Below are 49,288 nucleotides of genomic sequence, written 5' to 3' on the forward strand. Positions count from 1 at the left end.
CATCCATATTATTCTAAATGAAAATCTCCATCATACTTGAACTACGCCTAAAAATAGGCTTTTTAAATAAAGCCTATTTCTATCGAATAAAGTTAACCTTATGAAAATATATAGCTATTTATAGAGAATATTTGCCTTGTGTAAATATATTATATATTATGCTAAGGTTGTATTTTTTCTTTTTCATCTCCTTATAAAACCAATACTCACCATTATGGAGTTCGGAGTACCATACGAGAAAGAAGAACAATCAAATTTAATTATCCTAATATAACCATTTTGCAATTTCTTGTAGAGAATTTCGTGGACGTGGATATGGAGATTGATTTGGATAGCCTATAGCCACCGCAGCTACCAGTTCATCTTTACGATTTAGCCATGAACATATCTCCTTATCACAATAAAAAATATCGCAAATCCAAAGAGTACCTAATCCAAAATTCTGTGCGGCTAAGAGGAGTGTTTGAACAGATGCACCTATTGATTGAATATCAGTAAGCAACCTATGGTGGTTATAGTCTTTTTCGAAATTGGAAAATGCATTAAAGACTAAAACTACCGCCGATGCTTCATTAATTGAATTGATGCTTAATTCGAAACTTCCAATAAATGTGTTCTGTTCTTTGTGTAAATTCAACACATTCTTCATAATATCTACTAACTCATTTTTTTTTACGTTTTGAAGAATGATAAATCTCCATGGTTGACGGTTTTTACCGGAAGGTGCTTTAGTTGCTAATAATAATAATTTTTCTAGTATTTCTTTTGATACCATTTTATTTTGAAATTTCCTTATACTTCTTCGTTCTTCTATTGCTTTTATTGTATCCATATTAGTTCTCCTAAAATTTGATTTATCTTTATAATTTTTTGTAAATCAACCCTCAAAGTTGGAAATTACATCTCGGATATTATTGTCAATTGACTTTTTAGTTTGTGTAACGGCATCTGTAAATACCCACACTACTTCACCTTCGCATTTTAATGAATCATCGTTTTTACAATATACATACAAATTAAACGTTAAACTTGAATTGCCCATATGTGATGTTTTTACATATACATCAATTAAATCATCAAACATTACTGGCTGATAATAACGAGCCGATGTTTTTAATACGAAAAACAAGCTATTTGAGTTCATGTTTAGACAATCTAAAAGTTTAAGACTCCTAAAATACTCCGTAATGGCAGTATCAAAATATGTATAGTATACACCATTGAACACATGATTATGTGGATCAGTTTCTGTGAACCTGACTCTGAAAGTATGATGAAATTTACACTGGTCTTTCATTTTTTATAACAACTCCTTTTGATATCTAATAATGCAAAACATAATGAGCCCATTAGATTAGAATTAGCGAATCCTATGATATTTTTTAATAATCATATGGGGCTTGTTTGCTATACTACTTATTCTATGCGAAACTTAAATAGCTATTTCACACTTTTTTTTCTTAAAAGTTCTCCGGCTATAATAAGCTTTTGTATTTCATTTGTGCCTTCATAAATTTTGAAAAGTCGAGAATCACGGTAAAAGCTCTCAATAATGCTATTTGCCAGGTAACCATTTCCACCGAATATTTGTACTGCATTATCAGCTACCTCACACAAGGTTTCCGTTGAAAAATATTTACACATGGAATATTTTTCCTTAATGTCTTCATCATTTGACAATCTCTTAGCGGCATCTCTTACCATACATTTAGCAGCATAGGTTTTAGTAGCGGAAACTGCTAGCATATTTTTGATCAACTGGAAACTGCTTATGGATTTATTGAATTGCTTCCTTTTTTTAGAGTATATAGTACACTCAGATAATAGCCTTTCACACATACCAACTGCTATAGCAGAAATACTTAATCGTCCTTTTGTAAGAGTTTCCATAACAATTTTCATACCATTTCCTATTTCCCCAATTATATCTTCGTTGTCAATATAACAGTCTTTTAATACAACTTCTGCAGTATGTGAACCTTTATGTCCCATTTTATTATCGATATTCCCAATACTCAACCCTTTATTGTTTTTAGTTACTAAAAAAATAGCAAATTTATCATCATTGGTTTTTGCCACGACAGTAATTAGATCCGCTTCAGGTGCATTAGTTATAAAACGTTTCTTACCGTTCAATATCCAACCATTATCTTTTTTTCTGCCAAGCATTGAATACTATGAGCGTCAGAACCTGCATTTTCTTCTGTTAAAGCAAAAGATGATATTATGTCACCCTTGGCTATTGCAGGCAAGTATTTATCTTTTTGTGTTTCAGATCCATTTAATAGAATAGCAAGAGAACCAATGCCGATGTTTGTACCAAAATATGCCTCAAATGCAGGTGATGTCTTCCCAAATTCAAATAATACTTCCATTTCAGAACAAGGCGATAATTCTAGTCCCCCATATTTTTTAGGTATAGTTAAACCAAAAAGTTTTAACTCTTTCATTTTTTCTATAATGCTTTCTGGAATTGTATCTTCTGTTTCTACAATCATTTCAGATGGAATTAAAACATCATTTACAAAAGTCTTTATCTTTTCTAAAAAATTATCATTTATATCTTCAACTTTTAATTTTTCATTGCAATTCATAATATTCTCCCCTCTCAATATTGTCAGTTATAATCTTACGAGATACTTTATCGTTATTATTTCTTGAAAACGAGGTACATTGGTAAAATTTCTTAGGTATTTTATAATGTGGAAGATGTTTCTCGCAATATGTGTAAATATCAGTATAGGTAATTGATTTACTTGTAATTAAAATTACACATAACAATTGACCTAACCGTTTATCATTTTTCCAAGTTGCAACAGCATCAGATATTCCATCCATACTTTTTAAAACGTCTTCAATTTCCGAAAAATAGATATTATTCCCTCCTGATATGATCATATCTTCCTGGCGCCCTATAATAAACAATTCGGAATTGTCAATATAACCCAAGTCCCCAACAGTTGCCCATTCTCCATCTTTATGAAATGCTGGCGTACCGTTATTAAATAGGTATCCAAATGATATGTATTTACTCTTTACCCATATCTCTCCGATTTTACTATTCATGTCTTTTCTCTTACGTACTTGTATTTCAACACCTTTAAATGGTACACCAACAGATCCCTTAGCATTTTTGTTTTCAGATAATTTTCTAACTGAAACAAAACCCAGTTCAGACGCTCCATAGTATTCAAATATATTAGCATTTGGCATATATTTGTTAATTTTAGTGCTCAAAATATTTTCTAACTTTGCCCCTGATGTAATAATTTTATTAACATTATTGCAGATAATATCTTTTTCTTCAATTTCTTGTACGATGTCAAAGAGTATAGTCGGAACAGAATATATCGTAAGTTTAGTTCTTTCCGTCATTATTTTACTTATTTTAGAAATATCATGCTTTTTAAGTATATATATAGTCGCTCCTCTAAATAATCCCTCTATAGCAGGGTATAGGGAAAAACCATAGTTTAATCGTCCTGTAATTAGGATCGAGTCTCCACTTTTTATTCCAAATTCCTCAGTACTTGCATTGAAGCTATTAAGCCACGCATCCTGTGTTTGTAAAAATGCCTTAGGAAGAGATGTAGTGCCTGAAGTGAAACCAACATACAAAGGATTATCAGGTAAATCATTTATTTTATCACTATCTGGAACAATTAAATTTAGAGCTTATCCCTAAATTATTATAATTACAAAAAACCATACCAAGGTCTTAAGTATAGTGATCCTATCGAAATATATTTTAAAAGTTCGGTCATTTACTTTTATATGGTAAAATTATACTTTTAAATAAATATTATGTCAAATTTGATTATACTAACCTAATGATAGCAAATACCTGACATAATTTCCATTTGAAAGTAAGATGAATTTGGAGAAAGTATTATTAATATATTTCATTAGAATACTGTTTGTTGACCTAAAAATATACTAAAAAATTGTCTTGACAAAAGGAATATTCTTAAGTTTATAGTTATTAAATAATAACGGTTCAAACTATTCTATAACTAATATAATTAAATTATACAAGGAGGAATATGTATGGATGAAAAAGTAATATTTTATGTGACCAGACATGGTGAAACATTGTACAATATATTGAACAGAGTTCAGGGATGGTCAGATACTCCATTAACACCAAAAGGAATCAAAATAGCAAGACTTTTAGGAAAAGGATTAAAAGACACACCACTTGCAGCTGCTTATTCTAGTGATAGTGGACGAGCAGTTGAAACAGCTGAAATTATACTTAATGAAAGTGGCAATAAGCAAATCAAATTATGCCGTGATAAAAGACTAAGAGAATGGGGATTTGGAAGCTTAGAAGGAACATCTAATAAAAATTTACTAAATATTATATTACAAAGTATACCCGGAATCAATATAGCTCAACTCAATGATAATTTGCCACAAATTTCCGAAGTAATTGTTCACTCTGACAAAATTTCATGGGCGGAAAACTTTCATACAATACAAAATAGATTGAGATCTGTTTTTAAAAATATGGCAGCTACCACCTCACTAAATGGTGGAGGAAACGTTCTAGTTGTTACGCACGCATTTACGATTAAGACATTAATCTCTATATTCGCTTCACATCGTCTTAGCGAAATAACAAAGATAGAAAATGCAAGCATAACAAAAATAGTATATCAAAATGATAATTTTAGAATTATTGACATTAACAATACTCACTATATTAGATGACTTATCCATATTTTCATCAGGTATGTAAATCCTTTTACAAAAATGCTATTCGTCCTCATTAATTTATTCTATTTTAATCCCAGCTAACTTCATCAAATATACGGCATTTCTTGTAGAGGAAATTCCATCCTTTAATTTATAATCAAAATAAATTTTATTCTCCCTATAATATTCAGAAAAATGATAGTTTTTAATCTTTAAGTCCTTATTCTTTACCATTTCACCTAGTTCTAAATCATGGGTAGATATAACCCCCAAATTTCCTGTTCTGTTTAATTGATTTACTAAAGTTATAGCTCCAATATACCTATCTCCTGAGTTAGTTCCCTTAAAAATTTCATCTAATAAAAACAATACTTTTTTCCCTTCTTTTGAGGCCTCAACAATACTTTTAATTTTTAATATTTCTGCATAAAAAGAAGATATATTTTGTGCCAAATTGTCATTTATTATCATACAGCTATACATCTCCATAATAGTACAATAGAATTGCTCTGCACATACGGGAGCTCCAGCATAAGCTAATATAACATTAATTCCTATAGTTCTCATAAATGTACTCTTTCCAGACATATTAGAGCCTGTTATGAGCATAACTGGATAAGTTTCTTCAAGCCTTAAATTATTACATACCCTTTTTTCTCCTAAAAGAGGATGTCCCATATTTTTTGCTATGATTCTTGATGGTCCATCTATAATTTTAGGCATACTCCAATTAGGATTATCATATTTGATAACTGCAATGCTACATAGGACTTCTAATTCTGCTATTATATTAATCCACTTTTGAAAGTTATTTCCTGATTGTATCTTCCATCTTTCAATAGAAATAGTCCAGTGGTATTCTATCATAAGAATAGGATTCAAAATGAAATATACCATATTACGTCTATTGGCTATAGATTCACAAATTTTGGAGAAAACATCTATCTGTTTAGATGCACTTTCACCGTTATTATAAAGTTCTTTATATAAATTCATAATATACTCTGATTTAAATTTATGTTTTTCTATATGTGTAAGCATATTTTTATATGCTTTTATGTTATAATTGTATTTCTCAGCAACAATTAAATTTTTAATTCTGCCTTCTTTTTTTATCCTTAAAATAATACATTGAATGAAAATCAAAAAAATAGGACTGTAATAAGGAATTATATAGAATATTTTCGGTGCACTTTTGTAAGTTCCAAAAAAAACAGATAATATATAATAAAGCATTTTCACCAGTAAGGTTAAAGTAGTTATTGTGGTTATTACTGACAAAATCCTCAAAATCCAAATTACTTTATTTTTTAATATGTAATTATTTCTTTGTTTCATCCATAAAAAAAGTTCTTTAGGATCCTGTCTATTATTGCAAATTACTTTTCCTTCTGCTTCAAGCCTCTGCCTGAAATATATTTTCTGTCCAAGTTCTAAAACTGCAGATTGTCTATCATATATATTCTGTTTGTTTTGAGGTTTTTCTGTCAATATTTTCTTCAATTTTTGTCTTCCAATGTGAGTATGGGCTGTATTTATCCATTGGAATAAAGAACCTTTTCCAAAAACATCAAGATCATAGGAATAATTATGGTTTTTATCTATAAAATCTTCCCCCATATCCTGAAAAGTTTTCCATTCCCCTTCCAATCGTTTTATTGAAGTTTTATTTACTTCATATAATACACTCAAATAGTTCTTTTTACGTTCCACTTTTTTATATAAATACGTTAGATAAAAAAGCAAAATAACCACAACTAAAACTATAAAATTAAACATAAAATGTCTTTTTAATATATACATTCTTATTAAAATTATAAATCCCAGTACAAAAGTAACAAATCTCAAATTATTCAAATTATCTATATATTTTTCCTGCTTCTTGAGCAATAGATTATATTTTTTCTTTCTCTTTTTATATTCCTTTAGTGCTGGTATCATTCCTTGCCTCCCGCTAATAACCCTATAAAAAAATATTATAAATCACCTTTTATAACAATTATACTATAAAAGGGAGTTCAACAGCACACATTTTACTCCCATAAGTACCCAGCATACTGGTCGGAATTTTTATCCAATTTATCTAATATACTTGCAGCTTTTTCTGAAATCTCTTTATCCGGATTGTTTTTTAACTTTTCCAAATTATCTGAAAATTCAATATATCTTGATGTATCCGCCAGAGATAAAGCCAATTTTATATCATTCTTAGAGTTATTATCCTCTAACATTTCATTAATAATTACAAAATTCATATCTACAAAATAGCTTACTATGGCATTATCATTAATAGAGTTCATATTATTTCCAACTAATCTTATGGAATCCTTATTTTTTGTCTCTCCCAGAGCAAACACAGCTGCATCAACTAATTTTTTGGAGTCCTCACTGCTATTAGATAATTGGTTATTTTTAAAAATATCATCTGCATTTTTGATTAATAATCTTTTATATTTTTCCTTATCATCATATATTCTAAAATATTTAGATAAAATGAACAAAGAGGCTTGTTCTTCCCCGGCAGTATATTTATCTTTATTTTTTACAATATCATCTAAGTATTTATCAGTAGTTTTCTTATCTATATCACTTAGTTTATATAACGCCGTCATTTTTGCCATATCATTAAATCTATCAAAATCCAAAACGTTTTTTAACATAGGCACATCTTTAGCATTATAATCGCTAATACTTTGGAGAGAATAATTAAATAATTCTTCTTTAGAATTTAATGCGGATGAATCATCTGTAATTTTACTTGAACCTTTACTTTGTAATAGTTCATCATTATTCATATTTTCTTTAACCAATTCTCTAAGCTTTCTATTAAATTTTTCATCGTTTTTCTTAGAGTATATGGCAGTGTCTATCATAAATACCTTAAAATATGTATTTACATCATTAGAATTCAGAAGTTGAATATAATCCCTTGATGATAAATTAGGTACCAATTTATTTTGGACAACAGCTGAAAATATAGTTAAACCTGATGAATCATTATATTGAGACAATTCATCTGCTGTTTCTGCTATAGTGAGTAATAATGTATTGGTATCCATTGCATTTAAGTATGTATTTATTTTTGTATTTATCAGATCTGCACTTTTTATTGGATCCATCGTTTGCAATGATTCTGGCTGAGTCTCTTTACAAATATCCTTTAATTTTTGAAAATGTTTTTTTTCTTTAATTTGTTCTGCTGTTGGAACTGATATTTTGCTTTCCTTCACGGGTGTAATTACTGAAATTTGGCTATTTTTAGTATTATCAGCATATATTTTTTTGCTTGAAATACCTAAAATAGAACAAATCATAATTATAGCAATAATTCCACTTACCTTTTTTCTGTTCATTGATTTTTCCCCCTTATGAAGCATTTAGTGAGCAATAAAATAATTTATCCCAAGGCTGAACACTGTGCCAAGGCCTCCATCTTCTTGAAAGTGTGGATAATTAATGGCAAGTCAATTAAATCAAAACAGCAATTTTACCTTTTAAAATAACAATAACCTATTATAGTGTAATTTTACACTATAATAGGTTATTAGTCAACTAATTACAGAAAATAGACCTTATCTCCCATAATCTCAGCTTCACCCTTGTCATGAGTTACCAATATAACGGTTCTGCCTGTTTCTCTCTGGTGAATTAAAAATTTTTTTATTACACTGCTTTTCAGTCTGTCATCCATACCCTTAAAAGGCTCATCCATTAAAATCAAGCTGCTTTTATAGGCAATGGCCCTTGCTAGGGCAACCCTTCTTTTCATTCCCCCACTCAATTTATCTGGAAGCTTATCTTTATACTCCAATAATTCAACCATGTCTAAAAATTTATTTACAGTTATGTTCACTTCATTTTTATCCAAGGTGGATTTTAGTACAAATTCAACATTTTTATATACTGTGAAATAAGGGATAAGTCTGTCTTCTTGAAACACATAGGATATACTCCTATTTCTCAATAGGACTTCTCCGCTGTAATTTGTTTCAATGCCGCTTATAATATTTAAAAGAGTGGTTTTTCCACAGCCTGATGGCCCCAAAATAACTGCAATTTTACCTTTTATAAAGTTCATATTCAAATTAGAAAAAACAGAAGCTCCATCATAGGATTTATTCAAATTTTTAATTATCACCTCATAATTATGTTCATGTTCCACTACCATATCTCTGTCACCTTTGTAAATAATATTTAAATACCTTCTCAAACATAAAGCTTAAAATAACTACTACAATAGTCCATGCAAATAGCTCTGCTGTTTCCAAGGTAGTCTTTGCACTTAAAAGATTCAGCCCTATAGAGTACCTTGGGATGCTCAAAACCTCTGAAGCCACCGAAACCTTCCATCCAATTCCCATACACATAAGTATTCCCGATACAATATAATTTTTTATGGAGGGTAAATATATGTCTTTAAGTATATATTTCCTTTTTACTTTAAATACAACGGCCATCTGTATAAGGCTTTTATCTATACTTTTTACTCCCTGAATCACATTAGTATATACTATGGGAAAACATATGAGTATAGCTGTAAAAATCACTACATTAGATGAACTAAACCACACCAGGGCTATAATAATTATGGATATGACAGGAGTTGCCTTTACAGTAACTATAACAGGTTCCAAAAGTTCTTCAAAAAATTTGTTAAGCCCAGCTGTTAACCCAAGTACAATGCCTATAATCACAGAGAGCAAAATTCCAATTATAACCCTTATTACACTGCTTAAGACACTTTTCCAAAAATAAAATTTACCCATAAGTAATACAAGAGATTTTAATACTTGAAAAGGAGAAGGCAAAAGAAGTTCCTCATTTATAAAAACAGAACATACATGCCAAATTAATATCCAAAATATTAATATACCTATCTTTTTAATTATTTTTGTTTCCGATGTAATAGAAGTTTTCATCTGGAATTGTTCCTCCAATAGACTTTGGATCATTTTCATTTAACACTTCATAGAATTTTTGAAGATCCTCCTTGCCTTCTTTAGCACTAATAAATACTATATTGCACTTTGGAATTGCTTCCTCTGCTACCTTTGCCTTTGGAATGACGCCATATTTTTCTATAAGTTTTGATGCTTCTACTTTATTATTATTTACAAAATCCACAGATTCCTTATATTTCTTTAAAAAAGCATCTACATCCTTTGATCTATCCTCTATAAAAGATTTCCTAAATATAAAAGTTCCCATTATAAGCTTGCCTTTTCCCTGGGATACCTTGTCCCATTCTTTTGTCAAATCTATAGGTACTTGAAGGTCACTATCCTTCATTTTAGCGGTAGTTACAAAAGGCTCTGGTAATACTGCCAGGTTAATCTTTTTAGATGCCACTGCAGCAGCCAAATCACTGTGATTCATCTTGTAATCCACTATTACATCCTCTCCTGCAGTTAATCCATTCTCTTTCAATATATAGTTCAATGCAAATTCAGGTACAGAACCTTTTCCACTGGAATAAACAGTTTTACCTTTCAAATCCTTTATATCCTTTACGGTACTTCCGTTTTCCACTATATATAAAATTCCCAGTGTATTTATACCTGCAAGTTGAATCTGTCCTTTTGTCTTATTGTATAATACAGATGCCAAATTAGAGGGAACAGCAGCTGCATCCAACTGTCCATTTACAATTTTAGATACTATCTCATCTGAGGAATCGTATACAGTAATGTCATAATTATCTTTATCCCCCATAAGCTTTGCCATGCCCATGCCGGTAGGCCCCTTTAAAACTGCTATTTTAATCTTAGTGGATTCTCCAGAACTGCCCTTCTTACTAGAACAACCAGTAACAAATAAAATAGAAATGACAAACACCAGCATCATTCCAATAATGCCTATTTTTCTTTTCATAAAAAATACCTCCTTTAATAATGTCTAATTAAAATTATACACCATTAATTAAATATTTCATGACTTTTGTGGAAGTTATTTTCTTCTTATTCTATGTTTTTGAGGCCTTATGGTAATATCTGTTACAGCTATATTGGAGTCTTGCATTAATATGGATTTTACTATATCTGCTATAACCTGGCTGTCTACATAGAAATCACTGTCACTGTCATCCTCACTAAAATTTGCGTTTCTATAAAAGTTACTCTTTGTCATATCGGGATGAATAGAAACTACCTTCACTCCAGTTTTTCTGATTTCTGAAAAAAGACTTTCTGAAAAGTGGGTTAATCCTGCCTTTGTGGCAGCATAAGTACAGCCATAGGTACTTATATATTTTGCAGTAACTGAAGATATATTTATAATTATTCCTTTATTTTTCTTTAAATCCCTTAAAAGAACATTGCAAAGCACCATAGGTATTTCCAAATTAGTTGAAACCATACTATGTATCTTTTCAGGATTCAATTCTTCATGGGGTCCAAAATATCCCACCCCTGCATTATTCACCAATAAACATACCTGGTTTTCTTTTTTAATTTTGTCTATAATTTTTACAAAAGCGTTTACCTCTGTAATATCGCAAACTTCCTGAACAAAATTGGAATCATAAAAATCCACTTTAGAAAAATCTCTTCCAAAGCCGTATACTTTATAACCCATAGATAGAAGCATTTTTGAAATTTCAAATCCTATTCCCGAAGAAGCTCCTGTCACAATCGCAGTTTTCATAATTCACCTTCCCTATGTACAAAATATCTTTTCTCTTTTAACATAATTACTTACCGCATTATACATAAAATCCACCATAGATTTATGGTGTTCCTCTGAATAAGTATACACCCCTTCTACATTTTTAAAAGGATATGAAAGCAGAGGGGACCAGGGATTAATTTTCTCCATCTTCTTAAAATAATTCTTTGCAATTCTAAATACTCCAATGCTTACATCTTCAAACTGCCATGCAGAAATATCCTTGAAGGTATCCTCCACACATTTTTCATAATCCCTCTCCCATCCAGGTACATAAAGAAGGGGATCGAAACAAATTCTCACTTTCCATCCCCTAGAAAGAGCGGATTTCAAACTATTTAATCTAAACTTTAGCCCTGGAGTGTTTTGTTCATATTTTTTTATAATTTCCTCTGGAGAAAGGGTCCAGGCAAGTATTACATTAGATTCTGGTGCTATATCTTCTATACTCTTAAAATTAGAACTTTTAGTTCTGATTTCTATTTTCAGATTGGGATAGAGAGAAGCAAATTCTATCCATTTTCTAGTGAATCCGGTTATATTTTCAAAAGCCAGAAGATCTGTATCATAGGATATGCATAAATATATGGGATGCTCTCTTAAAAAACATTTAAGTTCATTAAAAATATCATTTAAATTCACAAATATCACTATATTGGCAGAAGGATACATTCCTTTAAGATAACAGTATTCACAGTTATAGACACAATTCATCATGGAAGAGGTATAATAAAAATAATTATTTCCAAAGCTTTCACATACCCTGGCTCCCTTATAAATAAGACTTCCTTCCTTACAAGCCAATATTAGTTTTGGACTTTTCTTTTGAAGTACAAAATCCTGATTATGTCTTGAAAAAACATCTTTGTAATGATGTATTTTTACTATACTGGAATTTTTAAACTTAGATAATATATATTTTGTATTTTCATTATTTAAGGCTTTTTCTTCCACATAAATATGAGAAAAACTATATAGATTCCAACTGCCATACAAGTCTTTCAAAATACATCTTCCTTTCAACTTTAGTTTTACAATAAATTTGGGTAAAGGGTTCAAGAGCCAATATTAAATTGTCATTTCTGAGTTTATATCCTTTGGCCAGTCTTTTCAGTTTATGCTGCATGGAAACAGATAAATTTAAATTACTTGCTATTTCATTTATATAATTCATATCTTTTTCATCCAATATATCAAAGGGCTTTGCATACTGTTTATAAACATCCCTTATCCATGTGCATATTTTCTCCGAATTCCTATAAATTAACTCCGTAACCTGCAAAGATGTTAAACTCTCACCCTTTAAATAATCAGACACTACTTTCAAGCAGTATATCCTGTGAGGAGGAATGAATATGGATACCGCCTGAAAAAAAGCAGCTCCCTCCATATCCACAAAATCCCCTTTTACATGTTTAGCATCTTCTTCTTTAATTATTCTTGGGAAACTCTCCAAATTTCCTTCTTTGAAAGGATGCTTAAAAATCATATCTGGATAAAAATCCTTTTTTGATGTATTCTCAGTTATTTTGTTACAAAGTACTGTAGTACCAATATCAACAGTACTATATTTGCTGCCACACACTCCTATATTTACAAAAGTATCATAGGCATTAGCTTCAAATTTATCTATAATATGCATACATGCACAGGCAGTATTTATAGCCCCTCCTTTAGTTATTACAAGAACAACTTCTTCATTTTTAAACACCTGAAATTTATTTATAAGATTATACTTTTTTAAAGCAAAGCCATCTATAAATGGCTTTGCTTCACAATATAATGCTGTTACTATGAAAACCATATTCTATTTTTCATCCTCTCCTTAAAATTTCATTTGTATCCTATTACCTTTAACAGTGTTTCCAAATAATTATACCTCAAATATGTGTTAAAGGGTAAATAAATTAGTTCCTTTATGATTACTTATTTTACTCCTCTATATAAATATCTTTTGATTTTAAAGCTCCATTCTCTGTATACCTGATTATATTGTTCTTTCACTATTTTTAAAAATTCATCCAATACCCCTAATTTATATAGCCCCTTCATAAGATGTCTTGGGTAGTTTCCTCCTCTTGAATAGTTATTTCTGGGATCTATGACTTTCATAGAATAATCATTAGCAATATATAAATCCTTACAGCGTATATCAATTTTAGTAAATTGAAGTTTTTGAAACTCCTTGATCAGTTCAATAACCTCACAGCATATTTTTTCATTTATGCCATTTTCTTTAATATAATAGTCAAGTCTCTCGCCTTTTACATAATCCTTTATAATATAGTAGGGGCCATGGAAATACACCCTGGGAAAATATTTGCTTTTTTCAGTTTTTTTTAAAAGATCATATTCATTTTTACAGATATTTTTATCTTTAAATATTTTAATAACTTTATTATCTTTAAGTAAATACACTATACCATTGTGTCCACAGCCTAAAAAATCTCCTGCCCTCAACATGTTTTCAGCTGTTTCATCTAATTGAACATAATACCCATCTCTCCTTGCCATAATCCATACCTTTCCATATTACTACTATTATTATTGTATGAAAGCTTTTCTCCTAATTTGATAATATATATAAAATTATTCCTTAAATTAAAAACAAAACTGTAAAATTACTTACAGCTTGTTTCTCTGGGTCAGATAATTTTTTTAGTCTTTTCCCCCGATACTATGTCCTCTACGGGACATATATTCACACATAAATGACATCCTACACATTTATTTTCTAACAATGAAGGTTTTCTATTTTCATAATCCCATTTTATGGCCTGATGACCTCCATCATAACAGGATATATAACATCTTCCGCAGCCCACACAATTTTCATATGTAAACTTTGGGTACACTACATAACTTCTGTCCAGTTCATCTGCCGGAACTACATTTTTAAGTGCAAAACCTACCAAATCTTCTAGTTTATCAAAGCCCTTCTCTTCCATATAATAAGATAACCCACTAATTAAATCTTTTATTATTCTGTATCCATATTGCATAACAGCCGTAGTAACCTGAATATTTGAAGCTCCCAAAAGTATAAATTCTACTGCATCTTCCCATGTTTCTATTCCACCCATACCACTTATAGGAACTCCTCTAAGTTTAGGACTTTTGGCCAAATCCTGTATGAATCTCAGTGCTATAGGTTTTATAGCTTTTCCTGAATATCCAGATACAGATGATTTTCCACTTATTATAGGATAAGGTGAAAATTTATTTAAATCTAATCTGGTTATACTTTTTATAGTATTTATAGCAGCTATTCCATCAGCTCCTCCTATTATAGAGGCAGCTGCAGGTATTGTAATATCTGAAAGATTAGGGGTCATTTTAGCAAGTATAGGCAGGGAAGTCCCTTTTCTTACTGCCCTGCAGTAATTTTTCACAAGATTAGAATTTTGACCCACATCCGCCCCCATGGACTGTGAAGACATCTGCGGACAGGAAAAATTGCACTCAATTATATCTGCTCCTGTTTGGGTAACTAACTTGGCCAGTTCAGTCCACTCTTCCTCCCTTTCTCCCATAATAGATGCAACTAAAATTTTCTCAGGATATTTTTGTTTTAATTTTTTCATATGCTCCAAATTCTCTTCTAAAGGATGGTCTGAAATCTGCTCTAAATTTCTAAAACCTATAAAAGGCAAATTTTCTTTACCTATTACGTCAAACCTTGGAGATACCTCATTTGGAACATAAAATCCTATAGTTTTAAATGCCACCCCTGCCCATCCCATATCCAATGCCTTAGAACACATTTCAAAGTTACTTCCCACTACAGAGGAGGATAGAAAAAATGGATTTTCACATTTTATACCGCAAAATTCTATTGAAAGATTTCTCATTTATCTACCCTCCTTCAATTTTGAATATTTTTTATATAAAAATTCATGTATCATCTTTATTTTTATAGGCCTGTCAATTTTGCCTCTTATACAATTTCTCTGACAGTACATCTTATTATTACAGGCAAGTCCACACTCTCCTGCCCTAGTGAAATCCTCCATGGTTTTACAGTAAGCTTCCTTGTAATTTTTAAATCTTAAAGACATTATAATATCAGAGGGAGACTTTTTACCAGGACATGCCTTACTGCAGGGAGGATCATGGCATAAAAGGCATCTTGTTACTTCTTCCACTACCTCTTTAAACTTTATTTTATCTTCCAAAATTATTTTCTCCCCTTTCTCTTCAAAAATTTCCCCCAACCAGGCTCTCCTAAAAATTCTCCTTCTTTAAATACTAATCTTCCCCTTGAAAATGTCATAACCGGATATCCTTTTAACTTAACTCCTTCCCATATGGTATGATCCACATCTGAATGCATATTTTCCTTGGAAATAGTAAAATCCTTGTGAGGATCATACACCACAATATCCGCATCTGAACCTATTGCAATACTGCCTTTTTCAGGAAAACATCCATATATTTTGGCAGGATTTGTAGAACACACTTCTACTACTTTATTAAAAGAGAGCCTTCCTTTATTAGCCTCACTTAACATATAAGGATACATATTCTCTATTCCCATACATCCATTTGGTATCTTGGTAAAATCATCCTTTCCCCAATCCTTTTCATAACTTTGAAAAGGGCAGTGATCTGTAGCTATAGTTGCAATATCCCCGGTTTTTATACCCTGCCACAGGGCATCCTGACTTTCTTTTCCCTTTATTGGAGGGGAACATACAAAATTTCTTCCATCTTCCCTTTTATAAACCTGATTGGTAAAATACAAATATTGTGGACAAGTTTCTGCATATATCTCATATCCTTCATCTCTGGCTCTTTTGACTTCTTCCATACCCTCCTTATTTGCAAGATGAACTATATATAAAGGGGCATTTAAGGCTTTAGCCCAGTGTATAGCTCTTTTATCTGCCTCTGCTTCTACAAATTCCGGTCTTGAAAGGTAATGATACCAAGGAGAAGTTTTTCTCTCATTTAAAAATTGCTCCGTCTTTATATCTATCAAATCAGGATTTTCTGCATGAACTGCTATAATAGCACCTATTTCTTTAGACTTTTCAAGCACCTGACAAAGTACTCCGTCATCTGCCATAAGTCCTTCTTTTTTATACACCATAAATACTTTGAAACTAGGTATTCCATAGTCTACACAAATTTTTAACTCCTCTAGAATTTCAGGTCTCAAATCCGATACCACCAGATGAAAAGCATAGTCCACACAAGCTGCAGGTGCACATAATTCATCTCTTTCCTTAGCAGTTTGAATTAGTCCATTTCCTTTTTTTTGAAGTGCAAAATCAAAAACTGTAGTTGTTCCACCACAGGCAGCAGCTCTTGTACCTGCTTCATAGCCATCTGCAGATACAGTCCCTCCAAAGGGCATTTCAAGGTGGGTATGTGCATCTATGGCACCTGGAAGTACATATTTTCCTTCTGCATCAACTATCTTGGCATTTTTATCTTCCAACAAACTTGCTATAGCTGCAATTTTTCCATTTTTTATACCTATATCTCCCTTATAAGTATCTAAAGCCGTTATTATAATACCATTTTTAATAATCATATTCATTATCTATCACCTCATAAAATAATCTAAAGGAGAAAAGTGGTATTTACCTTCCTCCTAATACCTATTGTTTATCCATTTACAATCTCTGCAGCTGATTGTACTTCCTTTGAAGAAGTATTTAATAAATAGTAAATCACAAAAGATACTGCAAAGCCTACAAACCAGGCATAATTGGCAAGTCCGCTTAAGCTTGGGACTATCTTTCCTATAAGTGCTGCAAATATACCTACAGCCAGTGAAATAATGGCTTTTGTATTAAACCCTTTGTTATAAGTATATTTACCTTTTACCATATACAAATCCCTAAGAAATAAATTTTTCTTTTTTATAATCCAATAATCACAAATAATTATTGCAGCTACAGGTCCAAGAATTCCAGAATAAGTTCCAAGCCATGCATATATATACCCACTAGGGTCTGCCAATAGTTTCCACGGCATTATAACTATTCCTATAATGCCTGTAATGAGACTTCCCATCTTAAAACTTATGTGTTTAGGTGCCATATTTGAAAAATCATTTGCCGGAGACACAATATTTGCAGCTATATTAACGGAAAGAGAAGCTACCACTATTCCGAAAAATCCAATCAACATTGCTATGGGATTAGTAAATTTAGCTATTATATCTACAGGATCCCACATGGCCTTGCCATATATAACTACAGTAGCAGAAGTTATTATTATGCCCATTGCTGAAAATATAGTCATAGTTATAGGAAGTCCTAAAGACTGTCCTACCGCCTGCTCTTTTTGTCCTTTTGCAAATCTTGTAAAGTCAGGTATATTTAAAGAAAGAGTTGCCCAAAATCCTACCATACTGGTAAGTGCTGCTGGAAACACTTTCATGAAATCACTCATGGTTTTAAGCTTGCTTTCCTCACTTAAAAGAGGGCCAAAGCCATGTGCAGAGCTGACTGTCCAAACTACCAAAAGTAATGCTAAAACTATTACTGCTGGTGCCGCCCAGTTTTCAAACTTTTTAAGCTGTTCCATTCCTTTAAATATAATAAACATCTGCAGACCCCAGAATATCATAAATGTTATAGCTGAGGGCAGACTCAATCCTGCTATTTGAAAGCTTCCTCCAAGAGTTTTCCACCCTGGAATCATGGCGGAAAATAACACATTCAATGCACTTCCGCCTATGTAGGTGTTGATCCCAAACCATCCACAGGCTACAACAGCTCTCAGTATGGCAGGTATATTGGCTCCAAATACTCCAAAAGCTGCTCGTGAAAAAACCGGAAAATTTATTCCATATTTGGTTCCCGGATGGGCATTTAACAAAATAGGCATTAAAACTATAATATTCCCAAGAGTAATAGTAAATAAGGCCTGTTTCCAATCCATCCCCAATGATATTAAACTCCCTGCCAACATGTAAGTAGGTATACAGTGAGCCATTCCAATCCAAAGAGCAGTAAAATTATAGGTATTCCAAGTTCTCTCTTTAACAGGTACAGGAGCATTATCATCATTATACAATTTACTTTCTGTAACATTTATATCTGACCTGTCCAATTCATATATTTCTTTTTCCATGGACTGTTCCATCTAAATCCCTTCTTTCTTTTTTGAAAATTAATAAAAAAATGCAAGGCTTATATCTTATCCATATCTAATATAGTCTGAAGCAATACATTAGCACCTTTTACGCAATTGTCAAGAGAAGTTTTCTCTATCTCACAATGGCTGTGTCCACCTATACTTGGTACAAATATCATAGTTACAGGCATCATGTCCGCTACAAACTGTGCATCATGTCCAGGGCCACTATACATTCTCATATTTGAATACTTATAAATATTCGCATTTTTTTCTACTAAATCAACTAATTCTTTATTAAAACTGACAGTTTTACGTGACCATAATTCCTCATAATCCACCTTACATCCTGCAAATTCAACAGGAATGTTTTTAATAATTTCAACTACCTGCTCCACCACTTTAGGATCTTGATGTCTTGCATCTAAAGTAAATTTCACATGATCCGGTATAATTGTGTGTACATTTGGCTGACAATTAATTCTTCCTGTAGTGTACACTAATTTTCCGTCAAGTTTATCCAATTCTCTGTGAAGATATAAAATAGCCTCACAAGCAGCTAAAAGAGCATCCTTTCTCATTTTTTGGGGAACGGTTCCCGCATGTCCTGCCTGACCTGTAAATTCAAATTCATAGTTAACCATTCCAGCCACACCTTCTACCACTCCAATATCCTTTTTTGAAGCCTCAAGCACCGGCCCCTGTTCAATGTGAAGTTCAAGGAACGCCTTATACTCCTTTGGATTTATCCTGTTTTTTTCATCACCTTTATATCCACTGGCCTCAAGAGCTTCTCCAAAAGTTATTCCTTCTATATCTTTTGATGCCAGCATTTTTTCTTTGTCAAATTTACCGGTAATAACACCAGATGACATCATGGCAGGATCAAAGCGTGCCCCTTCCTCATTAGTCCAAATCATAACTGTAATTGGATGACGATGTGAAATTTTTTCTGTAACTATTGTTTCTGCTACTTCCATTGCAGTTAACACCCCTAAAATTCCATCATAGTTACCTCCCTGCACCACTGAATCACAGTGAGATCCCATTGCAATGCGGGGAAGATTCTCTGCCCCCTTAAAAGTAGCATACATATTTCCCATATCATCAGTTATAATTTCTGCACCTAATGTTTTCATTCTCTTTGAGAATTCTTCTCTTGCCTGAAGTGCTGGCTCAGTTAAAGATAACCTAGTTACTCCTCCATTTCCAGTATCACCAAATTTACTGAAAGTTAAAATTTTATTCTCCATTCTCTCTTTACTGCAAGTAACTTTTTTCATTTCCTCTACTTCCATAAGTAAATCTCCTTTACAAATTTATTAAATTGATTTAAAATATAATACGCTATTATTTTTAATTTATAGGTGTCTTTATGCATTTTAAAAGGCACTTATTTTTTATTTCAATGTAGCAATCAGTTAATACTACCATCCTCTTCAAAATAGGATATAATCGCCTCTAAGATCCTTTATGAATTCTTCTCCTAAAGGATAAGGTATCTAGCTAAATACACTAAGAATACTTTTAATAATCTTTAGATAGAGAAAGTCATTTCCTAAAAACAAACTCCACCTGAACCTAAGAATTACTTTATATATTCATCCACAAAATTCAATACTTTGTCTAATATATCCATGGCCTCTTCCAGTTCTTCCTTTTTGATAATAAGTGGAGGAGCCACCATTATACAATTTTCATGAGAATAAGTTGAAAATCCTTTTTCCTTTAACATACCTATAATTTTACCCATTATCCCTTCAGGGTCTTTTCCATAGGGAACTAATGCTTCTCTGGTATCTTTGTCCTTAACCAGTTCTACCGCAGAGAACAGCCCTATATATCTAACATCCCCTACACTTGCATGTTTTTGTTTTATCTTTTCCAGTTTTTCTCCTAAAATCACACCCATTTTTTTAGAATTTTCTATTAGATTTTCCTCTTCGTACACTTCTATAGTGGCACATCCTGCTGCACATCCAAGTGGATGGGCATTATAGGTAAGGCCACACATAAGTACATTGTCATCAAAATACTCTCCTATCTTTTTACTTACAATAACTCCTCCCATAGGTACATATCCACAGGTAATACCTTTGGCAAAAGTAATAATATCCGGTTCCACATTCCAGTTGTTGCAGGCAAACCATTCTCCCGTTCTGCCCCATCCAGCCATAACTTCATCACACACCATCATTATTCCAAATTCATCACATAACTTTCTTATACCTTCAAGATATCCTTTAGGTGGGATAATTACACCATTACTTCCCGTTACAGTTTCTAAAAAAATTGCTGCCACAGTTTCTGTTCCCTCATATATTAACTGCTCTTTTAATTTCCCAAGATAATATTTGCAGGCTTCTTCTTCATTTTCAAATTTTATACTTTCTCTATAAATATAAGGATCAAAAAATTTAACAAATCCGGGTATCCCAGGTTCACAAGTATATCTTCTTGGCTCTCCTGTTAAATTTGCAGCTCCAAAGCTTGCTCCATGGTAAGAACGATATCTGGAAAATATTTTAAATCTCCCTGTCGCCATTTTGGCTATTTTTATAGCATTTTCATTCGAATCTGCCCCCCCTAATGTAAAAAATACTTTTCCCATATTTTTAGGAGCTTTTTCTATAACCTTAGCCGCCAACTTTGACCTTACATCAACTGCATATCCCGGGCCTATAAAAGCCATTTTTTCCGCCTGTTTTTTTATGGCATCTATCACCTTTTTATTTCCATGACCTATATTCAAATTTACAAGCTGTGAGGACATATCAAAATACCTTTTACCCGTACTATCCCAAAAATAGATTCCTTCAGCCCTTGTAACCACAAGTGGATCTAATTTTTTTTGTGCACTCCAGGAATGTAAATTATACTTTTTGTCATATTCTTTTATTTTGTTGCTGTCTAAAGTCAATTCCTTGTCTTGTAAAATTCCCATTTTTATTCCCCCTTAATATATGGTTTCATATATTTCTATAAGCTGCTCTAGTGTAGGTTTTCTAGGATTAAGTGTAGTACTCTTGTTTTCTACGGCATCCTTTGCCATTTTGTGAAAATTATCTTTATCTACTCCCACTTCTTTTAAACTTTTTGGAAGTCCTGTTTCTAAAAATAAATTTTTTATAGATTCTATAGCTAAATAGCTAGCTTCTCTTATAGATCTATCTTCTGTATTCTCTCCCATAGCTTCTGCCACCACCTTAAATCTTTCTGAGCATGCAGCCCTGTTAAATTTCATGACTTCAGGAAGAAGCAGTGCATTTGCAAGACCATGAGGAACTTTATAATAGGCTCCAAGAGGCCTGGACATAGCGTGAACAAGTGCCACAGACGCATTACTAAATGCAAGACCCGCATACATCTGTCCAAGCATCATTTTGCCCCTGGCTTTCATATCATCCTCCTTGAATACTGCTTTTATCAAATTACCTGCAATAAGTTCTATAGCTTTTATTGCATAAACATCAGACATAGGCTGGGCAGCTTTGGATATATATGCTTCTACAGCATGGGTAAAAGCATCCATACCTGTAGCTGCAGTAATACCCGGAGGCATCATTTTAGTAAGTTTTGGATCTAAAATAGCTATTTTGGGTATGAGAAAATCACTGCCTATAAGCATTTTAATCTTTCTCTCTGTATCTGTTATTATGGAATATTTTGTAACTTCACTCCCTGTACCTGCAGTAGTAGGTACTGCCACTATAGGAATTCCTTCCATCTGTGGAGTCCCTTTTTCATAATCCAGAATATCTCCCCCATTGGCAAATACCATGCTTATAGCTTTAGCAGCATCTAATGCACTTCCTCCGCCAAGTGCCAATATCACATCTATATTTTCCTCTTTGGCAGTTTCTACTCCAAGTCTTACTGTATTTACACTTGGATCTGATTCCACCTTATTAAATATTACATACTCCAAGCCTGATCTTTTTAAACTATCTGAAACCTTATCCAAAGCTCCAGTTTTTTTAGATGAATGTTTCCCTGTTACCACCAATACTTTCTTTCCAAATTTCAAAGATTTAACTCCAACTAAATTTACCGTATCCTCCCCGTAAATTATGTCTCTTGGACACTGGAATATAGAATAATTCATAAAAACACCTCAGTTTATTTAATATTCATTAATTTATTATATTGTTTTTTAGTAATATAATAAATATTATGAATATAAATTATCATATATAAAAATACAATCATATATCCGCCATGTACAAATGTACTGTTATTTTTTTGTACATTATAAATTTACAAAAAAAATAAAAATCACAAAATATACTTTTGCAATTTTCACTCTTTACAAAACAAATATGAATTATTTAATCAATTGATTAAATTCAAGAATATTCCTATTCTTATACAGAGCTTGATATTAAATATTACCTCCTCGTCTTTCAAATCACAATCTAATATTTCCTCAATTCTTTTTACCCTGTATTTTATGGTATTTCTGTGAATATACAATATTTCTGCAGTTTTTCCTAGATTTCTATTCTCCCTTAAATATATAGTCAACGTCTGCAGCAGATTAGAAGAATTTTTTTTATCATACTCTTTCAATTTTAATAAGTTTTCATTAAATAGCTTTTTCATCTCAGTATAATCATTTATTTCAAAGAATAACCTAAATATACCTAAATCACCGTATTTTATAATACAATTGTTTTTTTCATATAGTTTTGTCATATCAAGGGCTTTCCTAGCCTCTAAAATAACTTTGTTAAAGCCTCTTAAATGATTGCATATCCCTCCAATTCCTATACTTACCATAATGGAATCCCTGTTTCTATTTATCTGATTTTTTATAGATTCTGCAATATAATCTATATTGTTATTTTCCTTTTCCATAGGGACCATAAAGAAGAAGGCATCACTTTGCATGGTATAAAGACATTTTTTGTTATTTTTATACATTACATACTCAATAGCTTCCTGAATACGATTTTTTATGTTAGAAATTGTATCCTCATCCTGCAGCTGATTTTCTTTTAAATAAAGTCTGAAATTATCTATATCAACTACCATAGCACAATAGTTTTTATTTTCATTGTATCCATATAAAGCCGCTCTTCCTAACATATCTTCAGTAACATTTACATCTTCAAAAATTATTTCTCTCATAAAATTACTCATAGACTCTTTTTCCAGTTTTTCTGTAAAAATAGTTCTGCATATATTTTGGGTTATATCTATTAATCTAACTTCAAAAGGCAGTTCAAATATGGGAAAATCTACACTATCTGCAAAATCCAATATTTCCTTGGGCGTTTTTTCAATATAAGGCCCTATATTTATAACAAGTCCTGCAAGCTTTCTCATATTAATATCCTTCACAAATTGCAGCAGTAACTCTGTGCTATTCCCTATAGCTACACCTGTAATAAACAGAAGTTCTCCACCCTTTACCCAATTAGACACATCAGGAATCTCAGTAACATGTACCCATCTGATTACTTTATTCAACCCCTTCTTTCCTGCTACAACTTTCATTTTTTCAAGCCCTGGTAGATTCAATATGTTTTTACAAGTTACAAACATACCTTTCACTCCCCATAAAAAATAAATTTAAAATACTTATATTAATAGGAAATAATGAAACATCTGGCAAATGATTTTTACTCATAATAACTTCTCCTATCTAATACATTATTTAAATTATAATCATTATACAAATAAATTGTCAATAATAAATCTATTATGTTAACATTTTAATATTATTTGAAGATTTATGCAAAATAAAAAGAACAACCACAATCACTTAGTTGTTCTTAATTTTATCCGCTACCATTAAGGATGCGTATTTCTTATAAGCAAACTCCACCTGAACCTAAGAATCACTTGATATACCCAAAAGATTTTTGGTGTGATTTTCAACTTCTTCAGGGGTGACCCCTGTTTTTCTTGCAACCTTGGTATCAATAGCAGCCTTGGCCACTGCAGCAGCTACTTTAGGAGCTATTCTAAGATCAAAAGCCTCCGGTATGACATACTCTGGTGAAAGTTTATCTTTATCCACTAAATCAGCTATGGCATAAGCTGCAGCTATTTTCATTTCATCATTTATCTGTGAAGCATAAACATCCAGTGCTCCCCTGAATATACCTGGAAAAGCCAGTACATTATTAACCTGGTTGGGAAAATCCGATCTTCCAGTACATACAATTTTAGCTCCTGCTTTCAGGGCAATCTCCGGTAGTATTTCAGGGTTAGGATTTGCCATTGCCATTACTATTGGATCTGCATTCATGGACCTTACCATTTCTTCAGTAACACAGTTGGCTTTAGATACTCCCAAAAACACGTCTGCTCCTTTTAAGGCCTCTTTTAAGTCTCCCTTTACAAGGGATTTATTGGTTATATTCGCCAGTTCCTCTTTATATTTATTCATACCTGAAGTTCTGCCTTTATATATTGTGCCCCTACTGTCACAAATTACTATATCTTTCACTCCCATTTTCAAAAGAAGCTTTGTAATAGCAGTACCCGCTGCCCCGGCCCCATTTATCACTACTTTTATATTAGAAAATTCCTTATTCACAATTTTTAGTGCATTTATAATACAAGCAGAAGAAACCACTGCCGTACCATGCTGATCATCATGAAATATGGGAATATTGCTTATTTCCTTTAATTTATCTTCTATTTCAAAACATTCAGGTGCTTTTATGTCCTCTAAATTTATTCCCCCAAAGGTGGGTTCCATTAGTTTTACAGCCTCTACAATTTTATGTACATTTTTTGTATCCAAGCATACAGGAAAAGCATCCACTCCAGCAAAGGCCTTAAACAATACACATTTTCCTTCCATAACGGGCATTCCTGCTCCTGCTCCTATATCTCCAAGACCAAGCACTGCTGTACCATTTGTAACCACAGCAACCCAGTTCCCCTTGGAGGTATATTCATATATTTTACTTTCATCCTCTTTTATTTTAAGACAAGGCTCTGCCACTCCTGGAGTATATGCAAGAGTCAAATCCTCTTTATTTTTTACAGGTACTTTACATTTTAATGCAATCTTGCCTTGATTTTCACTATGAAATTTTAAGGCTCTTTCCCTTAAATCACCCATATATAAACTGCCTCCTAAAAATTATTTTACTTTGGCATCCCAAAAAAAGAGATGTTTTTTTGCTACAAAATTTAGTATATCATTATTTTTAATCCATGTCATAAATACTTTTATCCAAACTTATAATTACCACTGCTCCATACTTCAATCGTAAACTGCTAATTGTAAATTATAAATCGTAAACTGACTCATATATCAAGCTGTTCTCCTTCAATTCTTCTAGGTAAACACAGTGAAATTATCAATGAAATTACATTCAATACAACAAAACACATAAATAGAATATGTAATCCTGAATTTAAAGACTCCTTTATAAGTTCAGCTGAAAGATTACTATTTAATGATGATGTATTATATAAGTTACTAGGTTCTATTCCTCCTATATGTAATTTTTCGAAATATTTTATTATACTAAAATTAAATATGCTGCCAAATACACTTATCCCTATGGTTTGACCCAAATTTCTAAATAAAGTATTAACTGCAACTGCGGCTCCTCTGGTAGAATACTCCACAGAATCCTGTATAACTATAGTCTGGGTATTTAAATTTCCCCCAAAGCCAAAGCCAAGTATGGACACTGCAATTATTACTAAAATTAATGGAGAATTTATATCAAGAACAGATAGTACCATACTTCCAATCAATAATATTATGGAACTTGACAAAACTATATTTTTTTTACTGTATTTAGTTATATACTTTGCCAAAAACATTGAAGATACAAGCCAGGTAAAAGACATAGCTGCCATGCAAAGACCTGAAATAGTTGCACTAAAGCCAAGTACATTTTGGATATATAAAACCACATACACATTCATTGCAATCAGCACAGCAGATTGGAGAAAACCTAATATATTTACTACAGTACTTGATTTTGTAAATATCTCAAAGGGCATAACAGGTTCTTTTGCCTTCTTCTCTACAAAATAGAATACGACAAGGAATATAAATGCCAATAATACATACATAAGTACAAATAATATACTTCCACTTTCTTTCTTTTCTCCCGCTAAAAAGCCATATAAAAAAAGTACAATAGAAATAGTTAAAATGAGTGTTCCCAAATAATCTATACATACCCCTCTTTTTTCAAAATTTTCTTTAAGGTTTCTTTGAATAAACACTACAGATATTATTCCAAAAGGTATGTTTATGAAAAAGATCCAGTGCCAGGACAAAGTGTCTATTAAAAATCCTCCAAGAAAGGGCCCCACAAGACTTGCAATTCCCCATACCGTACTTAACCATCCTTGAACCTTGGCTCTTCCAGAAACAGAAAACAAATCTCCTATTATAGTATAGGTTAAAGTAAATATAGAACCTGCCCCAATTCCTTGGACAGCACGAAACAATATAAGCAAATACATACTTTGAGACAGTCCACATAAAAAACTGCCTATTAAAAATATTATTATTCCAAGAGTCAAAATATTTTTTCTGCCATACAGATCTGCCAACTTTCCATATATAGGAGTAGTAATGGTTGATGTGAGTAAATATGTAGAAAACACCCAGCTTATAAGGTGAAATCCATTTAAACTTTTTACTATAGTTGGAACTGCTGTAATTACAACAGTTCCCTCCACCGCTGCAAGAAACATAGCCACCATACTGGCAATAATTATATTTCTTTTATTTCTATCTAAATCCATGTTAAAATTCACTTCCTTCCAAACCTAACAGCACTCTCCAAAAAACTCCAGGTTCATTTATGATCCTGAAGTTTTTCATTGAATATATTACTGTAAAAATTATTCTACCTTAAGTTTCATCTTGATTCCAGAACCTATTTCCTCTACTGTAGGAAGTATCCCTTCAAACTGTTCTGGAATATCCCCATTAAGCTTATATTCTCCATCCCCTGTAGCCTCTTTATCTTTAAAAGCATATTGCACAATCAATTTTTCTCCATCTTTACAAAGAATTATACCCACAGAAGGGTTGTCTCTTTCTCCCTTAACTGAATCATCCACTATGGAAAGATGGAATGTTAAAATCCCAAGATACTCAGGTTTAAACTTTCCTATCTTAAATTCAACAATTAAATAACAGTTGAGCTTTAAATTGTAAAAAAGCAAATCCACATAATAATCCAGGCCAGATAATTCTATGTGATATTTTTTTCCCACCAGTGCAAATCCACGTTTTAAATCCAGAAAAAATTCTATCACGTTTTTCATAAATTGTCCTTGAAAATACTTTTCTTTTACCTCATCGGAAATTTCCATAAAATCTAAAAGATATTCATCTTTCAATACATAAAAGTAATTTTTCAATTCACTTTCATCTTTCAAATCATCTTCTTTTAATTTTACATTTTGGATAAAAGGATAACTATCTAAATTCAAGTTATCCTTTTCTTCCAACAAACCGTCTTCCTGAGAATTAATTTCCTCTGTAATAATGCTCTTGCTTTCAATAGACTCCAAATCTTCATAACAGGTATCCTCTTCTAATATTTCTTCTTCCTCATCTGTTATGCCATATTCCTTATCTATATTATCAATTACCTCTTCAACTTTCCATCCTTTTTCCGCAGCCTTATCTATAAATTTTAATCTTTTACCTATATCTTTTATTTTATGCATTATGATTATGTTACAGGACCAACTTATTTTTGAAGCTAATTTATCCACTATATCCTGAGAACTGTATTCTCTTGCAAAGGCAGCCATATTCCTTAAATTCTTCTCTGTAAAACTCAAGTTACCGGGGAATTTAAGTTTAAGGTAACCTGCTGAAATATTTATAAATTCTATTCCACAGCCTTCATCATCCTTGGCTAAAATTAAATTTCCAATTTCCCAGTACAGCCTGAACATATTTTTGATTACGTCTTTATAGGCCATATTCTTAGAAAGAATTATATCCATATTTAAATGTTCAAGGAGTGCTGCTATATTATTATGGTTATTGTGATACTCCAACATGCAAAACCACCTCATAACTCCTGTTGTTTATGTATCTCGTTTTTGTCTTACTAATTGCATAATAATATTATAAGGTAAAATCTACAATATTTCTACTAAAATTAATAGTATTTATTTTGGTATATTTAATTTAATGCATATACTATAAAATTATCATACTATATTTATTCCTCAAAACTAATACTTTTCACATACCTATCCTTTCCTATTATAGTATTTTCAAATATGCCTCTGGCATTTTCTATATAGGATTGCGGTTCTGTCATAGATGGACTAAAATGGGTGAGCCATAGTTCTCCCACCTCTGCTTCTTTAGCAATAACTGCCGCTTCTGCAAAAATCATGTGCTTATATAAAACAGCTTTATCCTTTTTTTCATCATTCCCATACATTCCTTCACATATAAAAATATCAGATTCTTTTACAAATTCAACCAATTCACTGCTAGGTCTTGAATCTGTACAATAGGATACTTTTAATCCTCTGCGATCATGTCCAAGCACCATATCAGGTGTGTACAATTTATCTTCTTGTTTTATTTCTTCTCCCTTTTGGAGTCTATTCCAGAAAACTAAGGGTACTTTATTCTTTAAAGCCTTTCCCCTGTCAAATTTTCTATTTCTATTTATATCTATTGAATATGCAAAACAAGGTATTCTGTGCTCCACAGATAATATATTTATATTGAAGTATCCTATTTTTTTAAAATACTTCTCCTCTCCACAAAGTTCAACTAACTTTATACTATAGGGGAGTACCGGTGCTATTACCTTAAGTCCTGTAACAACCTTAATAAGTCCATAAGGACCTATTATAGTTATAGGTTCTAATCTTCCTGAATTTGCTATAGTAAGCAATAATCCCGGAAGTCCTGCTATATGATCTGCATGAAAATGAGTAAATAAAATCACATCTATATTTTTAATTTTCCACCCCAATATTTTCAAGCTCACCTGAGTACCTTCACCACAATCTATAAGCAATTTTCTCCCTTGATAGGAAACTACCATTGAGGTGAGATTTCTACCCGGAATAGGCATGCTTCCTCCACATCCCAATAAACACACATCTAACATAACTCTCAGTTTATCCCCTCTTTCAACTTAATATTATAATATACCTCTCAAATATATATTAAACAATTAAGCTGCAGATATACCTGCAGCTTATGTTACCATACTTATATAAAATTTATAAAAATTAATTTTTAAATCTATGCGCTTAATATTAAATCATCAATCTTACAGCCAAGTATTTTTGCAATTACAACAACTTTTTCAAGGCTTGGATTTTTCTTATCCCCTCTCTCCAATTCTTCTAAATAAGACTTTGAGATCGAAGTTTCAAATTTGGTATTTCTAGTAATATTTTGAATATCCTGAGTAGTATATCCTAAACTTACCCTTATATCACGAATTTTTTTTCCGTTTAACATAAGAAAACCCCCTAATTTAATATTAACTTTTATATTTTTAATTATACTACTTTTTAATATAAAATTACAGTTGAACTTTATTCCCATCCATATTAAATTTTACCTCATCCCTTGTCAAGTATTGAATTTTTTCAATATGCCAAGAAGATTACCAGCCTTTGATGCATTTTCCACAGTAAACATTGCTATGGATTTATTCTGATCTTCTATCTTTTCTATATTGTCTGAAATATTTATGGAGTTTTGTGTACACTGATTTGCAGAATCTACAATTGAATACATTATTTTACTAATTTCTATGGATGAGTTATTTATATCCTCCGTAAGTTCTGAAAATATTCCTATTACAGATTCAAATTTTCTGCCATCTTGTTCGTATTCATCACTTATTTCTATAACTTTTTCATAATCCGATAGAATATTATTTTCTATCATTTTTAACATCCCCTCTGCTGAATCTGACAACTCCACTACAGACAATAAGATATCTTTAACATTGTGCTGTATGGTATTTACCATATCAGAAGACTGCACTGCAAGTTTTCCCACCTCCTCTGCCACTACCATAAATCCTCTTCCATGTTCTCCTGCTCTTACAGATTCAATACGAGCATTTAAAGCCAGTAAATTTATATTTTTTGATATATGCTTTATTTTTTCCGCAACTTTCGAAACAGTACTTACAACTTTAACTGCTTCTAGTGATTTTTTTAACTTTTCACTGGATTTAATATAATAATCTTCCAAATTACATTTTGACTTTTCCGTATTTCTTTTTATATTTACAGCCTTTTTCTTTATATTCTCTACAAGAATCCTTCCTTCATCAACTTCTTTTACTATACCCTGTATTTTACTTTTTACCTTTGAAATTTTTTCGTCTACTCCTTCTATGGAATATAATGTTTGTGATATATTAGAGCATATTTTAGAGGATTTATCACATACCAAATTTAGTTCTCTATTGGATTTTTCAAACATTTCATTTACACTGTTGGTAACTTGAAGTGTTTGTCTGCTCTCTTTTTTTATGCCTTCTATAATATTTTTTATGTCATCCATGGCATAATTTAAAGCTGAAGCCGTATCTCCAAATTCATCTTTTGGTTCAATTTGTATGTTATAGTTTAAATTAAATTTGGATAATTCCAGTGCGTATTCCCTTATTTTAAATAGAGGCTTCTTTATACCTCTTGCTATAAGAAGTGCCATAACAAGCCCTACAACTATAAATATAACCGTTATAAAAATTATTTTGTATTTAAGTACCTGTACTTCATTAAATATTTCCTTTTTATCTATGGTGATTCCAAGATACCAATGTAAATCAGGTATAGGTGAATATGCCATGAACATATCCTTTGTTCCTTCCCTATAGTAACCTGACCCACTTTTCCCCTTTATCATATTCCCTTCCAATTCTGCAAGAGGAGCAAGAGATTTATCTTTCCTGGCATTTTTTATGGTATTGTCCCCATTTAAAACCAGAGTAAGATTTTTATGTACTACTTTAGTGCCCTGTTTATTGATTATAAAACAATATCCACTCTTACCAACCTTCATACTCTGAACAAGTTTATTCAGATTTTCCATACTGATATTTGAAAATAATACTCCCAAAACCTTGCTGCTATTATCTTTTATAGGAACAGCAACTGAAATTATCTGTTCTCCATTAACATTAAAATAAGGACCTTCAATTTCCACATTTCCCTTTAATGCATTTTTAAGATATTTTGAATCACTGCTTTCTAAATTCACTTGTGTTTTTTCCCCATTTTGCATATAAGCCAATCCATTTAAGTTCATTACACTAAGACTTGCATAATTTAATGCCTTTGCCCTTTCTGATAAAATAGGTACATAAAGAGCGGGGTTCATGGACTCTATCCCTTCTCTCTTTGATATTTCAACCATACTTCTAGATTCTTGAAGTAACATAGATGCTACTAATTTAGAGGACTCCACAGCTTTATCTTGAAGTGAAGAATCTATGCTTTTTTCCATAGTCTTATAGGAACTATAACAAGCTATCACTCCAAGAACACCACAGATTAATACAACTAATGCTGCTATTTGGACAATTATCTTAACAACTACACTGTTAAAAGATAATAATCCAAATCTTTTTATTTTAGCTTTTAAAAATAGAGACTGAAATTTTCTTATTTTATTTGCCAAAGAGGATATATTGAATTTTTTCATCTTATTCTTTATAAAGTCAGGTACATTTAATGATTTTAATTGTCTCATTTGAAACACTGCAATTCCCTCCCAATGAAATTCTATATATGGAAAATACCATTATATACTATGGTAATATATGAACTTTAAGTTAAAGTTAAGAAATTGCATTTTTAATTTAAACTTAACCTCTATTTAACTCATGCTTAATTTAAATCGGATTTTCATCCAATAATTCTTCTAAAACCCTTCCATCTGTATCTTTTAACTCCACTCCCAATAATCTTGCAATAGTAGGTCCTTCATCTACCAAATCCATCTTTTCCACAATTACCCCCTTCTTTACCCCTCTGCCTGATATTATAAATATGGTAGTATAATCAGCTCTAAAAGGTGAATAGCCGTGGTTACATAACTTGCATCCATTTTGCCTCTGCAGTTCTTCTCCATTAAATTCCTCTATTACTTCCCCCAAAATCTCATCTTTAAAATAATATGGAGGTTTTGCCTCAATCATTAGGGAACAACTTTTATCAGCACCAAATTGTGAAGCTTCTTCCCTGGAATAAATATTCTCTATACATTCATATGACCTATTGAAATCCTTAATTAACTTTATAATTTCTTCTAATATTTCAAAATTATCTTCTTTTAAATATAAATATCCGCAGCCATCACAACTTTTAAATATAACCTTATAATCAATTATCTTGCCTTTTGAATTTACTTTAATATATCCTTTATCTTTCAAGAGTACATTGGGATTAATTATTTTGTTTGAATCTAAACTGCTGTGGTCACCTAAAATAATAATAGTACTTTCCTCATATATGCCCTTTTCCTTGAGTGCCTGTACTATTTCTCCTATTCTTTTATCATGTCTTTTTAGTGCAAGTATTGCCTCCTTTGAATTGAAACCATTATAATGTCTTGTACTATCCAAATCCGTATAATGCACTAAAGTTAAATCAAGACACTTATTTTCTATAGTATACAATAATGACTGGTGAACAAAATTATCAAGGTTAGGCTGCCTTATACCATTTCTTAAATATCCAAATTTTTTATTTAACTCATATTGAAATAAAGGAGTACCGTTTAACAGAGACACCAGAGTCTGATTTTTCCAAAATCTATTAGCAAAAATCTCTGGCATATTGTACTGTATTTTTGACTTTGCAGTAACAGGCCATAAAAGTGCTCCTACTTTCATTCCTTTTTCTATAGCCAGATCATAAAAAGTAGTCCCTTCTATATCATCTCTATACCAATACCAGTCTGGAGATTTCCTATTAGGCTGCAGCAATGTATTATTTACTACTCCATGATTTTTGGGATATTTTCCTGTAACAATGGATACATGGGCCGGATAAGTCAAGGTAGGATATACACTGCATACATTTTTGCAGTAGGAAGCTTCAGATAGAAAATTTTTAAAATTAGGTAAAGTACTTATATACTGGAAATCCAAAGTAGATAAACCGTCTAAAGAAATAACATATAAATATTTAGATAATGCATTCATATAATTCCCCCTCTTTTTAAACAATAAATTTCTGAATATGCAAATTATATCTATACAAGTTTACACAGGTATTACCTTATTGTAAAAACAATTAAACATTATTAATATATACAATTAATAATATTATAACATCTCTAGAAGATGTGTAACTGTGTTATAATACCTTTAAATATAAATACTATAAAAAGGTGGTTTTTTATATGAAATATGACGTACTTCATATATTAAAAGAAAATACCCATACATTCGTATCCGGTCAATTAATAAGCGACAAACTTGGTGTAAGCCGTACTGCCATATGGAAATACATAAACAATTTAAAAAAAGAAGGTTATGTAATAGACTCTTCTTCTAAAAAAGGGTATAAACTATTGGATTCTCCAGACATATTATCTTTTGAAGAAGTTGAAAAATATTTGACAACAAATTATATAGGTAAAAAAATCATCCATTTTGAAAAGCTAGATTCCACTAACAATAAAGCTAAAGAACTAGCTAGTAATGGGGAGCCTCATGGTGCCTTAGTAATAGCTGAAGAACAGGTAGGAGGAAGAGGAAGACTTGGAAGAGCCTGGTGTTCTCCTAAATATAAAGGTATATGGCTATCTATGATTTTAAAGCCTGATATAAATCCCATGCAAATACCTAAAATTACTCAAATAGCTGCCGCAGCTGTAATAAACAGTCTAAAGAATTTTAAAATAGAAGCAACTATAAAATGGCCCAACGATATAATAATCAATGGCAAAAAAATATGTGGTATTCTAACTGAAATGAATGCAGAAATGAATAAAGTGCATTATGTAGTATTAGGTATGGGCATAAACGCCAATTTAGATAAAGATGATTTTGAAAAAGACATGCTGGATAAGGCCACATCTATTAAAATAGAAACAGGAACTGCTTTAGATAGAAAATCTTTCCTTGGAAATTTAATAAACGAATTTGAATACTTATATGGGGAATTTGATAAAACCCAAAGTATTGAATCTTCCATAAAAATCTGCAGGAACAATTCTGCTGTTATAGGAAAAACTATAAGAATAATTAGAGGGAAAAACGAAACCTTTGCAAAAGCTCTGAATTTAGATGAAAATGGAGGACTTATAGTTCAATATGAAGATGGAACCCTTGAAAATCTTATATCTGGAGAAATTTCCATAAGAGCATTAAATGGATATATTTAGACTTTATATTTCTATGTTTAAATTAAATGAAAATAGTAAATCATAATATATATATATTAGAATATGTTCAGGATGTGTTAAATTATGATTTTAATAAAAAATGTAGAAATATTTGCTCCCGAATCTTTTGGGAAAAAGGATATATTAATATGCTTTGACAAAATAGCCTGTATATCTAAAAATACCTGTATACCAAAGGGCACCTTCTCTGAAATTAAAATAATAGAGGGAGATGGTTTAAAAGCAATACCAGGTATAATTGATCTTCACATACATATAAGTGGTGCCGGCGGGGAAGGAGGCTTTAATACCAGAACCCCCGAATTAAATCTCACGGACTTTACTTTAAACGGAATAACAACCTGTATAGGTCTTCTAGGTACAGATGGAATAACAAGGAACATGGGTGCATTACTTGCAAAATCTAGAGCCCTTGAAATAGAGGGCTTATCTACATACTGCTGGACAGGGTGTTATGCTGTTCCCACAAGAACACTTACAGACAGCGTAAGGGGGGATATAATACTTATAGATAAAATAATAGGAGCAGGTGAAATAGCCCTCTCAGATCACCGTGGAAGTCATCCTTCCGACAATGACTTAATACATCTTGCCTGTGAGACCAGAGTAGGTGGGCTTATTTCTGGAAAATGCGGGGTGCTGCATTTACATCTGGGAGATGGAAAAGAAGGGTTAAATCCTGTATTTGATTTGATAGATACTTCAGATATACCTTTCGAGAATTTATTACCTACGCATCTTAACAGAAATAGTCTGCTTTCCAGACAGTGCATAGAATATGCAAAAAATGGCGGTTTTGTGGATATAACCACCGGGATCAAGAACGAAGGTGACGATGCTTTAAGCGCCTCCACCCTCTACAATACACTGCTAAAAGAACATATTTCCCCCTACCATATAACCATGAGCTCTGATGCTGGAGGCAGTATGCCATTTTTTGATGATAAGGGCAACCTAACTAAACTTACCAGAGGTATACCAAATACAAACATTAATTCAATAAGAGAATCTGTAGAACTTGGTATACCCCTTGAATTAGCACTTCTTCCCCTTACTTCTTCCCCTGCAAAACTTCTTAAATTAAAAGGCAAAGGTAAAATAATGGAAAACTATGATGCAGATTTAATCTTACTGGACAATAAATTAAATATTAATACTGTTATAAGCAGAGGTAAAATAATGGTTCAAAATTACAAGCCTCTGGTTTACGGTACCTTTGAAAATAATTAAGCTTTAATTATATTTCCCTCTGTAGATATTATAACTTCTCTGTAGGGAAGTATAATTTGTGCTTTCAGCATTGCAGCTTTAACTGCATTTATAATACCACTGCAGCAAGGTACTTCCATTCTAACTACAGTTATGCTTTTTAAGTTATTGTTTTTTATAATTTCTACAAATTTATCTTCATAATATTTTATATCATCTAACTTAGGACACCCTATTACCGTAATATGGTTCTTTATGAAATCCTGATGAAAATTGCCATAGGCATAAGCAGTGCAGTCCGCAGCTACAAGTAAATTTGACTCTTTAAGGTAGTCTGCGTTGCTATTTACAAGTTTTAGCTGAACAGGCCATTGATTTAATTGGGATGTATTATTTTCCTCTTCTGATACATTTTCTGTATTTATTGCCTTTACCTTATTTTTATTCAAAACCCTCTTTATTTTTTTCGCGGCAGTACCGGGACATCCACAAGGCATTGGTTTTTCTTCTTTGATCTTTTTCATTTCTTCAATTCTTTTTATAACAAGTTCCTCATCATATGCTTTGCTTTCCCTTTCAATTATAGTTATAGCACCAGTTGGACACTCTGGAAGACAATCCCCCAGTCCATCACAGTATTCATCACTTATAAGTTTTGCTTTACCTTCTACTAGTTCTATAGCATTTTCATGACAGGCCTCAGCACATAGTCCACATCCATTACATTTTTCTTCATTTATATCAACAATTTTTCTTATCATCCCTATATTCCTCCCTTATCTTGATATGTTCATTATAATAGAATATAATTTTAATATCTGTAACCTATGTTACAGATTTAATAATTAAGTATGAAAATATTATATTAGATAATGGGAGATTAACATGAAAAACCTTATTAGTACACTAGAAAACTGCATACTTATGAAAAATTTTTCCCAAAAGTCCATAGAACATTTTCTAAAGAATATAAACTACACTCTCTCCTCCTACTCTAAGGGAGAAATTATAGCTATGGAAGAATGGAACTGCTTTAAAATAGGTATAATTATAAAAGGAAATGTGGAAGCACAAAAAATATTTGCCTCTGGAAAAACTATCACCATAAGCAGACTGGAAGAAAGTGATATCTTTGGAGAGGTTATAATATTTTCTAATAGAAATACCTATCCTGCTACCATAGTTTCATCAAGCGAATCTATCATAATGTTTATATCCAAAGAAGACATATTGAATACATCTACTTTATTTCCTGTATTTTTAAATAACTTCCTGACCTTATTATCTGATAAAATATTAATGTTAAATAGAAAACTTAAAAATATATCTTATAAAACAATTCGCCAAAAAATTACCTTTTATATTTTAGAGGAGCATAAAAGGGAAAAAAATTTGAAGATACATCTATCCTGTACCAGAAAAGAAATGGCAGAACTGCTTGGAATTCCAAGGCCATCACTTTCAAGAGAACTTATAAATATGAAAAGGGATAATCTGATAGATTTTCAAAAAAATTTTATTGTAATAAAGGACTTGGACGCCCTAAGAAATGTTTTATTTTAAGAATTAAAAAGGAAACGAAAAATTTTTCGTTTCCCTTTTAATAATTCATTTTAGCACCATGAATCGCATCCGCATCCGCAGCATAATAATAATATTATTATTATTACTACTATTTCTTTTCCGCGTCCACGTCCATATCCACCATAACATCTGCGTGACATAAAGATCCCTCCTTGTTATCCTAAACACATATTTTAAGTTATCTAACTTATCATCATCTGTTTCATACCTTATTGCTTTATAAGCCTATAAGGTGAATTGGTGAATCACAAAATTTATTTAATAAAAAACATGTATCTTTTTATTAAATCTTTTTTTACCTCCTTAGTTATTTAAAACATCCTCCTTAGCAAATGCTACCGCAATTAACACCACAGCATAATAATAAAAGTATTATTATAACTAGTACTTCTTTTCCACGTCCAAATCCACCACAACCACTATCGTATCTACAACCACATCTTGACATAAAGATCCCTCCTTGTCATCTTTAAATAATTTATTTAGGTATTCTTTTTTTTTATCATGTGTTCTATACTTCTATAATATTAATCATAAGTGTAAATGTTACTTTTATTTTTATCGCATAATGAAGTTATTGATATTCCTAAGATTTTTTATGAAATCGCTTTATATGTAAGCGTAAAAAATTCCCCCATACTTTTATGCCAGATTAAAGCAACTATTATTCATAAAAACTTTCCACAAAAAACAGACTACAAACAATTCTTTAAATCGTTTATAGCCTGTTTTTCAACTCTTTTTAGGTAAAAAATAGATTGTCTGTATATTTCTGTGTATTTTTTAATACTGATAAACTAAACCTACATTAGCTCTTATTTTATAAAGTCCTGTTTCTATAATAGTACCTTGTCCTCCAGAGTTTTTTACTGATGATGAATCATAAAAAATAGGATATTCACTAGGAACACCATTTGAATTCTCTGTTACTGTAGTTAAAGTTGATAGTTTCACATCTAAAGCATCTGCTATTGCCTGTGCTTTAGCCTTTGCATTTACTATGGCATTTGCCAGGGCTTTATTATAGTATTTTTCATAATTGCTAACTCCAAAAGTTACTCCATTTGAATTATTTGCTCCATTTGCCACAGCAATATCAATTATATTTCCAACTGAATCTATATTTTTAACTGTAACATTCAAAGTACTATCAACTGTATATCCAATAATTGTACTAGTTCCTGTTTCTTCATTATAATTATATTTAGGATTAATGGAATAATTTGAAGTTTTAATATCCTCAGCTGCCACTCCTGCCGCCTTTACAGCTTCAACAACCTTATTCATTGCAACAGAATTATTTTTCTGTGCTTTATCTACCGTACTGTCTTCTGTGGTTACTCCTAAAGATAAATGGGCAATATCAGGTACTACATTAACTTCACCATCTCCTGTAACATTTATGGTTTTAGTTTCCGCAGCTAACACCTTACAATTGGAAGTTGAAATTGCTGCAAATAAGAAGAGAAACATAAGTGTAGACGTGAAAATTAATGGCCATTTCCTTTTTAACAAGTTAATACTTTTCAAAATTAACACTCCTCACATTTTTATATTAATAAATTAAAATTTATTTCTAGGTATAAACCTTCTAGATTTCAAGTTTTATACCTTCATAAATTTAGACGATTAAACATAAAATTCCGTTTCAAAAATCTAAAAAATAAAGAAACCACTACACCAGAAATTTTTAAAATTACCAGTATAGTAGTCTCTAAATCATTTACATATCTACTGACTTTTAATACATTTTTCAACAAACAATTCTATATTCTTCTTCTCTTCAATTTCATTATGACCGATTCTCCCCAGTCTATCACATAAACCAAGCAAAGCTACTTCATAAATATCAGTATGTTCTTTCATGCCTTTTATATCTGCAAAAGGCAAATTATTCACAACAAACAGTATTTGCATATGGTATCTTATCAAATAATAAACCTTATCTATAAATCCATTATTATGCGTAAATTCACGCAAGAAATCTCTTGAAAGTCTTGCTCCTACTTTATCATGATCATAAGAAGTTATTTTACCTCTTCTAACTTTTGTCGTAACAGCTTTGCCAATATCATGAAGCAATGCGGCCCACATAAAAGCCGGAACATCCCTGTTTTTGTTTTTCAATTTAGCCCCTTCGTCCACAACCATAAGTGTATGATTCCAAACACTGCCCTCAGGATGGTACTGTGGTGACTGTTTGGTATCCTGAAGTTCATACAACATATTAAAGGGGTGCATTCTGAATTCCCGCTGACTGCGTATACTATTTAGATACTTTGATGGCATTTGATCATTTAATAAGTGATATTCTAAATCCTGAAATAGCATTTTACCGGGATTCATTTTTATCTTCTGCATTAATATCATTTATATCAAAAACAGCTCTTGCACTTTCTGCCTGAGGGTTATGCTTTATATGCTTAGAATGAAACTTTCCATCTTCTTTTTTTCCGTTTTTAGTACTTCTTTTCTTGTTTTGCTCGCTCATATTATTCTCCTTATCTTTTATTATTAGATCCTAATGATTCTTTTTTGGAATTATGTGTTTCATTAATATTAGAACCATTAACCTGGATACAATTTTCAATATTAGCAAGTTTTTCTTGATCATTTACTGGATTTTCAAATGTTTTATTAACAGAATTTTTATTTTTAGACATACTAATTACCACCTCAAAATTAGTATTCCTATTTCAGATATTTATATTCTTGTAAGGTTACCATTCTGCATACTGCTCTGGTGATTCTCCTTTTGATTCTATAATTTCAGGTTTTATAGGCAATACACCGTTTTTATCAATATCTACTATAGTTATGTCAAATTCCCATTCATCTCCAAAATCAAAAATATATTTAATCTTTTGGCCTTTGTAAAGACTAGCCTCGCCTATAGCAATATCATTTACTATTCCTTCGTAAGGATTTCCTGCATAAGTAATTTTTGCAGTTCGTCTATTTCGACCAATATAAAACTCATATAAATGGTCATTATCAAAATCAAAGGCTTTTTGAATTATATTATGTAAGTCCTCAAAAGTATTTTTATATGACATTTTTATTTTTCTCCACAATCCTCTAGATAGGCTAACTTTAAAAATATATAAACCACTTTTGTCTATTTCAACTTCATTCTCAATAGTTTTTTCCACTAAGTTATCCGGGAATATACTTTTAAGTACAAAAAATAAGCTTTTATTTTTTTTCTTTATACTAAGATGCTCCATTATAATTTCTACATCCTCTATATTCCAAAAAGGTAAAGCTTCAGTTGATAACTTTTTACAAATTAAAATTCCTAATTCTGTTGGAATAATAGCCTTAATTGAAGCTTCATATTTACTTTTCACACCTTCAATTAATTCTAAATCCCACAGTCCAAAATAAGACAAATGATGAAAAAAAATAGTAACTGTTGAAAAAGACATTTGCAGGTTTAGTTCTTTTAAAATAAGTTTTCCTGAGTTTTTTTTAGCAATAAGTTGTATAATGCTACTTAAAGCTAATACATTATTCCACCTTAAATCCTTTCCGTCAAAGTCATACTCTGACCAATATGTTTCAAAAAGAAATACATATTTTTCAAAATTATTAAGTTCCAAAAATGATTCAATTTTAGCAGTTCTCATCAAGGAGAGTTTTCCTTTATCATTACTTCCTATCACATATAGATTACTATCCACCGCTAAAGAAAACATCAAATCTATGACTAAATATTGATCTTGATTATAATTTGGTGCCGTTACATCTCTTTTGAAATTAAGTTTGGAATTAAGTTTAAAAGAATCTTTTTTTCCTAATACCCCTTTTTTTGCAGTTAAAACAGGTTTTTCTTCTTCAATATACTTAATAAAAACATCAAAATCCTGTATAATTGGTAAACTACTTTTTTCAAATAGTGATAAATCCATATTTTTACCTCTTTTCTGTTTATTTATTTATACCAATTTATTATTGTCAAAATCTATTTTACATTAAATAAATGAAAGTTATCAATATGCAAATATATACCCACATCTAATAAATGTAACTGTTGGAATAACTAGAGTGGAGTTTGCTTAAAAGAAATACTTTTCTCCACTTGAACCTTATTAACAGTATTCTTAGTGTCTTTAGCACTTAGACTACATTATCCTTTAGGGGAAGAACTTATCCAAGCGCGAGCAGTGCTTATCCACTTTAAAGAAGCTGAGGGGTGTTAGCAATGGTAGCGTTCGGATAAAAATATGGCAAACAATTAAAATGGAAAACTAAGTATGATTAACATACTTAGTTTTCCCATTTTATTAATCTTGGTCTTTCATCCATAATAGATTGATATTGTTGTAAATTTCCATATTTACCTTCAGGATCTGCCTCTAAATACCTGATATATTTAGACTGCCTTAATTCAATAGTTGACCAGCCAAAATGTTTTAATCTTACATAGCATATGCAGCCAGGCAAGCTAAATATATTTTCAGGAATCCTTCCGCAATGCAGCGGTTTTTCTTCCCAAGTATAATTAAAATTAGGCTGATATCTTATCAAAAATGGTCTGTAATACTTGTGTGCCCCCCAATAAAAATCTTCTCTATAGTGACTTTCATCCCACATATCATATAGCCTAAAAGCATAATAATCAAAATTAGGTTCATTGATTAGTGTCCTAATAATATTACATATTCTATCTTCAAAAATTTCATCTGCATCTAAAAATAATATCCAATCAGGATTTGTATTTGCTGTTATTTCCCACAATTGTTTTCTCAGAACAATTTCATTACTAAACCCATGTTCTTTATTTTCAACTAAAGTTAATGGTATATTTTTAAATACTTTTTTACATATTTCAACTGAATTATCTTCGCTGGCATCATCTAAAATTACCGCATTATCTATATATTTAGCTGCATGTGTCAGAACCCTTTCTAAAAACTTTTTGCTTTCATTTCTCACAAGCATAGCAAGGGTCAGTTTATTCTCTGTATCTTTGTTTATTCTTATTCGCTCATATAATAAATCTAAAATATTGTATCCAAAAAGAGGTTTGTTATCTCTATTTATAAGCTTTATACTCTCTATGAGCATAGACTGTGTATTTAATTCTAAGTTACAAGTAAATATTTTCACAAAACTTTCTGTTATATTTTTGCTTTCTAATTGAAATTTACATACTATATTAATTTTATTATCATCTATACTAGCCTTATCAGTATTAATATCTAATATATTTATATTATTTACTGGCTTTTTTTCTGTAATATAATTCATAATACTACTTTTATCTTTATTAAACTTTTCTGCATAACTAGAAGATAGATACTTATTTACTTCAAATTTATCAATATTATTATAATTAAAGCAGTAGAATTTATCCAAAAAATCTTTTACAAAATTATTAATATACAAGGAATTATTAATTTCATATATACATTTACTTCTAAATTGTTCTACTCCTTTTAAATCCTCTTTTCTATATATATGGTAAGCTGGATAAGCGGTATCAACATACAGCTTAAAACCTAACGCTGCTGCCCTTATACAAAAGTGCCTGTCCTCTCCCCAAAATGATAAATTATAAATCTTATTAAAATTAATTCCTTTATCAATGGCTTTCTTGCTTATCAAAGTACAAGCCCCTAATCCTCCTACCTCATATATACCTGGTTTTTTTAATTTTTCTATAAAATCTGTATATCTTTTATTAGATTCCTCTTCAGTTAATATTTCATTTCTTTCTTTAGTAACAAACGAATATTCATCACACATCCAAACCTGTGGTAATAGGCCTGCATTTTTTTGCCATCTAGTCCAAAATATTTCGCATATTATGTCTTTGTTACTACTTATTAAGCTTGATAATGTCTTAGGATGCAGCATTATATCTGAATCTATCAAGAATAAATAGTCATAACAATTTTCTTTAGCATATTGTATAATTCTATTTTTATATTGTGCTATCTTCCAAATTAAATTTTCCTTCCAATAGTGTGTGTCTTCTGTACGTACATAAGTGTCTATTTTTTCTCCTTCTTCAATAATAACTTCATCTTTTATTTCCTGGGAAAAATTTTTAAGCAAATTGCTTGAATTTAGATCATCATTGTCATCTATAAAAAAATAGTTTATAGTAATGTCTTCTTTTATAATATTTTTTAAAAAACTTATAAAGTTTACTAATATATCATGAGGTTGCCTCACAGGACTTCCAATTAAAACTTTTGTATTTTCATTCATTAATTTTCCTCCTCATATAATTTACTATGGGTACTAAATAATAGCCTAGTAAACTATTCTCCTTATATACTATTCATAAATTTAATTATTGCCTATATATAAAAAAAACACTATAATCTTATACTATAGTGTAAATTAAGTTGAAATGTTCTTATTCTTTATATTTATTCGATTTCTTCCCTGATTTTTTGATTTATATAAAGCTTCATCTGCATTTCTTATCATATCATCTAAATCTGTTAAACCTATTGATGTAAAAATTCCAAAAGAACAAGTCACTTTTATAATTTTATCTTGGTATATGTTATTAAAATTCATTATTTTTACTCTTATTTTTTCTACTATTTCTAACACCTCTTCTTCTTCAAGGTTCTCTAAAATAATTAAAAATTCCTCTCCACCATATCTTCCAACAACATAACTTTTTTCCAAACAAGCCTTACAAATTGCCGCAACATTTTTTAACACCAAATCCCCTGCAAGATGTCCATAGGTATCATTTATATCTTTAAATTTATCCAAATCAAACATTACCAATGATATAGGCTCATTATTTTTCATACAATAAAGTATTCTTTCATTGGCAACACTACAAAAATAATTTCTATTATATACTTCCGTTAGAATATCCATAGTAGCATAATGTTGAAGTTTCTTTATCATTAAAACTTGTTCTGTACTATCTTTTAAAGTAACAACTTTCCCATCGTTATTTATAAAATTTATTTCCCCAGTAAAGTAATAATATTTATCGTATGCTTCCATTTCAAAATCAAAGGTTACTTCTTTATTACTCTTTAGATGTTTTATAATCGCTGTAAAATTTTCAAAAGCTTTCTCTAAGTCTTGTCCTATTATAACATCTGCTTTTTTACTAAAGAACTGTTCTGTTGCCTTGTTTATATCTATTATTTTATTGTTCATGTCCAAAACTATTACAATTTCTTTTATATTATCAAAAATAACATGTCTTGCGATAACTGCTGTTCTAAAAATGTTATTTTTCAACAACGCTTTAGTATAAATCAAACAAACAAACGCCATAAAGACAGGAACAATATCTATTTTTATTGGCATGATACCAGACATATATATCCAATATCCAATCCAAGGTATAAAAGAAGTTATCATAATAGTAAAACTTCTCTTTCTATATACAATATTTTTAATAAAAAATTCTGTGTATAAAATATTCCCCAGCAAATACATTAAATTAATATATATGGCAGCCATTGTATATCCTATACCTGGACTGATATTTGCAATAGACAGGGAATACATTATGGTAGCTGAATAATTTCTATAAAACAAATGATGATATTCATTGGTAAAATTTAAAATTACTAAAATAACAGGTAGGCAAAACATAATTATACACAACTTCATATTAACATACTTGCTCTTATTGGTATATTCAAGAGCCATAATAACCCAGAATGCTGGAATAGATAATATGCCTATATATTGTACTGCTGCAAACAGCTTCATATAGTTCAAATCTGGAGATATTAATTCAAATGAATAAAATAAACTATATAGGAAAATAGATAAAATGAGACCCAAGAAACCTTTTAAATGGATCTTCTTTTTATTATAAAAAATATAGATAGCTAGTTGTGCAGCAATAAATGCTGTTAAAAACATTATAAAAAAGATTACATAGTTCAAAATAACACCTCCCTTTTATCATTTTCATATGATGCTTATATCCAATTATCAATATTTCTTTATTTAAATATATGAATACTTCAGGATATATCAATTATTCATCAGCATTATATCATAAAAGTAAGTAGATTTATGCAAGTTAAAAATTTCCTGTATATAATGATTAACTAAAATTATTACAATCTCATATAATGTATTTATAATATTGTAAGCAGGAGGTTTCTTATAATGAACATTTATATGATACCATTTTTTATAAATAAAGAAAATTATGATGAAGATATGGCTATGGCATATCAGTGTTTAGAAAGTTTATCTTATTCTAAAGATGTCAATTTATTAATTTTTAATCAAGGATGTTTATCTAATGAAGAATTAGATGTGATTTTACAAAAATTTAATTTTAATTATAAGCTGCTGGGTAATGGTGAAAATGTGGGTATTACACTATCTAGATATATAGGATTTCGATATATTATAGAAAACTATTCCAATATTGATTATATTACAGAGGCTCATGTTGATATGATTTTCCCTCCTAATTGGCAGGATCCTTTAATTGATTATTTGAATTCATCTGAAGAACCTATGATATCTCCAAAAATAGTAACTGACTTTTCAGATGAGATTTCTTCAAATACCACTACTAGTTTAGAGGATAAAATCAAGTACCTATCTACAAAGGGAGAAGATAAAATCACCCAGGGATTTGTACATCCTGTTATTCACAAATTAAGTATATTAAAGGAATTATGCCCCTATGACGTTGGATTTTTGACAGGTACCCAAGGCTATGAAGATGATAGTATTTTATTAGGATATAATTATTATATGGGAACAAGTAAAAAATGGATGCCTAAAATCTATCATAAATCCTGTGTTTATCATAAAACATTATTTCAAAGATTCAAACTTCCGAACTTGTCTGAATCATTCAATAAAAATTATCAAGGATTAAAACTAGAGTATGGATCCTATGGATTAAAAGAATTAGCTAGAATTTATCCTGACAATAGTTTTTTTATACGAGAATATCATAAATCTATAATAGATCCTGACATATACAGAAAATATAATAAATATGTTGGAGAAAATGATTTTAAAAGAACATCTTGTATAAATAAAAAATCCTCCAGGTTTATAGTTACTACTGATGAAGAAAAAACAGAATGCCTATTAAAATTTCCTAATGATTGGTGGAGCAGATGCTACGAATACACTTGGGCATCAAATTTCTCAGAAGAGAATGATATCTGTTTAGATGCAGCCTGTGGTGCTCCTCATCCATTTAAATTTTATTTAGCCAGTATATGTAAAGATGTATATGCCTGCGATATTGATACTGATATCTTAGATAAAAACAAAATCTTATCAAGAGTTAGTGAATACTTCGACAAAGAAGATGTTAAAAAAGCTGCCCAATATATAGATAAAATAAAATTTTCAAATAGTAGTCTGACAAATCTCCCTTATAAGGATAATAAATTTGATAAAATCTATTGTATTTCAGTAATTGAACATCTTCCTATGGGGGATATAAAAAAATCTATTAATGAATTCTATAGAGTTTTACGAAAAGATGGACTTCTCGTATTAACTATTGATTACCCAACTGCAAATTTAAATTTGTTAGTTAACTGTTTAAAAAATACTGGATTTAACTTTGCAGATTCATTTGATTGTAAAATATACCCTAATGCTATATATTCTAAATTACTAGGAGGATTATACTGTTTTAGATTATTATTAAAAAAATAATAATCTCTTTGACTAAATTTGATTAAATAAAACCTTATTTAAAGTATAAGTAATAAAGGCTGCAGAATCTAATTCTTCACAGCCTTGTTATAATATAAAAAAATCATTTACATTATTATTTAAATCCTATTTTTTTAAAATATTCCCTATTATAGAGTATTCTTTTATCATTGGGTCTAAATTTGGCAGCTATTTCATTGTGTTCATAAGCTAATTTATGATTACCTAATCTATCATAGCAAACACATAATTGCAAATGAGGAAGCCACGTCCAGCAGGCATCACTAAAAAATCCCAGACTATTTACTGGTTTTTTTAGATTTGCAGCTGTTTTATACCAAAATACTGCTTGATTAATCTTATTTTCTTGTAAGAAAGAAAATCCAAGTCTGCAGCATGCTTCAGCTCGTGGAGCATCATATTCGAAACTTCTAAAGGCATATTTACGACTTTCCTCACCTTTATTAATTGATTGATAATAGTCACATATCTTTCCGCAGACGTGGATATTATCTTCATACCATCCCCTTTTTGAATCTAAGAAGTCATTATAATATTTTAAGGCTTCTTCAAATATTCCGTGATCATACAACTCATTTCCATAATACAATATATCTCTTGGCGTAAATTCAACCCCTTCTTTTAATTTATTTTGAAAAATCTCAAGATTACGATTAGGAGAATAGTTCATTTTTTTGTGAGTTACACTGATTTCACTGTTAATTATATTTCCATATACTTCTAAATACTCATGAACAAAACCGATCCATTTAAAATTTTTTTCTCTTTTAACTAACCTATTACGTCTGTAACTTGTGGTTACATTACCATATTCGTCAAAGCCTATATTGTATTTCATTGTTACAGAATCTATAGAGGGATCTAAATTTTTCTTCAAAGATTTAAACTTTTCTACATCTTCTGGGAGTAGTACATCGTCCGCATCTAACCAAAAAATATAATCTTTAGTTGCTTTACTAAATGCAAAATTTCTTGCAGCTGAAAAATCATCAATCCATTTAAAATCATAAACATTGTTAATATGTTTTTTTATTATATTTTTAGTATTATCAGAAGAACCTGTATCTACTATTATAAATTCATCTATTATATCTTTTACAGAATCTAAACATCTTCCTATGGTATCTTCTTCATTTTTTACTATCATACAAAGACTAACAGTTATCATATAATCACTTCCTTAAAAGTCAGTACGTTATATAATATGAAAACACAAACAAAGTGATACAAGCTTTATAACATCAAGTGATTCTTACGTTCAGGTAGAATTTGCTTACAGGAAATGCTTTTCTCCAGCTGAGCCTCTTATTAACAGTATTCTTAGTGTCTTTAGCACTTAGAATACATATCTTTTAGGGTAAGAACTTATCCTGGTACGTAGCAGTGCTTATTTCCACTTTGAAGAAGATAGGGAGTATTAACTAATTACCTCATTTGGATAAAAAAATACTGGCCACCTAAAGAAATGGCCAGTATCAATTATATTATGATCTATCCTATAATATTCAATGCTTTAGTGGTTGCCGTAACACTTGTAATATTAGTAGCGCTAGTAAGTGTAAGCTGAATATCATAGGTGTGAGAACCAGCTGCAGGAGTTTGAGTCCATGTCAAATTAGAAATCTCTGTGTGTGCTTCTCCAAGTGAAGTAGCAGTACCTGCATTATTAATTGTTATTGAAGCTATAGTGGTTGTATCTTCACGTAACTCATATAGAATTGAATAACTATAAGGAAGTATTGCAGTTACTATTATATCCAATTCTACTACAGAATCCAGTTTTAATTCCTGTCCAGTCGTAGTTATTGTCTGCGAAAGAAGTGCAGTTGGGGCAGCAGTAATTGCATCAGCTGTACTATTTTCTGAAGAAGATAATATACTTACAGGACCTGTTGGACCTGTTGGTCCCGTTGGTCCCGTTGGGCCTGTATCGCCTGTGGCTCCTGTGGCTCCGGTTGCTCCGGTGTCTCCTGTGGCTCCAGTTTCTCCTGTTGCTCCTGTGTCTCCTGT

Annotated in this window: 44 protein-coding genes and 1 pseudogene; 5 read left to right on the forward strand and 40 right to left on the reverse strand. The window is 31.0% G+C overall.

The window, feature by feature from the left end; translation table 11 throughout:
* Positions 1-265: 265 nt before the first annotated feature.
* The 5 genes from V7Q02_RS10035 to V7Q02_RS10055 all read right to left on the reverse strand — a co-directional run bounded on the left by V7Q02_RS10035 (position 266) and on the right by V7Q02_RS10055 (position 3,663).
* Positions 266-832: a nitroreductase family protein gene (locus tag V7Q02_RS10035; protein ID WP_333860879.1), complete on the reverse strand. Its 567-nt coding sequence runs from the start codon at positions 830-832 to the stop codon at positions 266-268.
* A gap of 45 nt (positions 833-877) precedes the next feature.
* A complete protein-coding gene (locus V7Q02_RS10040; RefSeq protein WP_333860880.1) occupies positions 878-1,297 on the reverse strand; it encodes an acyl-CoA thioesterase in 420 nt (139 codons plus the stop codon).
* A 143-nt stretch (positions 1,298-1,440) separates the two neighbouring features.
* The gene (locus V7Q02_RS10045; RefSeq protein WP_333860881.1) at positions 1,441-2,169 is read right to left on the reverse strand and encodes an acyl-CoA dehydrogenase family protein; all 729 of its coding nucleotides are present in this window, start codon (positions 2,167-2,169) and stop codon (positions 1,441-1,443) included.
* Positions 2,133-2,594 (reverse strand): acyl-CoA dehydrogenase family protein, encoded by a 462-nt coding sequence (locus tag V7Q02_RS10050; protein ID WP_333860882.1) that lies wholly within the window; start codon positions 2,592-2,594, stop codon positions 2,133-2,135. The genes V7Q02_RS10045 and V7Q02_RS10050 overlap by 37 nt, the downstream gene beginning before the upstream one ends.
* Positions 2,581-3,663: an AMP-binding protein gene (locus tag V7Q02_RS10055; RefSeq protein WP_333860920.1), complete on the reverse strand. Its 1,083-nt coding sequence runs from the start codon at positions 3,661-3,663 to the stop codon at positions 2,581-2,583. The genes V7Q02_RS10050 and V7Q02_RS10055 overlap by 14 nt, the downstream gene beginning before the upstream one ends.
* Before the next feature lie 384 nt (positions 3,664-4,047).
* On the opposite strand from V7Q02_RS10055, the gene V7Q02_RS10060 reads away from it, so the two are divergent.
* A complete protein-coding gene (locus V7Q02_RS10060; RefSeq protein WP_333860883.1) occupies positions 4,048-4,713 on the forward strand; it encodes a histidine phosphatase family protein in 666 nt (221 codons plus the stop codon).
* A gap of 63 nt (positions 4,714-4,776) precedes the next feature.
* Here V7Q02_RS10060 and V7Q02_RS10065 read toward each other — a convergent pair whose 3' ends face one another.
* The 24 genes from V7Q02_RS10065 to V7Q02_RS10180 all read right to left on the reverse strand — a co-directional run bounded on the left by V7Q02_RS10065 (position 4,777) and on the right by V7Q02_RS10180 (position 33,611).
* Positions 4,777-6,639 (reverse strand): MutS family DNA mismatch repair protein, encoded by a 1,863-nt coding sequence (locus tag V7Q02_RS10065; protein ID WP_333860884.1) that lies wholly within the window; start codon positions 6,637-6,639, stop codon positions 4,777-4,779.
* 92 nt (positions 6,640-6,731) lie between these two features.
* Entirely contained in the window at positions 6,732-8,051 is a 1,320-nt protein-coding gene (locus V7Q02_RS10070) for a hypothetical protein (protein ID WP_333860885.1), read from the reverse strand.
* A gap of 203 nt (positions 8,052-8,254) precedes the next feature.
* Positions 8,255-8,866, reverse strand: a complete 612-nt coding sequence (locus V7Q02_RS10075) for an ABC transporter ATP-binding protein (RefSeq protein WP_333860886.1) — start codon at positions 8,864-8,866, stop codon at positions 8,255-8,257.
* 7 nt (positions 8,867-8,873) lie between these two features.
* Entirely contained in the window at positions 8,874-9,617 is a 744-nt protein-coding gene (locus V7Q02_RS10080) for an ABC transporter permease (RefSeq protein ID WP_333860887.1), read from the reverse strand.
* A complete protein-coding gene (locus V7Q02_RS10085) occupies positions 9,580-10,569 on the reverse strand; it encodes an ABC transporter substrate-binding protein (protein ID WP_333860888.1) in 990 nt (329 codons plus the stop codon). The genes V7Q02_RS10080 and V7Q02_RS10085 overlap by 38 nt, the downstream gene beginning before the upstream one ends.
* A 75-nt stretch (positions 10,570-10,644) precedes the next feature.
* On the reverse strand, positions 10,645-11,340 hold the full coding sequence (locus V7Q02_RS10090) for an SDR family oxidoreductase (protein WP_333860889.1): 696 nt from the start codon (positions 11,338-11,340) through the stop codon (positions 10,645-10,647).
* Between the two features lie 12 nt (positions 11,341-11,352).
* Positions 11,353-12,366, reverse strand: a complete 1,014-nt coding sequence (locus V7Q02_RS10095; protein WP_333860890.1) for an SPL family radical SAM protein — start codon at positions 12,364-12,366, stop codon at positions 11,353-11,355.
* Positions 12,332-13,165, reverse strand: a complete 834-nt coding sequence (locus V7Q02_RS10100; RefSeq protein ID WP_333860891.1) for a 5'-methylthioadenosine/S-adenosylhomocysteine nucleosidase family protein — start codon at positions 13,163-13,165, stop codon at positions 12,332-12,334. The genes V7Q02_RS10095 and V7Q02_RS10100 overlap by 35 nt, the downstream gene beginning before the upstream one ends.
* A gap of 122 nt (positions 13,166-13,287) precedes the next feature.
* Complete coding sequence (locus tag V7Q02_RS10105; protein WP_333860892.1) at positions 13,288-13,875, reverse strand: protein kinase; 588 nt, start codon at positions 13,873-13,875, stop codon at positions 13,288-13,290.
* Positions 13,876-14,006: 131 nt separating this feature from the next.
* Positions 14,007-15,212 carry an NAD-dependent dihydropyrimidine dehydrogenase subunit PreA gene (gene preA, locus V7Q02_RS10110; protein ID WP_333860893.1) on the reverse strand — a complete coding sequence of 402 codons (1,206 nt, stop codon included), beginning with the start codon at positions 15,210-15,212 and terminating at the stop codon, positions 14,007-14,009.
* Complete coding sequence (locus tag V7Q02_RS10115; protein WP_333860894.1) at positions 15,213-15,536, reverse strand: hypothetical protein; 324 nt, start codon at positions 15,534-15,536, stop codon at positions 15,213-15,215.
* A 2-nt stretch (positions 15,537-15,538) separates the two neighbouring features.
* The gene (hydA, locus tag V7Q02_RS10120; RefSeq protein WP_333860895.1) at positions 15,539-16,906 is read right to left on the reverse strand and encodes a dihydropyrimidinase; all 1,368 of its coding nucleotides are present in this window, start codon (positions 16,904-16,906) and stop codon (positions 15,539-15,541) included.
* A gap of 68 nt (positions 16,907-16,974) precedes the next feature.
* Positions 16,975-18,462 carry an NCS1 family nucleobase:cation symporter-1 gene (locus tag V7Q02_RS10125; RefSeq protein WP_333860896.1) on the reverse strand — a complete coding sequence of 496 codons (1,488 nt, stop codon included), beginning with the start codon at positions 18,460-18,462 and terminating at the stop codon, positions 16,975-16,977.
* A gap of 47 nt (positions 18,463-18,509) precedes the next feature.
* Positions 18,510-19,751 (reverse strand): Zn-dependent hydrolase, encoded by a 1,242-nt coding sequence (locus tag V7Q02_RS10130; protein ID WP_373844941.1) that lies wholly within the window; start codon positions 19,749-19,751, stop codon positions 18,510-18,512.
* Between the two features lie 290 nt (positions 19,752-20,041).
* Complete coding sequence (locus V7Q02_RS10135; RefSeq protein ID WP_333860897.1) at positions 20,042-21,397, reverse strand: aminotransferase class III-fold pyridoxal phosphate-dependent enzyme; 1,356 nt, start codon at positions 21,395-21,397, stop codon at positions 20,042-20,044.
* Between the two features lie 12 nt (positions 21,398-21,409).
* Positions 21,410-22,558: an iron-containing alcohol dehydrogenase gene (locus V7Q02_RS10140; RefSeq protein ID WP_333860898.1), complete on the reverse strand. Its 1,149-nt coding sequence runs from the start codon at positions 22,556-22,558 to the stop codon at positions 21,410-21,412.
* 227 nt (positions 22,559-22,785) lie between these two features.
* Positions 22,786-24,000, reverse strand: a complete 1,215-nt coding sequence (locus tag V7Q02_RS10145; RefSeq protein ID WP_333860899.1) for a PucR family transcriptional regulator — start codon at positions 23,998-24,000, stop codon at positions 22,786-22,788.
* A gap of 289 nt (positions 24,001-24,289) precedes the next feature.
* A complete protein-coding gene (locus V7Q02_RS10150) occupies positions 24,290-25,534 on the reverse strand; it encodes an NAD(P)-dependent malic enzyme (protein WP_333860900.1) in 1,245 nt (414 codons plus the stop codon).
* 188 nt (positions 25,535-25,722) lie between these two features.
* Positions 25,723-27,189, reverse strand: a complete 1,467-nt coding sequence (locus V7Q02_RS10155) for an MDR family MFS transporter (RefSeq protein WP_333860901.1) — start codon at positions 27,187-27,189, stop codon at positions 25,723-25,725.
* 99 nt (positions 27,190-27,288) lie between these two features.
* Positions 27,289-28,467, reverse strand: coding sequence for a PDDEXK nuclease domain-containing protein (locus V7Q02_RS10160; protein ID WP_333860902.1), 1,179 nt, complete (start codon positions 28,465-28,467; stop codon positions 27,289-27,291).
* Positions 28,468-28,631: 164 nt separating this feature from the next.
* Positions 28,632-29,543: a ribonuclease Z gene (locus tag V7Q02_RS10165; RefSeq protein WP_333860903.1), complete on the reverse strand. Its 912-nt coding sequence runs from the start codon at positions 29,541-29,543 to the stop codon at positions 28,632-28,634.
* Positions 29,544-29,680: 137 nt separating this feature from the next.
* A complete protein-coding gene (locus V7Q02_RS10170; RefSeq protein WP_333860904.1) occupies positions 29,681-29,902 on the reverse strand; it encodes a helix-turn-helix domain-containing protein in 222 nt (73 codons plus the stop codon).
* A 114-nt stretch (positions 29,903-30,016) separates the two neighbouring features.
* On the reverse strand, positions 30,017-32,155 hold the full coding sequence (locus V7Q02_RS10175; protein ID WP_333860922.1) for a methyl-accepting chemotaxis protein: 2,139 nt from the start codon (positions 32,153-32,155) through the stop codon (positions 30,017-30,019).
* Positions 32,156-32,297: 142 nt separating this feature from the next.
* A complete protein-coding gene (locus tag V7Q02_RS10180) occupies positions 32,298-33,611 on the reverse strand; it encodes an alkaline phosphatase family protein (RefSeq protein WP_333860905.1) in 1,314 nt (437 codons plus the stop codon).
* 200 nt (positions 33,612-33,811) lie between these two features.
* Here V7Q02_RS10180 and V7Q02_RS10185 point away from each other — a divergent pair, with 200 nt between their 5' ends.
* Both V7Q02_RS10185 and iadA read left to right on the forward strand, forming a co-directional pair.
* Positions 33,812-34,798: a biotin--[acetyl-CoA-carboxylase] ligase gene (locus V7Q02_RS10185; protein WP_333860906.1), complete on the forward strand. Its 987-nt coding sequence runs from the start codon at positions 33,812-33,814 to the stop codon at positions 34,796-34,798.
* 84 nt (positions 34,799-34,882) lie between these two features.
* Complete coding sequence (gene iadA / locus V7Q02_RS10190; RefSeq protein WP_333860907.1) at positions 34,883-36,049, forward strand: beta-aspartyl-peptidase; 1,167 nt, start codon at positions 34,883-34,885, stop codon at positions 36,047-36,049.
* Here iadA and V7Q02_RS10195 read toward each other — a convergent pair.
* Positions 36,046-36,789, reverse strand: coding sequence for an ATP-binding protein (locus V7Q02_RS10195; protein ID WP_333860908.1), 744 nt, complete (start codon positions 36,787-36,789; stop codon positions 36,046-36,048). The genes iadA and V7Q02_RS10195 overlap by 4 nt on opposite strands.
* Before the next feature lie 124 nt (positions 36,790-36,913).
* On the opposite strand from V7Q02_RS10195, the gene V7Q02_RS10200 reads away from it, so the two are divergent.
* Positions 36,914-37,591 (forward strand): Crp/Fnr family transcriptional regulator, encoded by a 678-nt coding sequence (locus V7Q02_RS10200; RefSeq protein ID WP_333860909.1) that lies wholly within the window; start codon positions 36,914-36,916, stop codon positions 37,589-37,591.
* Between the two features lie 346 nt (positions 37,592-37,937).
* On the opposite strand, the gene V7Q02_RS10205 is transcribed toward V7Q02_RS10200, so the two are convergent.
* The 8 genes from V7Q02_RS10205 to V7Q02_RS10240 all read right to left on the reverse strand — a co-directional run bounded on the left by V7Q02_RS10205 (position 37,938) and on the right by V7Q02_RS10240 (position 45,499).
* Positions 37,938-38,060 carry a hypothetical protein gene (locus V7Q02_RS10205; protein ID WP_333860910.1) on the reverse strand — a complete coding sequence of 41 codons (123 nt, stop codon included), beginning with the start codon at positions 38,058-38,060 and terminating at the stop codon, positions 37,938-37,940.
* A 335-nt stretch (positions 38,061-38,395) separates the two neighbouring features.
* Positions 38,396-39,151, reverse strand: coding sequence for an SIMPL domain-containing protein (locus tag V7Q02_RS10210; RefSeq protein ID WP_333860911.1), 756 nt, complete (start codon positions 39,149-39,151; stop codon positions 38,396-38,398).
* 192 nt (positions 39,152-39,343) lie between these two features.
* Entirely contained in the window at positions 39,344-39,973 is a 630-nt protein-coding gene (locus V7Q02_RS10215; RefSeq protein WP_333860912.1) for an HDIG domain-containing metalloprotein, read from the reverse strand.
* Complete coding sequence (locus V7Q02_RS10220; protein ID WP_333860913.1) at positions 39,945-40,103, reverse strand: CPC_1213 family protein; 159 nt, start codon at positions 40,101-40,103, stop codon at positions 39,945-39,947. Before V7Q02_RS10220 ends, V7Q02_RS10215 begins: the two co-directional genes overlap by 29 nt.
* Before the next feature lie 10 nt (positions 40,104-40,113).
* Positions 40,114-40,275 (reverse strand): hypothetical protein, encoded by a 162-nt coding sequence (locus V7Q02_RS10225; protein WP_333860914.1) that lies wholly within the window; start codon positions 40,273-40,275, stop codon positions 40,114-40,116.
* Between the two features lie 57 nt (positions 40,276-40,332).
* Positions 40,333-41,523, reverse strand: coding sequence for a plasmid pRiA4b ORF-3 family protein (locus V7Q02_RS10230; RefSeq protein ID WP_333860915.1), 1,191 nt, complete (start codon positions 41,521-41,523; stop codon positions 40,333-40,335).
* A 358-nt stretch (positions 41,524-41,881) separates the two neighbouring features.
* Positions 41,882-43,831, reverse strand: coding sequence for a glycosyltransferase family 2 protein (locus tag V7Q02_RS10235; RefSeq protein WP_333860916.1), 1,950 nt, complete (start codon positions 43,829-43,831; stop codon positions 41,882-41,884).
* A 135-nt stretch (positions 43,832-43,966) separates the two neighbouring features.
* Positions 43,967-45,499, reverse strand: coding sequence for a histidine kinase N-terminal 7TM domain-containing diguanylate cyclase (locus V7Q02_RS10240; RefSeq protein ID WP_333860917.1), 1,533 nt, complete (start codon positions 45,497-45,499; stop codon positions 43,967-43,969).
* A 228-nt stretch (positions 45,500-45,727) separates the two neighbouring features.
* Here V7Q02_RS10240 and V7Q02_RS10245 point away from each other — a divergent pair, with 228 nt between their 5' ends.
* Complete coding sequence (locus V7Q02_RS10245; protein ID WP_333860918.1) at positions 45,728-47,257, forward strand: class I SAM-dependent methyltransferase; 1,530 nt, start codon at positions 45,728-45,730, stop codon at positions 47,255-47,257.
* A 115-nt stretch (positions 47,258-47,372) separates the two neighbouring features.
* Here the strand turns inward: V7Q02_RS10245 and V7Q02_RS10250 are convergent, their stop codons facing one another.
* On the reverse strand, positions 47,373-48,446 hold the full coding sequence (locus tag V7Q02_RS10250) for a glycosyltransferase family 2 protein (RefSeq protein WP_333860919.1): 1,074 nt from the start codon (positions 48,444-48,446) through the stop codon (positions 47,373-47,375).
* Positions 48,447-48,769: 323 nt separating this feature from the next.
* Positions 48,770-49,288, reverse strand: a pseudogene (locus V7Q02_RS10255) (DNRLRE domain-containing protein); the annotation flags it as partial.

Origin of the sequence: Clostridium sp., from assembly GCF_036781005.1 — a bacterium.
Lineage (GTDB): Bacteria > Bacillota > Clostridia > Clostridiales > Clostridiaceae > Clostridium_B.

Excerpts from the sequence above, each read along its gene's own strand:
- V7Q02_RS10140 (WP_333860898.1), bottom strand. The coding sequence starts at position 22,558 with ATGAATTATTCTATATTCCAGTGTCCAAGAGACATAATTTACGGGGAG.
- preA (WP_333860893.1), bottom strand. The coding sequence starts at position 15,212 with ATGAGAAATCTTTCAATAGAATTTTGCGGTATAAAATGTGAAAATCCA.
- V7Q02_RS10070 (WP_333860885.1), bottom strand. The coding sequence starts at position 8,051 with ATGAACAGAAAAAAGGTAAGTGGAATTATTGCTATAATTATGATTTGT.
- hydA (WP_333860895.1), bottom strand. The coding sequence starts at position 16,906 with ATGAATATGATTATTAAAAATGGTATTATAATAACGGCTTTAGATACT.
- V7Q02_RS10235 (WP_333860916.1), bottom strand. The coding sequence starts at position 43,831 with ATGAATGAAAATACAAAAGTTTTAATTGGAAGTCCTGTGAGGCAACCT.
- V7Q02_RS10200 (WP_333860909.1), top strand. The coding sequence starts at position 36,914 with ATGAAAAACCTTATTAGTACACTAGAAAACTGCATACTTATGAAAAAT.
- V7Q02_RS10135 (WP_333860897.1), bottom strand. The coding sequence starts at position 21,397 with ATGGGAATTTTACAAGACAAGGAATTGACTTTAGACAGCAACAAAATA.
- V7Q02_RS10100 (WP_333860891.1), bottom strand. The coding sequence starts at position 13,165 with ATGGTTTTCATAGTAACAGCATTATATTGTGAAGCAAAGCCATTTATA.
- V7Q02_RS10185 (WP_333860906.1), top strand. The coding sequence starts at position 33,812 with ATGAAATATGACGTACTTCATATATTAAAAGAAAATACCCATACATTC.
- V7Q02_RS10180 (WP_333860905.1), bottom strand. The coding sequence starts at position 33,611 with ATGAATGCATTATCTAAATATTTATATGTTATTTCTTTAGACGGTTTA.
- V7Q02_RS10125 (WP_333860896.1), bottom strand. The coding sequence starts at position 18,462 with ATGGAACAGTCCATGGAAAAAGAAATATATGAATTGGACAGGTCAGAT.
- V7Q02_RS10150 (WP_333860900.1), bottom strand. The coding sequence starts at position 25,534 with ATGGGTGATTTAAGGGAAAGAGCCTTAAAATTTCATAGTGAAAATCAA.
- V7Q02_RS10230 (WP_333860915.1), bottom strand. The coding sequence starts at position 41,523 with ATGGATTTATCACTATTTGAAAAAAGTAGTTTACCAATTATACAGGAT.
- V7Q02_RS10220 (WP_333860913.1), bottom strand. The coding sequence starts at position 40,103 with ATGAGCGAGCAAAACAAGAAAAGAAGTACTAAAAACGGAAAAAAAGAA.
- V7Q02_RS10215 (WP_333860912.1), bottom strand. The coding sequence starts at position 39,973 with ATGCAGAAGATAAAAATGAATCCCGGTAAAATGCTATTTCAGGATTTA.
- V7Q02_RS10040 (WP_333860880.1), bottom strand. The coding sequence starts at position 1,297 with ATGAAAGACCAGTGTAAATTTCATCATACTTTCAGAGTCAGGTTCACA.
- V7Q02_RS10130 (WP_373844941.1), bottom strand. The coding sequence starts at position 19,751 with ATGGAAGTAGAGGAAATGAAAAAAGTTACTTGCAGTAAAGAGAGAATG.
- V7Q02_RS10090 (WP_333860889.1), bottom strand. The coding sequence starts at position 11,340 with ATGAAAACTGCGATTGTGACAGGAGCTTCTTCGGGAATAGGATTTGAA.
- V7Q02_RS10195 (WP_333860908.1), bottom strand. The coding sequence starts at position 36,789 with ATGATAAGAAAAATTGTTGATATAAATGAAGAAAAATGTAATGGATGT.
- V7Q02_RS10035 (WP_333860879.1), bottom strand. The coding sequence starts at position 832 with ATGGATACAATAAAAGCAATAGAAGAACGAAGAAGTATAAGGAAATTT.
- V7Q02_RS10155 (WP_333860901.1), bottom strand. The coding sequence starts at position 27,189 with ATGGATTTAGATAGAAATAAAAGAAATATAATTATTGCCAGTATGGTG.
- V7Q02_RS10050 (WP_333860882.1), bottom strand. The coding sequence starts at position 2,594 with ATGAATTGCAATGAAAAATTAAAAGTTGAAGATATAAATGATAATTTT.
- V7Q02_RS10160 (WP_333860902.1), bottom strand. The coding sequence starts at position 28,467 with ATGTTGGAGTATCACAATAACCATAATAATATAGCAGCACTCCTTGAA.
- V7Q02_RS10075 (WP_333860886.1), bottom strand. The coding sequence starts at position 8,866 with ATGGTAGTGGAACATGAACATAATTATGAGGTGATAATTAAAAATTTG.
- V7Q02_RS10045 (WP_333860881.1), bottom strand. The coding sequence starts at position 2,169 with ATGCTTGGCAGAAAAAAAGATAATGGTTGGATATTGAACGGTAAGAAA.
- V7Q02_RS10165 (WP_333860903.1), bottom strand. The coding sequence starts at position 29,543 with ATGTTAGATGTGTGTTTATTGGGATGTGGAGGAAGCATGCCTATTCCG.
- V7Q02_RS10225 (WP_333860914.1), bottom strand. The coding sequence starts at position 40,275 with ATGTCTAAAAATAAAAATTCTGTTAATAAAACATTTGAAAATCCAGTA.
- V7Q02_RS10245 (WP_333860918.1), top strand. The coding sequence starts at position 45,728 with ATGAACATTTATATGATACCATTTTTTATAAATAAAGAAAATTATGAT.
- V7Q02_RS10145 (WP_333860899.1), bottom strand. The coding sequence starts at position 24,000 with ATGTTTGTAACTTGTAAAAACATATTGAATCTACCAGGGCTTGAAAAA.
- V7Q02_RS10065 (WP_333860884.1), bottom strand. The coding sequence starts at position 6,639 with ATGATACCAGCACTAAAGGAATATAAAAAGAGAAAGAAAAAATATAAT.
- V7Q02_RS10170 (WP_333860904.1), bottom strand. The coding sequence starts at position 29,902 with ATGTTAAACGGAAAAAAAATTCGTGATATAAGGGTAAGTTTAGGATAT.
- V7Q02_RS10175 (WP_333860922.1), bottom strand. The coding sequence starts at position 32,155 with ATGAGACAATTAAAATCATTAAATGTACCTGACTTTATAAAGAATAAG.
- V7Q02_RS10105 (WP_333860892.1), bottom strand. The coding sequence starts at position 13,875 with ATGGCAAGGAGAGATGGGTATTATGTTCAATTAGATGAAACAGCTGAA.
- V7Q02_RS10080 (WP_333860887.1), bottom strand. The coding sequence starts at position 9,617 with ATGAAAACTTCTATTACATCGGAAACAAAAATAATTAAAAAGATAGGT.
- V7Q02_RS10060 (WP_333860883.1), top strand. The coding sequence starts at position 4,048 with ATGGATGAAAAAGTAATATTTTATGTGACCAGACATGGTGAAACATTG.
- V7Q02_RS10205 (WP_333860910.1), bottom strand. The coding sequence starts at position 38,060 with ATGTCAAGATGTGGTTGTAGATACGATAGTGGTTGTGGTGGATTTGGA.
- iadA (WP_333860907.1), top strand. The coding sequence starts at position 34,883 with ATGATTTTAATAAAAAATGTAGAAATATTTGCTCCCGAATCTTTTGGG.
- V7Q02_RS10250 (WP_333860919.1), bottom strand. The coding sequence starts at position 48,446 with ATGATAACTGTTAGTCTTTGTATGATAGTAAAAAATGAAGAAGATACC.
- V7Q02_RS10085 (WP_333860888.1), bottom strand. The coding sequence starts at position 10,569 with ATGAAAAGAAAAATAGGCATTATTGGAATGATGCTGGTGTTTGTCATT.